This is a genomic window from Aquaspirillum sp. LM1, from assembly GCF_002002905.1.
In the GTDB taxonomy this organism is placed as follows: Bacteria; Pseudomonadota; Gammaproteobacteria; order Burkholderiales; family Aquaspirillaceae; genus Rivihabitans.
Genome location: NZ_CP019509.1, coordinates 2142501 through 2199678 on the forward strand (window position 1 = coordinate 2142501; position 57178 = coordinate 2199678).

Consider the following 57178-nt stretch of genomic DNA (forward strand, 5'->3'; position numbering starts at 1 on the left):
ATCGGCCGCTCTATCAGCGCGAGGCCCTAAGGTCCCCCGCTTTCATCCTCGGATAATATGCGGTATTAGCACATCTTTCGATGTGTTATCCCCCACTGATAGGTACGTTCCGATGCATTACTCACCCGTTCGCCACTCGCCACCAGGTGCAAGCACCCGTGCTGCCGTTCGACTTGCATGTGTAAAGCATGCCGCCAGCGTTCAATCTGAGCCAGGATCAAACTCTTCAGTTCAATCTCTGCAAATATTACTTCGCTTGACGCAAACTCTCAGAGAATCTAACGATTCTTTGATCATTCTTGTGCAAGCTCTTGTTCCTCGGAACAAGCGCCTACACTTATCGGTTGTCATTCTGTTAAAGAGCAGTTGCTTTCCAACCCAGAAACCGGTAACGTCAGCGGTTTGTTTCGCTTCGTTTCGTTTTCTGCGTCAGCAGCAGAGAGGCGAACTATACGCACCACCTGAAAAACCGTCAACACCCCAAAACACACTTTTTTGTGCAAAACCGTGAAAAACACGATAAACCGCTGAAATAACACGGAAAACTTTTTGCAAAAAACCGCAAAAAAGTTTCACACCCTCGCAAAATCGCTGTCACACCCTGCGAACACATGGCAAAAAAGCCGCAAAAAACCACCCGACGCCAGAGCAGAATGGTAAAAATTGCCCGTTCTGACCCCGCCAGCACGCAGTGGCAAGGCAAAAAAGCCGGCAAGCGGGCTGCAATGGGTGCTGAGCAGGGGATTCCTGGCTATTCCTTATATATGTAAAAAATGTTTGACTCAGTTTACCCGGCTTGACCTAGGCATACTCAGACACCAACCCCACCCCAACCCACCTCATCCACTCACTCACCACCCCGCCCCAACACGGATATCCCGCCCATTTGCTGCTTGCCAAGCCGGCAAGGTTACTTTACGCTTACGTAAACGTTAGATAAATACATCACCACCATGCGCCACACCTACACCATTACCGAATTGGCCGCCGAGTTTACGGTCACCTTGCGCACCATCCGCTTTTACGAAGAACAGGGCATGCTGTCGCCGCAACGCCAGGGGCGCAACCGGGTGTATGCGGCGCGCGACCGGGTGCGGCTCAAGCTGATTCTGCGCGGCAAGCGCCTGGGGCTTTCGCTGGCAGAAATCTCTGAAATTATTGATTTATATGAAGTTGCTCGCGATGAATCATCCCAGGCCATCAAGCTACTGGCCCGCCTGACCGACCGCAAGAAACAGCTGATCCAACAGCGTGAAGACATTGAGCAGGTGATGCACGATATCGAACAGCTGGAACAATACTGCCACAGCGTGCTGCAGCCGCCGGGGCTGCGCGCCGATGGTGGATAATTTTTCGCCGTACCGCTTGATTTACGTTTACGTAAGCGTAATACACTAGCGACTGACTTACCCCATACTAAACCGGGTCCGCCACGCACACTTGTCGTCGCCCAGCCCGACCACCGAGGAGACCATCACCATGTCGTATACCAGCCTGCATTTTGCCCTGAGTGAAGAACTGGACATGCTGCGTGACAGCGTGCGCCACTTTGCCGAACAGGAGATTGCCCCCTACGCGGCGGAGATTGACCAAAGTAACCAGTTTCCGCCGGCGCTATGGCGCAAGCTGGGCGAGATGGGCCTGCTGGGCATCACCGTGGAAGAAGAATACGGCGGGGCCAATATGGGTTATCTGGCACACATGATCGCCATGGAAGAAATCAGCCGGGCGTCGGCATCGGTGGCGCTGTCTTATGGCGCGCACTCCAATCTGTGCGTCAACCAGATTCGCCGCAACGGCACAGCGGCGCAAAAGCAGCAATACCTGCCCAAGCTGATTTCCGGCGAGCATGTCGGTGCGCTGGCCATGTCCGAGCCCAACGCTGGCTCAGATGTGGTCAGCATGAAGCTGCGCGCCGAACTGCGCGGCGACCGCTATGTGCTCAATGGCAGCAAGATGTGGATCACCAACGGTGGCGACGCCGATACGCTGGTGGTGTACGCCAAGACTGACCCAGCCGCCGGCGCACGCGGGATGACCGCCTTCATCATTGAAAAGACATTCAAGGGTTTTTCAGCCGGTGCCAAACTGGACAAACTGGGCATGCGCGGCTCCAACACCTACCCGCTGTTTTTTGACGATTGCGAAGTGCCGGCAGAAAACGTGCTCGGCCAGGTGGGGGAAGGAGTAAAGGTGCTGATGAGTGGCCTGGACTATGAACGCGCGGTGCTGGCCGCCGGCCCGCTGGGCATCATGCAGGCGTGCATGGACATCACCGTGCCTTATCTGAAAGAGCGCCAGCAGTTTGGCGAACCGATCGGCAACTTCCAGCTGATGCAGGGCAAGCTGGCTGATATGTACGTCAGCCTATCGGCCAGCCGCGCCTATGTGTACGCGGTAGGTCAGGCACTGGACCGGGGTGAAGGGGGCCGTCAGGTGCGCAAGGACGCCGCCGGGGTGATTCTGTACGCCGCCGAACGCGCCACCCAGATGGCGCTGGATACCATCCAGTGCCTGGGCGGCAATGGCTATATCAACGACTACCCAGCAGGTCGTCTGCTGCGCGACGCCAAGCTGTATGAAATTGGCGCGGGCACCAGCGAAATCCGCCGCTGGCTGATTGGCCGCGAACTGATGGCCGAACAAGGCTGAGTGACATCCTTATCGTCCAACGGAGGCCCAGATGCCGATTATTGATTCCAAGCTCAACCCGCGCGCAGCGGACTTTCAGGCCAATGCCGCGCAGATGCAGCGGCTGGTGGCCGACCTGCGCGACACCGTGGCACGCAATGCGCTGGGCGGCGGCGAAGGCCCGCGCGCCAAACATGTGGCGCGCGGCAAGCTGCTGCCGCGTGAACGCATCGACCTGCTGACTGACCCTGGCTCGCCATTTCTGGAACTGTCCCAGCTGGCGGCGTATGGCATGTACAACAACGATGCCCCCGGTGCCGGCATGATCAGCGGCATTGGCCGGATTGCCGGCACCGAATGCATGATTGTGGCCAATGATGCCACGGTCAAGGGCGGCACCTACTACCCGATGACGGTGAAAAAACACCTGCGCGCGCAGGACATCGCCCGGGAAAACCAGCTGCCCTGTGTCTATCTGGTGGACTCCGGTGGGGCATTTCTGCCGCTGCAGGACGAAGTGTTTCCCGATCGTGACCACTTTGGCCGCATTTTCTATAACCAGGCCACCCTCAGCGCGGTCGGGATTCCCCAAATTGCCGTGGTGATGGGCAGTTGCACCGCCGGCGGCGCTTATGTACCGGCCATGGCCGACGAATCCATCATTGTGCGCAATCAGGGCACCATCTTTCTGGGTGGCCCGCCGCTGGTGCGCGCTGCCACCGGCGAAGTGGTCACCGCCGAAGAACTGGGCGGTGCCGATGTGCATACCCGCATCTCTGGCGTGGCCGACCACTACGCGCTGAACGACGCCCACGCGCTGGGCCTGGCCCGGCAGATTGTCAGCCACCTGAACCGACAAAAGCCACCCGGCCCGCTGCGTCGCGACAGCCTGCCGCCACGCTACGCTGCCGAAGAACTGTACGGGGTGATTCCGGTGGACGCCAAAAAGCCGTTTGACGTGCGCGAGATCATCGCCCGGCTGGTGGACGACTCGGTGCTGGACGAATTCAAGCAGAATTACGGCACCACCCTGGTGTGCGGCTTTGCCCATCTGGATGGCTGGCCGGTGGGCATCATTGCCAACAATGGCATTTTGTTTTCCGAGTCGGCGCTCAAGGGTGCGCATTTTGTCGAGCTGTGCTGCCAGCGCGGCATTCCGCTGGTGTTCCTGCAAAATATCACCGGCTTCATGGTGGGCAAAAAATACGAAAACGGCGGCATTGCCCGTGACGGTGCCAAGCTGGTCACCGCCGTGGCCTGCGCCAGTGTGCCCAAGTTCACCGTGCTGATTGGCGGCAGCTTTGGCGCGGGCAACTACGGCATGTGTGGCCGCGCCTACAGCCCGCGCTTTTTGTGGATGTGGCCCAACAGCCGCATTTCGGTGATGGGCGGCGAACAGGCTGCTGGCGTGCTGGCCCAGGTCAAGCGCGAGCAGCTGGGCGAGGCATTCAGCGCCGAGGACGAAGAAAAGCTCAAGGCCCCGGTGCGCGAACAGTACGAACGTCAGGGCCACCCCTACTATGCCAGCGCCCGTTTATGGGACGATGGCGTCATTGATCCGGCGCAAACCCGCGACGTGCTTGCCCTGGGCCTGTCGGCGGCGATGAATGCGCCGGTGGAGCCCACACGCTTTGGCGTGTTCCGCATGTAGCCACAAGGACGCCACCATGTACTTTGAAACCCTCGAACTGGAACGAAACGGCCCGATTGCCACGGTGTGGATGAACCGCCCCGAGCTGCACAACGCCTTCAACGAAACGCTGATTGCCGAGCTGACCCGTGCCTTTGTCGTGCTCGACAGCGACGATAGCGTGCGCGTGGTCATCCTGGCCGGGCGCGGCCCGAGTTTTTCTGCGGGAGCCGACCTCACCTGGATGCGCCGTGCGGCGGACTACAGCGAAGAAAAAAACCGTGCCGACGCGCTGGCGCTGGCGCGCATGCTGAAAACCCTGTACCGCATGCAAAAGCCCACCATCGCCCGTGTACATGGCCCGGCTTATGGCGGCGGCACCGGGCTGACCGCCGCCTGCGATATGGCGCTGGCTGCCGACAGCGCCATGTTTGCCCTGTCGGAAGTGCGGCTGGGGCTGATTCCGGCCACCATCGGCCCCTATGTGGCCGACGCCATCGGCTGGCGGCAGGCACGCCGGTATTTTCTCTCCGCCGAACGCATCGACGCCGCGCTGGCTCGCCAGCTGGGCCTGGTACACGACATCTGCCCGGCCAGCGAGCTGGACAGCCGTATCAGCAAGCTGGTGCAGGAACTGTGCAAAGGTGCCCCCGCCGCCCAGGCCGAGGCCAAACTGCTGCTGGCCGACCTGCGCGATGGCTCGCCGCTGGACGATGCCCTGCTGGAAAAAACCGCCTGGCAGATTGCCCGCGTGCGCACCCAGCCCGAAGCCCGCGAAGGCCTGAGCGCCTTTATGGACAAGCGCCCGCCCAACTGGCTGCCAGCCAGGCGCGGCACCCCAGGCTGACCCAATCTTGCCGCCAGCCCCGGCGCTGGCGGCCCATTGCGACAAGGACGTTTCATGTTCCGCTCACTCCTGATTGCCAACCGGGGCGAAATCGCCTGCCGGATCATCCGCACCGCCCGCCAACTGGGCATTCGCACCATTGCCGTTTACTCCGATGCCGACGCCAACGCCCGCTTTGTCCGCCTGGCCGACGAAGCCTGGCGACTGGGCCCGGCTCCGGCGCGTGACAGCTATCTGCGCGCCGAGCTGATTCTGGACATTGCCCGCCAGAGTGGCGCAGAAGCCATCCATCCCGGTTATGGTTTTCTGTCGGAAAACGCCGAATTTGCCCAGGCCTGCGCCGACGCCGGCGTGGTGTTTGTCGGCCCGCCGCCCAGCGCCATTGCCGCCATGGGCAGCAAATCCGCTGCCAAACAGCTGATGGAGCGCGCCCAGGTGCCGCTGGTGCCCGGCTACCACGGCGACGAACAGGACGCCGACTTTTTGCACCGGCAAGCCGACCAGATCGACTACCCGGTGCTGATCAAGGCCTCGGCTGGTGGCGGTGGCAAGGGCATGCGCATTGTCGAGCGCAGCGCCGACTTTCCCGACGCGCTGGCCTCGTGCCGGCGCGAAGCCAGCGCCAGCTTTGGCGACGACCGTGTGCTGATTGAACGCTATCTGCAAAAACCCCGGCATATTGAAATTCAGGTATTTGCCGACAGCCAGGGTCATACGGTGTATCTGTTTGAACGCGACTGCTCGGTGCAGCGCCGCCACCAGAAAGTGCTGGAAGAAGCGCCAGCCCCTGGCATGAGCGCCGAGCGCCGCCGCGACATGGGCGAAGCCGCCTGTGCCGCTGCCCGCGCAGTGGGCTATGTGGGTGCCGGCACGGTGGAATTCATCGCCGAGCCAGACGGGCGCTTTTACTTCATGGAAATGAACACCCGCCTGCAGGTGGAACACCCGGTCACCGAAATGATCACCGGCCAGGACCTGGTGGCCTGGCAGCTGCGCGTAGCCGCAGGTGAGCCATTGCCGCTCAGCCAGGAGGCGCTGGGCATTCATGGCCACGCCATCGAAGCGCGGATTTATGCCGAAGATCCCGACCGCGACTTTCTGCCCGCCACCGGCCAGCTGGTGTATTTGCGCCCGCCGGCAGAAAGCGACAGCGTGCGGGTGGACACTGGTGTGCAGCAGGGTGACGCCATCACCCCCTACTACGATCCGATGATCGCCAAGCTGATTGTCTGGGGCCAGGACCGCGCTCAGGCGCTGGCCCGGCTGGATAGCGCGCTGGCCGACTACCGCGTGCTGGGGGTCACCACCAATATTGCCTTCTTGCGCCGACTGGCTGCGCATCCGTCGTTTGCCCAGGCCGATCTGGATACCGGGCTGATTGCCCGCCACCACGCCGAACTGCTGCCACCGGCCAGCGCCCAGCCCGCCCTCCCGGCGCTGCTGGCCGCCGCCTGCTGGCAGCTGACTGGCGAAGCCCGGCATACCGCTCACCCCGGCTGGCGGCTGAACGCCGAATGGCAACGCACCCTGCATCTGGGCTACCACGGCCACCCGCTGGCAGTACGGGTCACCCACCACGCCGATGGCCGCTGGACCCTCACCCTGCCCGACAACAGCCAGCATGTGCTCAGCGCTGAACGCCATGCCAGCCAGCTCACCGTGCATCTGGCTGGCCAGCGTTTGCATGCCGACTGCCTGCAGCACAACGACGCCCTGCATATCTACCTGCCCGAGGGCCTGAGCGTCTTCACCTTGCCCAATCCGTATGCCGCTGAAGCCGATGCCCAGCATGGCGACACCCACCTGAAAGCACCGATGCCCGGTCGGGTGGTGGCCTTGCTTGCCCCGCTGGGTGAGCCAGTGGAAAAAGGCGCACCGCTGATGATTCTGGAAGCCATGAAGATGGAACATACGCTGGTTGCGCCTGGGCCGGGCCATGTGGCGGCATTTTACTTTGCCGTGGGCGAGCAGGTGAGCGAAGGCAGCGACCTGCTGGACTTTGTGCTGCCCTGACCCAACCCAGCCACTCATTGCACAGGATGCCCGCCATGCGCTATCCCTCTCATGTCACCCTGGTGGAAGTTGGCCCACGCGACGGCTTGCAGAACGAAGCCACGCCAGTGCCAACCGACGTCAAGCTGCAACTGATCCGGCACCTGGCCGCCGCCGGCCTCACCCATATCGAAGCCGGCAGTTTTGTCTCGCCCAAGCGCGTGCCACAAATGGCTGACAGCGCCGACATCGTGCGCGCGCTCAACCCAGCCGCCAGCCCGCTACACTACCCGGTGCTCACCCCCAATCTGCAAGGCTTTGACGCCGCGCTGGCCGCCGGCGCGCGTGAAGTGGCGGTATTTGCCGCCGCCAGCGAAAGTTTTTCCCAGCGCAATATCCAGTGCAGCATTGCCGACAGCCTGGCGCGCTTTGCCCCGGTCATGGCCGCCGCCCGCCAGCACGGCGTGACGGTGCGCGGCTATGTGTCGTGCGTGCTGGGCTGCCCCTACGAAGGCGACATCGCCCCGCAGGCAGTGGCCGAGGTCAGCCTGCGTCTGCTGGACATGGGCTGCACGGAAATTTCGCTGGGCGACACCATCGGCGTGGGCACGCCAGCCGGGGTGCGCCGACTGCTGGACGTGCTGTTGCCGCAGATTTCAGTCAGCCAGCTGGCCGGGCATTTTCATGACACCTACGGCATGGCGATTGCCAATATCGTCACCGCCATGGAGTGCGGACTGGCGACGTTTGACAGCTCGGTGGCCGGGCTGGGCGGATGTCCGTATGCACAAGGGGCGTCGGGCAATGTGGCCACCGAGGATGTGGTGTGGCTGCTCAATGGGCTGGGGGTGGAATGCGGGGTGTCGCTGGAGGCTTTGCTGGACGCCAGTGCCTTGATCAGTGGGGTTTTGGGTAAGCCGCCGGCGTCGCGGGTGGCAAGGGCGTTGTTGGCCAAGCGGGGAAGTGAGCGCTGAGCTGCGCTGACGCGGGATGGCTGGGGTTGAATTGAGACGGGGTTGCACCCCGTGCCCGCCCTCCTTTCTTTGCTTCGCCAAAGAAAGGAGGCAAAGAAAGGCGACCCGGGACACCCGCCCTTCGGGTGCCCTGCGCTTCTCGACAGTCAGGGCCGGCCCGGAAACTCGCTGCCGCTCAAACAACCGTGCCGGACAGCCCCCTGACTGTCTGCGATGCTCGGCGGGCTTTACGGGGGTACAGCGGTGAGGCACGACCGGCTGAGTTTTATATCAGCATGGGGAATGCCGGAGAAACCGGAGAAAATCGTCGTCCCTGTGTAAGCGAGGACCCAGGCAAGTTTTCACGGCATGCCGACGGTGAAATTACCCTGGCCACTGCTTGTTGAGGATTCATCCATACCACGCTGTGGCGAGTTTCTGGATTCCCGCCTGCGCGGGAATGACGGGGTGGAATGCGATGGGCGGTGAATTGAATTGCGGGGGAGTGACGTATCTCAGGCAGTGGCATTTCGCTTGGTTACAGTCAGGCAACGGTTGCATGCCTCCGCCAGGTTTTCCACCCCCCGCCGCGTCGTCCCCGTGCAGGCGGGGACCCAGGCAAGTTTCCACGGCGTGCCGATGGTGAAATTATCTTGGCCACTGCTTGTTGAGGATTCATCCATACCACGCTGTGGCGAGTTTCTGGATTCCCGCCTGCGCGGGAATGACGGGGTGGGATGTGATGGGCGGTGGATTGAATTGCGGGGGAGTGATGTATCTCAGGCAGTGGCATTTCGCTTGGTTACAGTCAGGCAACGGTTGCGCACCGCAGCCAGATTTTCCACCCCCCGCCGCGTCGTCCCCGCGCAGGCGGGGACCCAGGCAAATTTCCACGGCGGGCTGACGGTGACATTGCTTTGGCCGCTGTTTGTTGAGGATTCATCCGTACCACGCCGTGGTGAGTTTCTGGATTCCCGCCTGCGCGGGAATGACGGAGTGGGGCGCAATGATGGTGGCGAAGTATCTCAGGCAGTGGCATTTCCCCTGGTGAAAATACAGATCAATTCCATCACAGTCACGCCAATAACCGACTCTGGCACGGTGCTCAATCGTTTTGTACAGTATCTGTTGCATTTGACATCACAACATCATGCCGTCCGGCAAGACCGGGCGGTGATTATGGAGGCTTCACCATGCACACTCCTTTGTGGACCCCCAACCCGCAGCGGGTTGCCGAGTGCGCGATGACGCGGTTTCGGGCGCGGGCGGCGGCACTGGCCGGGCGGGATTTGCCGGATCAGGCCGCATTGCACGCCTGGAGCCTAGCCGAGCCGGCGGCGTTCTGGCGGCTGGTGTGGGACGATAGCCAGGTGATTGGCCAGCCCGGCGATGCCACCTTGTGCCCGGCAGCCGAGATGCGCAACGCCCGCTGGTTTCCCGACGCCCAGCTGAATTTTGCCGAAAACCTGCTGCGGCGCCGCGATGACGGTGAGGCGCTGGTGTTTTGCGGCGAAGGCCAGGTTGAACGGCGGCTGAGCTGGGCCGAGCTGTACCAGCAGGTATCGCGCGCAGCGCAAGCACTGCGCCAGGCCGGGGTGGAGGCCGGCGACCGGGTGGCAGGCATGTTGCCAAACATGCCGGAAGCGGTCATCGCCATGCTGGCCAGCGCCAGCCTGGGGGCGATCTGGTCGTCGTGTTCACCAGATTTTGGCATTGACGGCGCGCTCGACCGCTTTGGCCAGATTGCGCCCAAAGTGTGGCTGGTGCCAGATGGCTATTACTACAACGGTAAAACCGTGGCAATGGCCGACAAAGTGGCGGCCATTGCGGCTGGCCTGCCCGGCACGCTGCAAGTGGTGGTAGTGGCCTACACCGGTCGTGACGACGTGGCCGCGCTGCCGGGCGTGATCCGCTGGGACGACTGGCTGGCTGGCCAGCCTGGCGGCAATATCCACTTTGCCCGCCTGCCGTTCAATCACCCGCTGTACATCCTGTTTTCCAGCGGCACCACCGGCAAACCCAAGTGCATTGTCCACGGTGCCGGTGGCACGCTGTTGCAGCACCTGAAAGAACACCGGCTGCACGCCGATGTGCGTGCGGGCGACCGGTTTTTCTATTTCACCACCTGCGGCTGGATGATGTGGAACTGGCTGGCCAGCGGCCTGGCCAGCGAAGCCACGCTCTTGCTGTTTGACGGCAGCCCGTTTGCCCAGGATGGCCAACTGCTGTGGGACTGGTTCGCCCGCGAGCGCGGCACCCACTTTGGCACCTCGGCCAAATACCTGGACGCCGCCGCCAAACAAGGGCTGGCACCGGCGCGCAGCCATGACCTGAGCGCACTGCGGGCGATTTTCTCCACCGGTTCGCCGCTGGTGGCAGAAGGCTTTGATTACGTCTACCGCGACATCAAGGCCGATGTGCAGCTGTCGTCGATTTCCGGCGGCACTGATATTGTCTCCTGCTTTGCCCTGGGCAGCCCGGTGCTGCCGGTGTATCGCGGCGAGCTGCAATGCCGGGGCCTGGGCATGGCGGTGGACATCTGGAACGAAGCCGGCCAGCCGGTGCGCGAGGAAAAAGGCGAGCTGGTGTGCACCGCGCCCTTCCCGAGCATGCCAATCGGTTTCTGGAACGACCCGGATGGCAGCAAATACCACAACGCCTACTTCAACCGCTTTGCCAATGTCTGGTGCCACGGCGACTTTGCCGAGCTGACTGCGCACGACGGCATGGTGATCTATGGCCGCTCGGACGCGGTGCTCAACCCCGGCGGCGTGCGCATCGGCACGGCGGAAATCTACCGGCAGGTGGAGCGGGTGGAAGAAGTGCTGGAAAGCCTGGCCTGCGGCCAGCGCCATGACGGCGACGAGCGGGTGGTGCTGTTTGTCAAACTGCGCCCCGGCGTCACGCTGGACGACGCACTGCGCGAACGCATTGCCCGCCAGATCCGTCAGGGGGCCAGCCCGCGCCATGTGCCGGCGCGCATTGTACAGGTGGCGGATATCCCGAAAACCCTCAGCGGCAAGATTGTCGAACTGGCGGTGAAGAACGTGATCCACGACGAGCCGGTGAACAACCTGGGCGCGCTGGCCAACCCGGAAGCGCTTGAGCACTTCCGCGATCGGGAAGAACTGCGCAGCTAGGGGGCCGCACACACGCAACAGCCATCTGGGATGCAGCATGCACAGGGAACAGAGGGTCAGCGGCAGTTCTGCCTCGGCCCTCTGACGTGGTGCGCGGCAAGTCCCGCCGTTCAGGGCGGGGAAAGGTAGCGCGGACGGCGTAGCCGTCCTTGCCATCAATGGGTATGGACTGTAAAAATACCCGTATGCAACGCCTTCAAGCCTACAAATATGAACTGATGCCGACCGGCCAACAGCAGCGCGACATGCGCCGCTTCGCTGGCTCGTGCCGCTTCGTGTTCAACAAGGCGCTGGCGTTGCAGAAGGCGCGCTACGAGCGTGCAGAGAAGAAACTGGACTATGCGGGCCTGTGCAAGCTGCTCACCGAGTGGCACCACAGCGCGGAGAATGCCGTGTTTTCTCAGCTGCCTATTCGGCAGTTCACCCAAGAGCTGAGCTTTGCCGCCAAGTTTCTTTTTTCTCAGCTGCCTATTCGGCAGTTCACAGCGCCCAGCAACCGATGACCCACGCTGACCTTTTCTCAGCTGCCTATTCGGCAGTTCACCGGGGCGCGCTGCGCTCGCCCCCAGCCCCTCATTTCTCAGCTGCCTATTCGGCAGTTCACACCATCACGGCCCAGGGCGCTGCTGCGGGGCTTTTCTCAGCTGCCTATTCGGCAGTTCACGTGTCGTCGTCCATTTGAAGTGCGCGTTTTGCTTTCTCAGCTGCCTATTCGGCAGTTCACGGCCCGCGTCGCCGCTGACGAGCGCCGAACCATTTCTCAGCTGCCTATTCGGCAGTTCACGATAACAAAGCCATCGCCGTGCGGCCCGCCTATTTCTCAGCTGCCTATTCGGCAGTTCACTCTAGGCCCATCGTTGGGCAGCTCTCGGGCGTGTTTCTCAGCTGCCTATTCGGCAGTTCACGGTAATGCTACCCCTGGGCGTGGTGGTTGATCTTTCTCAGCTGCCTATTCGGCAGTTCACGACAACGAAAACCGTTTCAGCAGCGACATGATTTTCTCAGCTGCCTATTCGGCAGTTCACCTGCGCCGGGTCCAGCTCGCCCCCAGCCCCTTTTTCTCAGCTGCCTATTCGGCAGTTCACCTCGGTTGCATTGCGTTGCTCCTGCTTGATCTGTTTCTCAGCTGCCTATTCGGCAGTTCACTTAGATGGACATATAGCGTCCAATAAATACGCTTTCTCAGCTGCCTATTCGGCAGTTCACTAGACCACCTCGCTGCCAAGTCCTTGCCACATCGGCGTTTTCCCAGCAATACCTCCAGTTTACCCTCTTTTCTCTGCTTTCCATAAGTCATTGATTTTACAATCCTCTTCCTGTCCCCACAAAAAAAGGGTTCCGCCTTGCCAGGCACTTACCCGTTGCCCATTGTCCATCCCACGCCGGCCAGCCGCGCCAGCACGGCGTCGTCCAGCGCAAAGCCGGCGTTCAGCCGCAGGCAATGGCCAAAGCGGCCGCTGGGGGAAAACAGCGCGCCGGGCACAAAGCTGACGCCGGCGCTCAGGGCGTGTGGGTACAGTGCCAGGGTGTCGTAGTGTTCCGGCAGCGCCACCCACAGAAAAAACCCGCCGGGCGGGGCGGTCAGGCGGGTGCCTTCGGGAAAGTGCTGGCGCACGGTGTCGCTGAGCCGGGCCAGGTTGCTGGCCAGTTTGTCGCGCAGCCGCGCCAGCCGGCGTTCTGGACGGGTGTCGCGCAGGTAGCTGGCCACGGCCATCTGGTTGGGGATGGGCGTACTCAGGGTGTTCATCAGTTTGTGCAGCAGCGCGCGTTCGGTGTAGCGGCCAGCGGCCAGCCAGCCAATGCGCGGGCCGGGGGAGAAGGCTTTGGCAAAGGTGCCGCAGTAGAGCACCCGGCCATCCGGGTCGCTGTGTTTCAGCGGGGGCGGGCTGCCGGGGTGGAGCAGTTCGCGGTAGGCGTCGTCTTCAATCACGGCAAAGTCGTGCTGCACTGCCAGCTGCAGCAGGCGCTGGCGGGCCGGGGCGGGCATGATGCTGCCCAGCGGGTTTTGCAGCGAGGGCATCAGCATGCAGGCAGCAATCGGGTGGCGGCCCAGGGCGGCGGCCAGGTCGTCCAGATCCATACCCGTGTCTGGGTCGGTGCGGATTTCCAGCGCTTGCATGCCGTTGGTTTCGATGGCGTGCAGCAGGCCGTAAAATGCCGGGGATTCCACTGCTACCACCGCACCGGGGCGGGCCACCGCCTTGAGTGCCAGGTTGAGTGCCTCCATCGCACCGCAGGTGATCAGCAGCTCGTCACGCGCCAGCCGGAAGCCATGGTGCAGGCTGCGGCGCACAATCTGCTGGCGCAGGGCGTCGTGGCCGGGCGGCAGGTCGGCCAGGCCGCGCTCGGGTGAAAATCGCCGCGCCGCCCGGCACAGGTGGTCGTTTACCCCGGCAATGTCCAGCCAGGCCGGATCGATAAACGGCGAGCCAAACGGGGCGATCGCCGGGTCGCGCAGACTGGCAAACAGGCGCAGCGCCAGGGTGGCAATGCTGACGGTGGCCGGCTGGTCGGCGGGGGCGGAGCGGGCCGGCAGGCGCGGCTCGGCCACAAACAGGCCTTGCCGGGGTCGGGTGTCGATCCAGCCACCGGCTTGCAGTTCTTCCACCACGCGCCGGGCGGTGGTCAGGCTGACACCGTGCTGGCGGGCCAGCTCGCGCACCGACGGCAGCCGCGCGCCCACCGGCAGCTGGCCGTGGCGAATGGCGTCGCACCAGTGGCTCAGCACCTGCTGATAGCGTAGCAGCGGGCGAGGGGCGGACAGTTCGGCAGTCATGGGGGCATCCAGAAGGGCGAGGCACGCAGCATGCCGGTTTGCTGTGCTCCTGACAATGGCTATTTTCTGTGCCTTGAGGAGCACAGACAGGGCGGCTACGCTGGGCGGCATTGTGTTTGTCCGGAGTCGGTCATGGCTGCATCCCCTTCCCGTCGCCCCGTTGCGGGCGGCCCCTGTGTGCCCAAGCTGGTGAGTGGGCGATTCAATACCGTGCGGGTGGCATTTGTGCTGCTTACCCAGCTGATTTTTCTGGGCACGCCCTGGCTGCGCTGGGATGGTCGCCAGGCGGTGTGGCTGGACCTGGAGGACCAGCGGATTTTTCTGTTTGGCTGGAGCTTCTGGCCGCAGGACCTGGTGTATCTGGCCGGGGTGCTGATTGTCTGCGCGCTGGCGCTGTTCTGGTGGACGGCGCTGGCCGGGCGGCTGTGGTGTGGCAATAGCTGCCCGCAAACGGTGTATACCGAAATCATGCTGTGGATTGAACGGGCGGTTGAAGGCGACCGTCCGGCGCGGCTCAAGCAGGCCGCTGCGCCCTGGCAGCCGGCGCATCTGGCGCGCAAGCTGGCCAGCCATGCACTGATGCTGCTGGTCAGCCTGGTGATTGGTTTTGGCTTTGTGGCGTATTTTGTACCGGCACCCGCGTTGTGGGCCAGCGTGCTGGATGGCAGCCTGGGCGGCTGGACGCTGTTCTGGCTGCTGGCGTATGCCGGGTTTACCTATTTGCTGGCGGGCCGGCTGCGCGAGCAGGTGTGCTTGCATATGTGTCCGTATGCGCGTTTTCAGAGCGCCATGTTTGACGACGACACCCTGCTGGTGGCCTACGATGCCCGGCGCGGTGAACCGCGCGGTGCGCTGCGTCGCCAGGGCCAGGCCAGCGCGCCGCGTGGCGATTGCGTGGATTGCAGCCTGTGCGTGCAGGTGTGCCCCACCGGCATTGATATCCGCGATGGCCTGCAATACGCCTGTATCGGCTGTGGCGCATGCATCGACGCCTGCGACACGGTGATGGACAAGCTGAACGCCCCGCGTGGGCTGATCCGGCTGACCACCCCGCGCAGCGAGGCCGAACAGCGCCCGGCGCGGGTGGGCTGGCTGCGTCCGCGCCCGCTGATTTATCTCGGCCTGATTGTCACCACGCTTGGCCTGATGGCGCTGGGCCTGGCGCAGCGCACGCCGATGCATGTGAATGTGTTGCGCGACCGGGCGTTTCTGGTGCGGGAAACCAATCAGGGCCAGCTGGAAAACGCCTATCAGCTGAAAGTGTTCAACGCCGATGCCCGCCCCCACCGCCTGCAGCTGCAGGTGGCCGGCCTGCCAGGAGCCACGGTGCAAACCGACCCGCCACAGCCGCTGCTGCCGGCGCAGGGCCAGGTGAGCTTTTACGCCAGGGTGCAGATCGACCCGGCACAGGGCCAGCGCCAGGCCCAGCCGATTCGCCTGCAGGTGGTCAGCCTGGATGACCCGGCGATGGTAAAAACCGAAGACAGTGTGTTTATTGGCGAATAAGCCCCAACAGATGGCCGGTGAGGCGGTCTCACACCATGCTCACCGGGTTTGTTGCGCACGCATCCAGCGGCGTGGCGCTGTCTCCAGTGCCCGGATGGCACTCTGCGATGACCCCCAGCTTGACCCCACCCCAAATGGCGCAGGATAATTCCCGGCTTTTTCATGCACTTAGGGTGGCTTGCCGCCTGCCGTGCGCCGGGGGCGGCAAGCGCGCTTCCTTCACAGACACATGGCGTCTGGCGTGGCATGAGCCGCAGCAGACGTCAGGGAACGGGGTTAAATTGGGTGTGACCGTAGAAAACACAGCAAGCCATCAAGTTTCAGACCATGCCTGCGCCAGTGCCGGCCTGCCGCCCCGCCGCCTGGCCGTGGCACCGATGCTGGACTGGACCGACCGCCATTACCGCTACTTTGCCCGCCACATCACCCGCCACACCTGGCTGTACACCGAAATGGTCACCACCGGCGCGCTGATTCATGGCGACATTCCGCGCCACCTGCGCTTTGACCCGATCGAATCGCCCATTGCCTTGCAACTGGGCGGCAGCGAGCCGGCGGACCTGGCGCACTGCGCCAAGCTGGCGGAAAACTGGGGCTATGATGAGGTGAACCTGAACGTTGGCTGCCCATCCGAGCGGGTGCAGCGCGGCGCGTTTGGTGCCTGCCTGATGAACGAAGCGCCACTGGTGGCGGATTGCGTCAAGGCCATGCGCGACGCGGTGAGCATTCCGGTCACCGTCAAGCACCGCATCGGCATCGACCAGGTCGAGGATTACGGCTATCTGGCCGAGTTTGTCGACACCGTGGCCGCCGCTGGCTGTACCACCTTTATCGTCCATGCCCGCAACGCCATCCTGAAGGGCCTGTCGCCCAAGGAAAACCGGGAAATCCCGCCGCTGAAGTACGATTATGTGTACCGGCTGAAACAAGAACGCCCCGAGCTGGAAATCCTGATCAATGGCGGCGTGCGCACGCTGGAAGATATCGACAGCCATTTGCAGCATGTGGATGGCGTGATGATTGGCCGCGAGGCGTATCACAACCCCTATCTGATGGCGGCGTTCGACGCCCGCTATTATGGCGATGATCACCCGGTGCTCAGCCGCGAGGCGGTGATTGAGGCGATATTGCCTTATGTGGCCCGCGAGCTGGCCGAAGGCAACCGGATGAACAACCTTACCCGTCATATTCTGGGCCTGTATCAGGGCCAGCCGGGCGCGCGGCGTTTCCGCCAACTGCTGTCCGACAGCCGCCGGCTGGCGGAAAAACGGGTGGCGCTGTTGCAGGAAGCCTGCCCGTTGGGAACCTCGCTGGGAACAGGAAACCGTACTGACACGCGGGTATTTTGAGCGGGATTTCGGCCTTGGCGGCGGTTTGCTGCGCACCTTAACCTGACGTAGTCAGGCCGTGATTCCCCCGAGGACTGGCCACACGGTGACAGGTCTGAGCGCGTTGTGCTTAGCCGCTTTTCCTCCCGTAAAGCGCGCCGAGCATCGCAGAAAACCGGGGGGATGTCCGCCCCGCATGTTCGAAGCGACGGCGTAGCCGGCGCAAGTTCGGGGCGGCCCCGGTTTTCGAGAAGCACAGGGGAGTCAGCGCCGTAGGCGCTGACCGCGCGCCCGGGTCGCCTTTCTTTGCCTTCTTTCTTTGGCGAAGCAAAGAAAGAAGGTCGGCTGCGGGACGAACTCCCGCGCAAAAATACAACACCGCGCATCAGCGCGGTGCCTCCAAATCAGCATGAATTTAGCATGCCAAAAAATTCCAGGATTCCAAATGTTGACAAAACTGGTGCTGGCCAGCAATAACGCCGGCAAATTACGCGAATTCTCCGCCCTGCTCGCCCCCCTGGGCTGCCAAGTCATCGCCCAGGGCGAACGGAACGTGCCAGAAGCCGAAGAACCCTTCCACACCTTTATCGAAAACGCCCTGGCCAAAGCCCGCCACGCCAGCCGGCTCACCGGCCTGCCGGCGCTGGCCGACGACTCCGGCCTGTGCGTCGATGCCCTGGGCGGCGCGCCTGGCGTGCTGTCCGCACGCTTTGCTGGCGAACCCAAATCCGACGCGCGCAACAACGCCGCCCTGCTGGCCGCGCTGGACGGAAAAACCCCGCGTAGCGGCCATTATTACTGCGTGCTGGTGCTGGTGCGCCACGCCGACGACCCGCAGCCGATCATCGCCGACGGCATCTGGCGCGGCCAGGTGCTCAGCACCGCGCAAGGCGACGGCGGCTTTGGCTACGACCCGCTGTTCCAGGCGCAGGGCGAAAGTGTGTCGGTAGCGCAAATGGACGCCACGGCCAAAAACGCCGTCAGCCATCGTGGCCTGGCCATGCGCGCGCTGGCAGCCAAGCTGGCCGAACTGGGGCCGGCATGATTCCGCTGCAATTTCACCCGCGCGCCGCCGCCTGGCGGCTGGACAGCCTGCCGCCGCTGTCGCTGTACATTCACTTTCCCTGGTGTGTGCGCAAATGCCCGTATTGCGACTTCAACTCGCACGAACCGCGCAGCGCGCTGGATCAAGACGGTTATATCGACGCACTGATTGCCGACCTGGAAAGCGCCCTGCCCTTGATCTGGGGCCGGCGAGTGCAGACGGTATTCATGGGCGGCGGCACGCCCAGCCTGTTCAGCCCGGCGCATATCGACCGCCTGCTGCGCGCGCTGGACGCCCGGCTCAAGCTCAATCCGGATGCGGAAATCACTCTGGAAGCCAACCCCGGCACGCTGGAAATCGCCCAGTTTGCCGGCTATCGCGCTGCCGGGGTAAACCGGCTGTCGATTGGCGTGCAGAGCTTTAACTCTGGCCACCTGAGCGCGCTGGGCCGCATTCATGGCGCCACCGAAGCGCGCCGCGCCGCCGAGCAGGCCAGCCGCCATTTCGACACGTTTAATCTGGATCTGATGTACGCCCTGCCCGGTCAGACGCTGGACCAGGCGCTGGCCGACGTTGAACAAGCACTGGCACTGGGGGCACGTCACCTGTCGGCCTATCACCTGACGCTGGAGCCCAACACCCTGTTTGCCGCCCGCCCGCCGGCCAATCTGCCCGACGACGACCTGGCGGCTGATATGCAGGAGGCCATCGAAGCGCGGCTGGCGGCGGCAGGGTTTGTCCATTACGAAACCTCGGCATTTGCCCTGCCTGGCCACCAGGCGCAGCACAACCTCAACTACTGGACATTTGGCGATTATCTGGGCATTGGTGCCGGCGCGCATGGCAAGCTGTCGTTTCATGACCGCATTCAGCGCGACATGCGCCACAAACAGCCGGCGGCGTATCTGGCCGGCGTGGCGCAGGGCAGCCAGGTGCAGAGCAGCCAGCCGGTGGCGCAGGCTGATCTGGCGTTTGAATTCATGATGAACGCGCTGCGCCTGACCGACGGTTTTGCCCTGAGTCTGTTCAACGAGCGCACTGGCCTGCCGCTCAGTGCCATCCTGCCGGCGCTGGAACAGGCCGAGCAGCGCGGCTGGCTGGCGCGGGAACAGGGCCTGGTGCGGCCCACCCTGCTGGGCCAGCGCTTTTTGAATGATCTGCTTGAGGTGTTCTTGCCGGAAACCACGACATAATCAGCGCCGTCACCAGGCGTCAGCCGTGATTGTCGCCACTCAGGCAGCGCCACGCTGCGCATACGGCTTCGGCTTGCCCGACGTCGGCCCCGCTGACCTGGCTGGCGACAATCAGCCCTTCTCCCAGCACAAACAACTGGGCCGCCAGCACACTGGCGTTGGCCAGACCGGCCTGGCGGCACAACTGCAGCAAATACGCCTGCACCCGCGCCTTGTGCGCTTTGGCCTGGCCATGCGGCCCATCGCTGGCGCGCGCGTATTCTGCTGCGGCATTGATGAACAGGCAGCCATTAAACTGTGAGCGCTGTCCCCAGCGCTGGAGAAATTCCAGATACGCCAGTGGCCGCCGGGCGGGCGATTCGGCTTCCACTGCCGCCTGCATCTCCTGCATGAACTGCTGGTCACGCCACTGCAACACCGCCTCAATCAAGCCTTCCTTGCTTTGAAAATGCCGATACAGCGTGCGTTTGGTCACCCCGGCGGCGGCGCTGAGCTGGTCTACGCCGCTGGCGTGAAACCCATTCTGGTAAAACGCCGTCAGTGCGGCGTCAATAATCTGGTCTGCGGTGGTCATGGCAAGGGTTGGTGAAGTGCGGTGGAAAACCAGCAGTATACCGATCTGTTGACATAATGGTATACCGATCAGTATCCTTGTGGTGTTTTCCATTCCGCAAGGGCTGCATCATGCGCATCAAACTCAAGCTGGCATCCAGTGCGCCACCCGCACCGTCACTACCTTTTACCCTGGTGTCGCTGTGTGGTGCCGGGCTGGCCATTGCCATCACCGCATGGCTGTCGCAGGCTTCCGGGGCTGTCTGGCTGATGGCGCCTTTTGGGGCCAGCTGCGTGCTGGCATTTGGCCTGCCGGATTCGCCACTGGCGCAGCCACGCAGCATCATTGGCGGGCATATGGTCACCACCCTGGTGGGGCTGCTGGTGTGGTACACACTGGGCCATGACTGGTGGGCGCAGGCGCTGGCGGTGGGGTTGGCGCTGATGGCCATGCAGCATACCCGCACGCTGCACGCGCCCGCCGGGGCCAACCCGCTGCTGGTGATGAGCGTACAGCCAAGTCTGGCGTTTTTGCTCACCCCGGTGCTGGCCGGCTCGCTGGTCATTGTGGCGGTGGCCTGGGTCATGAACAATCTGCGCCAGCGCGGCAGCTATCCGCGCTACTGGTGGTGAGGCAACCCCAGCCGTCTGCTCCCCGTCTCTGGCCGGGATATGCTATGTTCAGCGTCCCTCTGCCCTTTTGACCCTGTCCTGCTCCCCATGTCTGCACGCACTTCCCGCCCGGCGGGCACCGCCCTGTGGCTGCAAATTGAAGCCACCCTCAGCCAGGAGATTCTTGGCCACCAGCTGACTGGCCGGCTGCCCAACGAGCAGGCGCTGGCCGAACGGTTTCAGGTGAACCGGCACACTGTGCGCCAGGCGATTCAGAGTCTGCAGCACAAGGGGCTGGTGCGCATTGAGCGCGGGCGGGGTACGTTTGTACAGGAAGACATGATTGCCTACCGGCTGGGCAAAACCAGCCGCTTTTCGCACAGTCTGGCGGGGCAGCATCTGGTCAGCGATGTGGATATCCAGTCCTGCCATTTTGAGCCGGCCAGCGCGCCGGTGGCCACTCTGCTGGCGGTGGCGGCGGCCAGCCCGGTGTTGCGGGTGGAATCGCTTGATCTGGCCGATGGCAAGGTGGTCAGCGTGTGCACCCAGTATTTTCCGCTGCCGCGCTTTGACGGGCTGATTGAGGTGTATCGCACCAGCAAAAGCACCAGCGAAGCTTTCAGCCGACTGGGAATTACCCGCTTCAACCGGGTGCTCAGCCGCATCAGCGCACGGCTGCCGCGCACGGAAGTGGCGCAGGCGCTGCAGCAAGGCAAGCATCAGCCGGTGCTGTATGTGGAAAGTGTCTACGCCGACGTCGATGGTGTGCCGATTGAGTACGGGATTACCCGCTTTGGCGGGGACACCGTGCAGATTGAAGTCACGCCGGAGAATTTATAAGCCGGGTGAGGCGGGCTGGAGGCTGCACCCGTTCAGCCGCTGCCGACCCCCGGTTGATCTCCCCGCGTGTATTTTTTTTGTGCAAAAAGTCATCTAGACGTCTAGATGTAATTAGCGTGTCATCTTGGCCGGGTAGAGTGCGCAGCATCCCAACGCAACGCAAGGCGACTGACATGCAGGCAACTTCCCTTCTCTACGCGGCGGCCCTTTCCCTGGCCAGCGTTTCTGTTCTGGCCGACACCACGCTGACGGTGTACACCGCGCTGGAAGCCGATCAGCTCAAGGCATACCAGCAAAAATTTGAACAGGACACGCCGGGGATCAAGCTGCGCTGGGTGCGCGACTCCACCGGCATCATCACCGCCAAGCTGCTGGCAGAAAAAGCCAACCCGCAGGCCGATGTGGTGATGGGGGTGGCGGCGTCTTCGCTGCTGGTGCTGGAAAAAGAAGGCATGCTGCACGGCTATGCACCCAAAAACCTGGCCAGTCTGTCGCGTCAGTATGTGGACAACGCCACCCCGCCCAGCTGGGTGGGGATGAATGTCTGGGGGTCGGCCATCTGTTTCAACACGGTTGAAGCCGCCAAGCTGGGCCTGAAAAAGCCGGAAAGCTGGAAAGACCTGCTCAAGCCGGAATACAAGGGCCGGATTGTCATGCCCAACCCGGCGTCTTCTGGCACCGGCTATTTTGACGTGACCGCCTGGCTGCTGCTGTTTGGCGAAAAAGACGGCTGGTCGTATATGGACAAGCTGCACCAGAACATTGCCCAGTACACCCATTCTGGCTCCAAGCCGTGCAAGCAGGCGGCAGCGGGCGAGTTTCCGGTGGGCATTTCGTTTGAGTATCGCGCCGCCAAGCTGAAAGACAGTGGCGCGCCCATCGAGGTGATTTTTCCCAAAGAAGGCCTGGGCTGGGATGTGGAGGCCACCGCCATCATGAAGGGCAGCAAGAACCTCGACGCTGCCAAGAAGCTGGCCGACTGGTCGGCATCGCAGTCGGCCAATGAGCAGTACGAAAAGAACTTTGCCATTGTCGCCATGCCGGGCGTGGCCAAGCCCAACCCGCATATTCCGGCAGATTACGAAAAGCGTCTGGTCAAGCAGGATTTGCGCTGGTCGGCTGCGCAGCGCGAGCGGATTCTGGCCGAATGGAGCAAGCGCTACGACGGCAAGTCCGAGCCAAAGTAAGCCCCGCCCGATCAATCGCATCATCCGGCGGGCATGCCCCGCCGCTGGAGTTTTCTGGTGAATTATCCGCATCTTTCCCATCTGGACCAGCTGGCCAGCCTGCTGGCCGGCATGGGCGAACAGTTGTACGGCGGCGAGGCCATCAGCCAGCTGGCGCATGCCCTGCAGTCCGGCCTGGCCGCCGAACAGGACCACGCCAGCCCGGCGCTGATTACCGCTGCGTTCTTGCATGACATTGGCCATGTGCTGGCTGAACAGGGCCATGACGACCTGGCCAATGGCGTCAACGACCACCACGAAGCCATCGCCGTGCAGGCCTTGTCGGCGCTGTTTGACGACGACGTGCTGCAGCCGATTGCCCTGCATGTGGCGGCCAAGCGCTATCTGTGTGCCGTTCAGCCCGGTTACGCTGACAGTTTGTCCACCGCATCGCAGCTGTCGCTGGCGCTGCAGGGCGGGCCGATGGGTGACAGCGAAGCCCGCCGCTTTGCCCAGCGTCCCTATGCCGACGAGGCGCTGGCCTTGCGCCGCTACGATGACCTGGCCAAGGTGGTGAACCTGCCTACCCCACCGCTGGCGCACTACCTGGCGATTGCCGCCCAGGTGCAGAAAGCCCGGCCATGAAGCACGATCCAGCGCGTGGTCTGGATCCGGCTGCCTCTGCGGCTGTTGCCGCCGAGCCGTATTTGCAGCTGGCTGGCATTGCCAAGCGGTTTGGCGCGCACACCGTGCTCGACCAGCTGGACCTGAGCGTGGGCAAGGGTGAGTTTGTCTGCCTGCTGGGCCCGTCCGGTTGCGGCAAAACCACCCTGCTGCGCCAGATTGCCGGGCTGGACATCCCCGATCGCGGCCAGATTTGCCTGGCGGGCCGCGACATCACCCGGCTGCCGCCCGCCCAGCGCGATTACGGCATTGTGTTCCAGTCGTATGCGCTGTTTCCCAATCTGAGCGTGGCCGACAATATTGCCTACGGCCTGAGCGGACGGCGCGATTTCAAGCGCCAGCGGGTGCAGGCGCTGCTGGCGCTGATCGGGCTGGATGGCATTGAACACAGTTATCCGGCGCAATTGTCTGGCGGCCAGCAGCAGCGGGTGGCACTGGCGCGGGCGCTGGCCACCTCGCCCGGCCTGCTGCTGCTGGACGAACCACTGTCGGCGCTGGACGCGCGGGTGCGCGAACACCTGCGCCGGGAAATCCGCGCGCTGCAGCAAAAGCTGGGAATCACCACCATCATGGTGACCCACGACCAGGAAGAAGCGCTGACCATGGCCGACCGCGTGGTGGTGATGAATGCGGGCCGTATCGAGCAAAGCGGCAGCCCGTTCGAGGTGTACCACCAGCCGGCCAGCCGTTTTGTGGCCAGCTTTGTCGGTCAGGGCAATTTCATTCCGGTGCAACTGCCCGACACACACAGCGTGCTGCTGGGCCAGCAACGGCTGGCGTTGACGCATGCGCTGGCGGCGGGGCAGGCCGCCAGCCTGTTTGTGCGTCCGGAAGACGTGATTCTGCATGCACATTGGCCGGCCAGCGCCGACGCCGCACTGGCCGATATCACCAAGCTGGAGCTGCTCGGGCCGATTTACCGGGTGTCGTTGACGGTGGCGGCCTGGGGCCAGGCCCGCGTGCAGGCCGATGTCACCCACCACCAGCTGGCCGCGCTGGGCCTTGCGCCTGAGCAGCGGGTGCCGGTATCGCTCGACCCAAACCGGCTGCGGCTATTTGCTGCCAGGGAGGCCTGCGCATGATGCCCCCATGGAAGACGCGCACCCTGATGGTGCCGCTGGATGAACAATTGGCCCGCCTGCTGGCCTGGGCCGGGCTGGCGTTATTGCTGTTCTGGCTGGGGCTGCCGCTGGCCGCCATGCTGGGCAAGGCGTTTTCGGGCGACCATGGCGAATTTGTCGGGCTGGCGCGAATTGCCGACACCCTGGCCCAGCCGGGCCTGGCGACGACCGTGGGCAATAGCCTGAGCGTGGCGCTGGCCACGGTGCTGCTGGTGCTGCCGCTGGCGTATGCCTACGCCGCCGCGCTGACCCGGGTGGCCTTGCCAGGCAGGGGGCTATTTCGCCTGCTGGCCTTGTTGCCGCTGCTGGCACCGTCGCTGCTGCCGGGCATTTCGCTGGTGTATCTGTTTGGCCATCAGGGCCTGCTCAAGAGCTGGCTGGCCGACGGCAGCATTTATGGATTGATCGGCATTGTGCTGGGCGAGGCGTTTTATACCTTTCCGCATGCGCTGATGATTTTGCTCACCGCCCTGGCAGTGGGCGATGCCCGGCTGTACGAAGCCGCCCGCTCGCTGGGCGCGGGCCGGCTGCGCCAGTTTGTCACCATTACCCTGCCGGCGTCGCGCTACGGGCTGATCTCGGCAGCGCTGGTGGTGTTTACCCTGACCATCACCGACTTTGGCGTGGCCAAGGTGATTGGCGGCCAGTATCCGGTGCTGGCGGTGGAAGCCTACAAGCAGGTGATTGGCCAGCAGAACTTTCCACGCGGAGCGGTGATTGGCCTGCTGCTGCTGCTGCCAGCGCTGCTGTCGTTTGCGCTGGATCGCCTGTTGCAGCGTTCCCAGCGCAGCGCGCTCAGCGCCAGGGCGCAGCCGCTACAGCCCACCCGCAGCCCGCTGGTGCGCGCACTGGCCCTGGGCTATTGCAGCCTAGTGGGCGGCGCGCTGCTGTTGATGCTGGGCACGGCCATGCTGGCGGCGCTGATTCAGCTGTGGCCGTATCAGTTGCAACTGACCCTGGCGCATTTCAACTTTGACCAAGTAGACGGCGGCGGCTGGCTGGCGTTTGCCAACAGCCTGAAACTGGCGCTGGGCACTGCGGCATTGGGCACGGTGGTGGTGTTTCTGGGTGCCTGGTGCAGCACCCGGCTGCGGGTGGCGCGCCGCGTGGCCCCCATGCTGCACGCCATGGCCATGCTGCCGATGGCCGTACCCGGCCTGGTGCTGGGCCTGGGCTACATTCTGTTTTACAACGCGCCGGCCAATCCGCTGCACAGCCTGTACGGCAGCCTGACCTTGCTGGTGTTCTGCTCGGTGGCGCATTTCTACACCACCGCCCACCTGACCGCCGTCACCGCGCTGCGCCAGCTGGATGCCGATTTTGAAGCGGTGGCGGCTTCGCTCAAGGTGTCGGTGTGGCGCACCTTGTGGCGGGTGATTTTGCCGGCGTGCCTGCCGGCGGTGCTGGAAATTGCCCGCTACTTTTTTGTGTCGGCGATGACCACGGTGTCGGCGGTGATTTTTTTGTACACCCCAGACACGGTGCTGGCTTCCGTGGCAGTGCTGAATATGGACGACGCCGGCGACACCGCTGCCGCAGCGGCCATGGCCACGCTGATTGTGCTCAGTTCGGCGCTGGTGTGTGGCGTGTTTGCCCTGGTGTCGCAGGTGCTGCATCGCCATGCCGCACAACGCGGGCGACGCTGAGCGGGGTTGGCCCGCACGCCGGGTATCCTGAATTTTTTTGCCGGGCTCAGGCCCGGTTTATTTGGCTTGTTTTAGACATCTAGATGAGATGATTGGACTGTCCACATGAGAGAACCCATCCTGCTTACCCCCGGCCCGCTGACTACCACGCTGGCCACCAAAACCGCCATGCTGACCGACTGGGGATCGTGGGACAGCAGTTTCAACGCCCTGACCGCCAGCGTCTGCCGCGACCTGCTGGCAATTGCCGGCGGCCAGGCCAGCCATGTCTGTGTGCCGCTGCAAGGCTCGGGCACCTTTGCCGTGGAAGCAGCCATTGCCAACCTGGTACCCAAAACCGGCAAGCTGCTGGTGCTGGTCAATGGCGCATACGGCAAGCGCATGGCGCAGATTGCCCAGTATCTGGGCCGTGCGTGCTGCGTGTACGACACCGCCGACGACACGCCGCCGTCGCCCGACACCCTGGCCCGGTTGCTGGAGGAAGACCCGGCCATCAGCCATGTCGGGCTGATTCACTGCGAAACCAGCACCGGCATTCTCAACCCGCTGGCCGAGCTGGCCGCCGTGGTGCACGCTGCTGGCCGCCGGCTGGTGGTGGACGCGATGTCCAGCTTTGCCGCGCTGCCGATCGATGTGGTGGCGCTGCATATCGACGCGCTGATCGCCAGCAGCAATAAATGCCTGGAAGGTGTGCCGGGCATGGGCTTTGTCATCGTCAACCGCGACAGCCTGCTGGCCAGCCGTGGCAACAGCCATTCGCTGGCGCTGGACCTGCTGGCGCAATACGACTACCTGCAGGCCACCGGCCAGTGGCGGTTTACCCCACCCACCCATGTGCTGGCCGCCTTGCGGTCGGCGCTGGACCAGTATCTGGCCGAAGGCGGTCAGCCGGCCCGGCTGGCGCGCTACCAGGCCAATGCCGATCTGTTGGTGCGCAGCATGCGGGCAGCAGGGTTTGAACCCTTCCTGCCGGACACCCTGCAGGCACCGATTATCGTCACCTTCCACGCCCCCCGCCACCCGGCTTACCAGTTTGCCGAATTCTACGCAGCGGTGCGCGCGCAAGGGTTTGTGCTTTACCCCGGCAAGCTGACCGAGCAGGACACCTTCCGGGTGGGCTGCATTGGCGCAATTGACGCGGCGGAAATCCAGCAAGCCTGCGCAGCCATTGGCCGGGCGGTCAGTCAGCTGGGCTGGACGATTTAATCAAGGAGATTGTCATGCAACGCTATACCACACTCGAAGCGGTAATTTTTGACTGGGCCGGCACCGTGGTGGATTTCGGCTCGTTTGCCCCCACCCAGGTGCTGATCGAAGTGTTCACCCAGGTTGGCGTGCCGGTCAGCCTGGCCGAAGCCCGCGTGCCCATGGGGCTGGCCAAGTGGGACCATATCCAGGCGCTGGGCCGGCTGCCTGCCGTGGCCGAACGCTGGCAAGCCCGCTTTGGCCGGGCGATGACCGACGCCGACGTCGATGCCCTGTATCAGCAGTTCATGCCGCTGCAGGTGGCCAAAGTGGCCGCATATTCCGCGCCGATTCCCGGCGCGGTGGACACGGTGAATCTGCTGCGCGCCCGGGGGCTGAAAATCGGCAGCTGTTCAGGCTACCCCAGGGTAGTGATGGACCAGCTGCTGCCGCTGGCGGCGGCGGCGGGTTACGCGCCGGACCACTGCGTGGCCACGGACGATCTGGCCGCTGGCGGCCGCCCCGGCCCGTGGATGGCGCTGGACAATGTGCTGGCGCTGCGGGTGGGCGATGTGCGCCACTGCGTCAAGGTGGACGACACCACGCCAGGCATTGCCGAAGGCTTGCGCGCCGGCATGTGGACGGTTGGCCTGTCGGCCAGCGGCAATGCGGTGGGGCTGACGGCAGCAGAATGGGCGGCGCTTGACCCGGCGGAGCAGGCCAAACGTCGTGCTCCGGCGGTGGCGCAACTGCGCCAGGCTGGCGCGCATTATGTGCTGGACACCCTGGTTGAGCTGCCCGCCGTGCTCGACGAGATCGAGCGGCGCGTGCAGGCCGGGGAGCGCCCCTGAGATGCCGGCGGCCAGTGTCCCCTTCTGGTTTGCCCAGGCGCTGACCGCCGACAACACCCCGCCGCTGCCGCCCCTGCAGGGGGAGGTCAGCGCCGATGTGTGCATTGTCGGCGGCGGCTTTACCGGCTTGTGGACAGCCATTCTGTGTCAGCAGGCCCGGCCCGACTGGCGGGTGATCGTGCTGGAAAAATCCCGCTGTGGGGCCGGTGCGTCCGGGCGCAATGGCGGCTGCATGCTGACGTGGTCCACCAAATACCTGTCGCTGCGCCAGTGGTTTGGCGACAGCGAGGCGCGCCGGCTGGTGGCGGCTTCGGAGCAGGCGGTGCAGGACATTGCCCAGTTTTGCCATACCCACCAGATTGACGCCGAGCTGCGGCTGGGCGGGGCGGTGTACGCCGCCAGCCAGCCCGCGCAGATTGGGCGGCTGGATGGGGTGCTGGCCGCACTCGACCAGATGGGGGCCAACCGCTGGCAGCGCTTGTCCAACGCCGACACCCAGGCACTGACCGGCAGCGCCCAGATGCAGCACGGCGCATGGACCGACGCCGCCGGCAGCCTGCAACCGGGCAAGCTGGTACGCGGCCTGCTGCGGGTGGCCCGCCAGCTTGGCGTGCAGGTGTACGAACACAGCGCCATGCACCGGCTGCAGGAGGGTGACGAGGTGATGGTGTGTACGGCTACGGGCCGGGTTCGCGCCCGGCAGGCGGTGCTGGCGCTGAATGCCGACATGGCCCGGCAGTTTCCGGCGCTGGCCAACAGCGTGCTGCTGGTGTCGTCTGATATGGTGGTGACTGCGCCGCGCCCCGAGCTGATGGCCCAGCTGGGGCTGGATCGCGGCCAGGCGGTGTGTGATCTGCGCACCTTTGTGCATTACTGGCGCAGCACGCCGGATGGCCGGCTGATGCTGGGCAAGGGCGGCAACCGGATTGCCTTTGCCAACCGGATGCACGGTTATTTTGACCAGCCCAGCGCCTACCAGGATGCGCTGGGTGCCACGCTGGCGCAGCTGTTTCCGGCGCTGGCCGATACCCCGCTGGACAGCAGCTGGACTGGCGCGTCCGACCGCTCGGCCACCGGCCTGCCGTTTTTTGGCCGTCTGCCGGGTTATCGTCGGGTGCTGTACGGCATGGGTTACTCCGGCAATGGCGTGGTGCAGTGCCGGCTGGGCGGGGAGCTGTTGTGTGCGCTGCTGTTGGGTGAGGACAACGCCTGGACGCGCAGCGGCCTGGCGCAGGGGCCGCTGGCGCAGTTTCCGCCCGAGCCATGGCGCTGGCCGGGGGCGATGCTGGTGCGCCAGGCCATCCGCCGGGTGGAAGCCGCCGAAGACCAGCAACGCCGCCCCGGTTGGCTGGCCAGCCGGCTGGCATCGCTGGCCAGCATGGCGGGCAAGGCCGATTGAGCTTGGGTGGCTGGGTGGCTGGCGTGTCATCCCGGCGGGGCAATGCACCCGCGTCCAGCCCACGCTTCCCAGCGCACGGCTAAAAGGTAAACTGCGCCAATTGCCCACGCATGCCCTGCACCGAATGGTGCAGGCTCATTGCCGCCGAGGCGGACTGGCTGGCGGCAGCGCTGTTTTCTTCGCTGATTACCGTCAGGTTTTCAATATCCTTGCCAATAATCTCGCTGGCCTGGCGCTGCTGGGCCAGGGTGTCCATCAGGTGGCTGAGCTTGTCGTGGGCAGCGCAGGCACCACTGCGCATTTCTTCCAGCGGCGTGCTCAGGCCTTGCATCAGCGACACGCCAAAGCTGACCAGTTTTTCTCCCTGCAGCAAATTGTCCGCCGCGTGGCGGGTTTGCTCCTGCACCCACTGGATGGTGCTGCCGATATCGCGGGTGGCCAGCCGGGTGGTTTCCGCCAGCTTGCGCACTTCGTCAGCCACCACGGCAAAGCCGCGTCCCTGCTCGCCGGCGCGGGCGGCCTCAATCGCCGCGTTCAGCGCCAGCAGATTGGTCTGCTCGGCCACATCGGCAATCAGCAGCACCACCCGGCTGATTTCATCGGTGCGCTCGGCCAGCATCGACACATCGCGGGCCGAACCCTGAATGGCATTGACCATGCCCTGGATATCCCGCGCCGCCTTGACAATCACCCCATCGCTTTGCACCGCCAGCCGTTCGGCCAGTTGCGCTGCATCCAGGGCAAAGCGGGCTTCCTCGCTGCTTTGCTGCACGCCCATTTGCAGGCGTTCGATGGCAAACGCCATACTCAGGGTGGATTCGCTTTGCGCTTCGGCGGCAGCGGCAATCTGCTGCGCAGCGCCGGCCACTTCTTCGGCGGTATTGTCCACCTGGCTGCCTTCGGCGTTGACCCGGTGAAAACTCTGGCAAATGGCGTCCAGCAGCGCATTGAATGCCTCAATGCTGCGGGTGACTTCGTCGTTGCCCTGCCACTGGCAGCGCCGGGTCAGGTCCAGATCGTGGCGGGTGTCGCTGGCGGTGGCGCACAGCATGCGCAGCGGGCGGACAATCGAGCCGATGATATAGCGCGCCAGCAGCAGCATGCCCACGCTCAGCGCTGCACCACCCCATAAAATCAGCTGAAACAACTGCTGGCGACGCTGGTCCTGGCTGTGCTGTTCGCGCTGGATTGCCTCACGGCTGTGTTGTGCCAGCAGCTCCAGCGCCGCGACCACGCGCTGATGCGCGCCAGTCTGGCCGGCCAGGTCATCCGCCGGGGTGTTGCGCCAGCTTTGCCAGTGCTGATCCAGCGTGCGCCAGTCATCGGCCAGTGCAGGCAACGCGGCCTGGCTGCCGGCGTGCAGCCGCTGTTCCAGCGCGGCCCACTGGCCTGCCGCTGGGGTGTGGCCGGGATGGGGCTCCAGCGTACCCAGGCCGGTGGCCAGTTCGGCCAGCCGTTGCAGGGCCGGTCCATGTGTCTGCTGCTGGGCGGCAATCTGCTGGTCGGCCAGGTAACCGGCCAGCAGACCCAGTGCGCCCAGGCAAGCCAGCGACAGCATGGCCACGCTACTGAACAGGTACAGTTTCAGCCGGATTGTCATGGGTATTCACTTTCCTCGTGGTCAGCGGCGTTTTCACTGTCCTGGTCCTGGCAGCCCATGGCTTGCAGCAGATCGTCCAGACGTTGTTGGTGCTCGTTCAGCCGGGCACACGCGTCCATCAGGTCGCGGCGAATCGAGTCGGCATGAGAGCGGGACTGCAGGTGTTTGCTCATGGTGGCACCTTGTTTGAAGTGAGCCAAAGCCAAGTATGCTGATGTTGTGTTAATTTTTTATAGATGTTGACCAAAAATGCCGGCATGAGCAGTAAAAACCGTGCCCAATGTCAATATTCTGTTCATTGGCATTTATTTTAAGATATCGATAGATTTCGATGGGTAGAACACTGAAATGCCACGACGTGGCAAGAAGGGGAGAGATTCAATTCAGCTTAATCAGCAAACATGACAAAAAACTGATGATGAATAGGTCGGTCACGCAAAAAACGCAGGTACCGGAATGCCGGCCCTGCGGGTAAAAAATCGCCAAGTTACTGTAGTTGAAAGGATTATTTTTCCGGTGGAGCAGTGCCCAGCCCGGACAAAAAGGCAATGGCCGTCTGCAGTGCAGCCGGATTGGCGGTATAGATGACAAACTTGCCGTGCTGGCGGGATTGCAGCAGGCCGCTATGCACCAGCTCTTTCAGGTGAAATGACAAGGTTGTTTGGGCGATGGTCAGATGTTCGCCAATTTTGCCGGCGCTCAGGCCGGCGGCTCCAGCTTCCACCACCAGCTGGTATATGCTCAGGCGTGAATCCTGGCCTAATGCAGCAAACATCTTCATGACAATATTATGATTCATTGGTGAATTTTAACAGATTTTTCAGCGCTGGCAAGTTACGCTCAGGGGTTATTTTCATGACCGAATAACTATTGAGATATTGAATTCATCACCACGCCAATCGGCCAGCCGGCGAGGAGCTGAAACATTCTCCCACTACGGTGTGACACACGCAGTGCTCAGAAGCTGGCACCCAACGACAAATGCCACTGCCATTGGCCGGTGCTTTGCCCTCTGGCGATATCCATCCCCACCGGACCAATCGGGCTATCCCAGCGAATGCCCGTGCCCAGGCCCAGCCGGGGCCGCCAGTCCTGCCAGCGGTCGGCGGCGTTGCCGGCGTCGGCAAACAGCGCCAGCCGCCAGCCCGGCCAGACCGGGTGCTGGTATTCACCGCTGAACAGCGCCTGCACCCGCCCCCCTACCACCGAGCTGCCTTCACGCGGGCCCAGGCTCTGGTAGGCGTAGCCACGCACGCTGCCCCCGCCACCGGTACGAAAACGCCAGTCGGTGGGCACGTCGTCCCCGCGCGCCGCCCACACCTGGCCCAGTTCACCGCGCACAATCACCCGTGCGCTGCGCCCTACCGGATAAAAGCCAATCGCTCTGGCGTAGCCGCGCAGAAAATCAGTGTCCGAGCCCAGCTGACGGCTGGCTGCCACCACCTGGCCGGCCAGCATATGGCCGCGCTGCGGGTTCAGTGGGTTGTCCACGGCCCGCCGGGTCCAGTCGTAGCGGGCCACCAGCGCCTGGGTGCGGCTGGTGCTGCCGCCGTCCGGGGTGCTGCGTTCACGGGTAAACGTGATGCCGTAGCCGTATTCGTCGTCGCCGCGTGCGCGCAGGCGGCTGGCGTAAACGGTTTCCTGGTGCAGCTTGAGCTGTTGCACCGTGCTGCGCGCCAGCTTCACCCCGGCGGTGTCGCGGTAGCCGTCGCCGTCACGCGGCAGGGTCAGGCTGCTGTCCAGGGTTTGCTGTTCGCGTTCCAGTTGCAGGGTATTGGCCAGTAGCAGGCCCAGCCCGGCAATATTGTGATGCTGATAATTGAGCGAGCCACGCGGGCCGCTGTCGCTGCCATAACCGGCACCGACGCTGATTTTTTGTGCCTGGGCTTCCTGCACAAACACCTGCACCGGGCTGAGTAGCGGCTGGGTCGGGTCCAGTCCGGCCTCCACCCGCACGCTGGTGAAGTAGGGCGTGGCCTGCAGGGCGGCCTGGTAGTCGAGCAGTTTGCGCTGATGATACGGCGAGCCAGGGCTGAAGGTGGCCAGCCGGGTAACGGCCTGCAGCGGATAGCGGCGCAGGCCGTGCACCTGAATCTCGCCCAGGGTGAACGCCGGGCCGGTGTCCAGCGTGGCGCTGAGCACCGCGCGCTGGCTGGCCGGATCAATGCGGGCTTCGGCGTGCGCCCAGCGCGCGCTGGGGTAGCGGTCGATCTGCACACTGCGCAGTGCCTGGTTCTTGGCGTTGTCCCAGTCGTCCTGGCGGAAAGGCTGGCCCACAGGCAGGCTCCAGCGTTCGCGCAGCATGGCCAGCCGCTGTGCGCCGTCAGTGCCCGTGGCACCGGGGCCGGCCAGCGCCAGCGTGACCGCGCTGATGTCGGTGCGTGGGCCGGGGTCGACGCGCAGGGTCAGGGTGTGGTTTTGGTGATGCCGGTGCAACTGCGGGGAGAAGTAGCCTTCGGTGGCCAGCAGGCTGCGGGCGTCTTCGTCCAGCGCCAGTTGCAGGGCTTCCAGCTGGCCAGGGTCGGGGGGAACGCTGTCACGCAGCGCCCTGGCCAGCGCCAGGTGCTGGCTGAGCAGGGTGCTCACCGCGCCAGGCGCGTCCACCACCAGCTCGGGCAGCGGCGCGGCCAGCCCCGCCGGGCTGAGCAGCCAGACCAGCAGCGCGCCGCTGACACGGTGCCGCCAGCAAAAAAAGTCAGAAGAAAGATTCACCCCGCAACCTTACCCGCTTGTTCCGGGAGGGTCAAAGGGCGGAACAGTGTGCGCCTCTGGCCTGGAGCGCGTCGCTGCCGCCAGACCGGGGGCGATGATTTCTGCATCCGGCGTGTTGCCGGTCCGCCTTGACAGCGGATCAGCTATAATCCCGGCTTTATCTGTTTATTAGCGTCGGCGCACATGAGCATCAAATCGGATACATGGATTCGCCGCATGGCGGCAGCACACGGCATGATCGAGCCGTTTGAACCAGGACAGGTGCGGGAAGTGGACGGACGCAAGATCGTCTCTTACGGCACGTCCAGCTACGGCTACGATATCCGTTGCGCCAACGAATTCAAGATTTTCACCAATATCAACAGCACCATCGTTGATCCGAAAGACTTTGACCACAACAACTTTGTCGATTTCAACGGCGACGTGTGCATCATTCCGCCCAATTCGTTTGCCCTGGCGCGCACGGTGGAATACTTCCGCATTCCGCGCAATGTGCTGACCATCTGCCTGGGCAAGAGCACTTACGCCCGCTGCGGCATCATCGTCAACGTCACGCCGTTTGAGCCGGAATGGGAAGGCTACGTCACGCTGGAGTTTTCCAACACCACGCCGCTGCCGGCCAAAATCTACGCGGGCGAAGGCTGCGCGCAGGTGCTGTTCTTTGAAAGCGATGAAGTGTGCGAAACCAGCTACAAGGATCGCGGCGGCAAGTATCAGGGCCAGGTGGGCGTGACCCTGCCCAAAACCTGAGCGGGGTCGATCGGTACCGCGCAGGTGTTGTCATGGCCCGGATGGGCCATGTTTCATTTTAGCGACACCCTGGCCGTCACCGCCAAGTGAACACCGGGCGTCAGCGCCTGGTTCAGGGGGCGGCTTGCGCCAAGGGATTTTCCGGCAATTTCCCGGTAATGGACTATTCTGCAAACAGGATCTCCTGAGTGAAGAAGCGATGAACTGGATGGTGCAACCGCCCCCCTTGCGGTTGCACCATTTTTTTATCAGAAATTCACCGATTTTTGATTGACGCGTTCTGTCTGGGTTTTATAATTCGCCCCCATTGCCGTTTTCCGTTTTGCAGTGCAACGCAGTGTGCCGCCGTTGCCCTGCCAGACCGATTCCGCCGGCCTGTGGCCAAGATTCTGCCCGCTGGCGCTACTGTGTCATTAATGGAGGTCATCATGACAAGCCGTGTACTTACTGCCTCTTTGGCATTGCACCAACCTTCTTTCTTGCAACATATCCCTGTGACCTAGGTTTCTGGAGACCCCGATCAATGGACCGAATCGCTGCCGACGCGCTCGCCGCGGCACTGCCTGACCTTTCCCTCGACTTTGCCCACGTCAAGGCCCAACTGGCCAAGGGCTACGACAAGCCCTTCCTGGTGCTGGATACCCAGATTGTCCGTGAAAAATGCCGCCGCTTCTTTGCCGCCATGCCGCGCGTGCGCCCGCACTTTGCCGTCAAGTCCAACCCGGACAACCGCGTGCTGCAGGTGCTGAAAGAAGAAGGCGTCGGTTTTGAAATCGCCTCGATCGCCGAGCTGGATCAGCTGCTGGCGCTCGGCGTGGCCCCTGCCGAAATTTTCTACAGCAACCCGATGAAGTCGCGCGCTTACGTGGAGTACGCCGTGGCCAAAGGGGTCGAGTGGTTTGTGATTGACTCGGTCGAAGAACTGCAAAAAATCCACAGCGTCTCGCCCACCGCCAAGACCTATCTGCGCATCTTCACCACCAATGTGGGCAGCGACTGGCCGCTGTCGGGCAAGTTTGGCGCTTATGAAGCCGAAATCCGCGACATCATTGCCGAAGCCGCCCGCCTGGGGGCCGATCTGGCCGGGGTGACCTTCCACGTGGGTTCGCAGTGCCTGAACCCGGAAAACTGGAAAGTGGGCCTGGAAGCCACCCGCCAGGTGTTCGACCAGATGCAGGCCGCCGGCCTGAAACCGCGCCTGGTGAATATCGGCGGCGGTTACCCGGTAACCCACACCAAGGCCATTCCGTCGATTGGCGAAATCGGTGCCGTGGTTAACGCCGGCCTGGCCGCGTTTGGCGACGAGGTGCAGGTGATTGCCGAACCGGGCCGTTATCTGGTGTCCGACGCTGGTTATTTTGTCTGCCGCGTGGTGGGCACCGCCACCCGCCAGGGCAAGCGCTGGGTGTACTTCGACGCTGGCATGTTTGGCGGCATCATCGAAACCACCGAAGGCCTGAAGTACACGATCGAAACCGACCGCACCGGTGCGGAAATCATCTGGACCGTGGCCGGCCCAACCTGCGATTCGCTGGACATCTGCACCCGCGACCAGGCGCTGCCGGAAGATCTGGTGGAAGGTGACTTCATCTACATCAAGAACGCCGGAGCCTACACCACGGCTTACGCCAGTACCTTCAATGGCTTCCCGCTGCCGGATGTGATCATCCTGTAATTGCAGTTGGCGATAGGCCATGCACGACACCACGCCCCCGTCTGGCTTGCGCCAGCGGGGGCGTGGTGATTGGGGGGAGGGGTTAAGCTGCCTCCAGCCGGTACCAGACATGCCGGCACAAGCGGCTGCTATGTGCCAGCGCCGGGTGGTCAAATTCGCCCTGATACACCATGCCCAGCCGCTGCATCAGCGCCTGCGAGCGCAGATTGCTGCACGCGGTAAACGCCACCAGCTGCGGCAATTCCAGCTGGGTAAATCCCACGCCGATGGCCAGTTGCGCGGCCTCCCGCGCCAGCCCATGGCCCCAGGCCGGGCGCACCAGCCGCCACACCAGTTCCACTGCCGGGGCAAACGGCAAGTTCTCCGGTGCCGGGTTCAGCCCGACACAGCCAATCAGCTGGCCGCTGGCGGCCAGTTCCACTGCCCATACTCCCCAGCCACGCTGGTTCAGGCCGGTGTCCAAGCGTTCAAGCAGGGCGTCGCTGCCGGCACGGTCAAGCGCGGCGGGAAACTCGGCCATCACTTCGGGGTCGGCGTTCAATGCAGCAAAGGCTGGCCGGTCGCTTTCCTGCCAGCCGCGCAAGCGTACCCGTTGGCCGCGCAGGGCATGTGCTGGCATGTTCATCCGGCGTGCGTTCATGCCTCAGCTCCACTGCCTCCCATCGGCGAGCACAGCTCAATCAGCGTGCCTTCTGCCGCCCGCACATACGCCACCACCTGCCCCCAGGGCTTGAGCGCCGGTTCGGCCAGCGCGCTGGCGCCGGCGGCCACCGCCTGAGTATAGGCGGCGGTGACATCGTCGCAGACAAACGCCAGCTCAATGGCTGGTGGCGGGCTGGCCGGGTCGAGCTTCTGGTAGCCCGCTGCGCCAAAATGGCTGTCGCCCAGCGCGTGGCTGGCAAACGCCAGCGTGGTGGCACCGGTGTCCAGTTCGCCGTACTGGCCGGAGTCATGCAAGAAACGCAGCGCAAAACCAAAGGCGCGCTGGTAAAACGCCAGCGTATCGCTGACATCGGCCACATAAACAATGGCATAGGCAAATTTCATTAAGGTTCTCCTGGGGAATGCCTGTTCAGCTTGGCGGATGCTGAATCAATTGTCCACGCTGCTGCCGCAGCCATTTGGCAAGGTTAGCCGATGCCACCTGGGAACTTTATGCCAGAATCGCCCCCCTCACCGGACATGGCGGCGCAGAAGGGCCGCGTTCAGGAGCAAGCATGTTCAAAAAACTATTGGCGTCGATCGGCGTGGGCAGCGCCAGTGTGGATACCCAGATTCATCAGCCGGAGCTCAGTCCTGGCCAGTTGATGCAGGGTCAGGTGGTGGTGCAGGGTGGGCAGAGCGAACAGGCGATTGAAAAAATCGAACTGGTGCTGATGACCCAGGCCGAGCAGGAACGCGGCGACAGCGAGCGGCAAGTGGCCTGGCCGCTGTGCCGGCTGCCGGTCAGCGGCGGTTTTGTGATTGGCGCGGGAGAAACCCGGGTTTTTCCGTTTCAGATGACCTTGCCGCTGGAAACCCCAGTCAATGCGCTGCGCACCCACAGTGGCCGCACGCCGCTGGTGTGGGTACATACCGACCTGGCGATTGCTGCCGGGGTGGACAGCGATGATCGCGACAGTCTGCTGGTGTTGCCGCCGGCACCGCTGCAAACCCTGCTGGACGCTTTTGCCCGGTTGGACTGGTATGTATACGGCTCGGATGTGGAAGTGGGCACCGCCCATGTGGGAAGCACGATCAGCACGCTGGGGTGTTATCAGGAAATCGAACTGCGCCCGCACGGAGGAAGCTGGCGGGTGCAGGAAATTGAACTGACCTGCCTTAGCGATGGGCGGACCACGCATGTGCTGGTGGAAGTGGACATCCGCTTTGGCCGCGACAGCTATTACATCCTGCAGATGGGGCCAGACTTTGCCCGCCAGGATTGGGTGGCCATTTTGCGCAATACCTTGCCTCTGTAGTTGGCGGCGCGATTCTCCGTTTGAGCTGCAAGCAGAAAAAAGCCGCGCGATTGCGCGGCTTTTTTCTGCTTGCAGCCAAGTGATGCCGCAGGCGCAACACAGCGTGCCACGCCAGGCGTCAGCTTAAGGCTTACTCGCCATATACCGGGAAACGGGCGCACAGGGCTTTCACCTGTTCTGCCACATTGGCCAGATTGGCGTCGTCTGCCGGCTGGTCCAGCACGTCGGCAATCAGGTTGGCCAGCTGACGGGCTTCGGTTTCGCCAAAGCCACGGGTGGTCATCGCCGGGGCACCGATGCGGATGCCGGAGGTAACAAACGGTTTTTCCGGGTCGTTCGGAATGGCGTTCTTGTTCACGGTGATGTGGGCGCGGCCCAGGGCGGCTTCGGCGTCCTTGCCGGTGATCTGCTTGGCGCGCAGGTCGAGCAGGAACACATGGCTTTCGGTGCGGCCAGACACAATGCGCAGGCCACGCTTGGTCAGCTCTTCGGCCATGGCGCTGGCGTTCACCTTCACTTGCTTGGCGTAGGTCTTGAACTCGTCCGACGCGGCTTCCTTGAAGGCCACGGCCTTGGCGGCAATCACATGCATCAGCGGGCCGCCCTGCAGGCAGGGGAAGATGGCCGAGTTCAGGATTTTTTCGTGTTCGGCGCGGGCCAGAATCACGCCGCCGCGCGGGCCGCGCAGGGTCTTGTGGGTGGTGGTGGTCACGAAGTCGGCAAACGGCACCGGGTTCGGGTATTCACCACCGGCCACCAGGCCAGCGTAGTGGGCCATGTCGACAAACAGATAGGCACCCACTTCGTCGGCGATGGCGCGGAAGCGCGCCCAGTCGATTTCCAGCGCATAGGCAGACGCGCCGGCGACAATCATCTTCGGCTTGTGTTCGCGGGCCAGACGGGCCACTTCGTCGTAATCGATGGCTTCGGCTTCGTTCAGGCCGTAGGCCACCACGTTGTACAACTTGCCGGAGATATTGACCGACGCGCCGTGGGTCAGGTGGCCGCCATGCGCCAGGCTCATGCCCAGGATGGTATCGCCCGGCTTGAGCACCGACACGTACACGGCCTGGTTGGCCTGCGAGCCGGAATGCGGCTGCACATTGGCGTATTCGGCACCAAACAGGGCTTTCAGGCGGTCGATGGCCAGTTGCTCCACCTGGTCAACGTATTCGCAACCCCCGTAGTAACGCTTGCCGGGGTAACCTTCGGCATACTTGTTGGTCAGCACCGAGCCCTGGGCTTCCATGACGGCGTAGCTGACGTAGTTTTCCGAAGCGATCAGTTCGACATGGTCTTCCTGGCGACGGAACTCGTCGTCCATCATCGCGGCGAGTTCGGGGTCGTAGGCATGAATGGTCTGGTCGGCAGCAAACATGGGGTGGATTCCAATCGGTGGGGAAGTAAAGATTGCTGGAATTTTACACGATTCCGGGCAGTTTTCGCCATGAAATGGCGGCGCGCCGGCTATGAAGCGCTTTCATCACCGCCCGGCTGGCGCTGGCGCAAGAGCCGGGGTGCCGGCCTGGCCGGTGCCCCGTCGGTGGGCTGGATTCAATGCAGGCCAGGCGAGCTGGCCGCCGGGTCGTTGACGGTCACAAAAAACGGAATGCCGTGTTCGCGGTCAGCTTGTACCTGTTTGATCAGGCGGATGTCTTCCACCTGGCATTCCTTGAGCAGGCCGATGAATTCTTCGGCCACCCGCTCGACCGAATCCAGCGGGGCCAGCGTCCAGGCGTGCGCGGCCCAGTTTTTGTCGTCGCCGGGGGTGCTGATGGTAAAGCGCAGTTCGCCGTTGTCGTGGGCGGCGGCAATGGCGGTCATCGGCATTGAGTGTTCGCGCAGCTTGCGGATGATATTGCTGGCAAACACCTGCAGATTGACTTCCTGGCGGGCGGCCTGGCCCTGGCGGTGCGCTTCGTGCAGCCAGTTGGGCACGCGCGGAATCGGAAACAGCGTGACCCCAGGGGTGTTGAGCTGCTCGGTCAGCAGCTTCATCAGCGGCATGCCCCACGCGCCCACGCTGCCGCCCAGTTTGACGGGCAATTCACCATTGGCCTCGCGCATGGCCACGCCCACCAGATAGCGGACAAACACGCCGTCGTCCTTGACTGGCACCGGGTCGCCGGGCAGTTCCACCGGCAGGCCACGGGCGGCGTCGGCCAGGTTGCGGGTGTAGCGGTACAACTGGCTGAATGACAGGTTGGCCAGGGTGTCCGGGTGAACCAGCTTGCCGGACACCACGCATTCGGCGTCGGGTGCAATCACGCCGTGCTCACGCAGCAGGGTATTGAGCGCATCCACATTGTTCAGCCGGTCGGGCAGGCGCGCCTGGCCCTTGCAGCCGGCCACCAGCACCACCGGCAGGGCAAAGATCACGGCGTGGCGGTCGTTGCCGGCCTGGGTGATCACGTCCTGCGCGGCGTACCACAGGGCTTTATACACCTCCTGCGACGGGGCGTTGTGCAGGGCCAGCTTGAGCGTGTCGTCCTCGCCTTCGGCCAGTTGGGCGGCCATGGCGTCTTTCAGCGCTTCGGCGCGGGTCAGCGCCCGGCCAGCTTCGCGCTCGGTGAGCAGCGCCATGGCCAGACGAATCAGCAGGTTATCCGGGTCTACGCGGGGGTACAGGCGGGGGTCAGGCAGCAGCATCGACATGGTGAATTCCGCAGTGGGCAACAAAATCGGCGTCATTGTCGCACAGAAGCCGCTCGCGTGCGTTCGCTCGCGCCGTTTACTGCCGGCAGGGTGCTGGCGTGATCCGGCTGGCGGCGGAATGTTCGCTACCGAACATGCAAACTTGTTCCACAGCGACAATTTTTTACATAAATGATGCCTAGCAACATACCCGGCGTTGACAGCCGGCAGGGGGAACCGGATAATCCGGTCTTGTTGAGATGCAGCAATTGCTTCTTGATAGTTTCTCCTCTATTTCTCCTTTGTAGATTGAAGCGCGGGTCGCAAGCCCCGCGCTTTTTTTTGTCTTTTTTTTACCTATCCTTGTTTTTATTCGGTTTTTTCATTCCATTTGCCTGTGGCTGGGCTCTGGCGGATAGCGCCATGCACCCGCATGGGCAGGCATTGGCCTGGGTGGCTGACGCGTGGAATGGGCCATGGGGTAAACCACGCTGATTTTGCTGCATTGCAACATAATACATGTTCATCTACGCTGATTTTGGTTTGTTTTTGTACATTTTTCCAACAAAAACGAAGCATGGCCCGCGTTTGACCTAGCGCAAACATTGTGCATTTTATGCCCTGACAGGGCAGAAACAGCCAACTCCCCCCCTTTTTTTTGCCGCAGATCGCCGTAGAATGCTCCACGCGTCAATACACCGGTTGCGCCTTCTGGCCGCCGTGTCAGGGCGGCGGGCTTTTGCCAGTACCGGCAAAACCTGCCTGCCGCCTGTCGCTGCAGTGCAGCGATGCAGTGGCCCATCCTTGCCGGATGGGCCACGTATATTGCGCGCCCCGCCCGTGTCTGTTGGGTGGGGAGGGGCAGGAATCAGGCAGATGACGGAAGGGGTGTGGGGGCATCCCTTCCGTCATGATTCCCCGGTTGGCTGCCCGCATGATCCAGACGTAAGGCTCACACACACCCACCTGGCCGGCCCGGCGCAGCAAAAACGCACCAAACGGTGCACTGTGCGGCGCGTCATTGGCCCAGAACGGCGGTTTTCTGTTGTGAGCGCGGTAAAAACCGCCTAGCCCGATACCCACACCCCACCCTGTTTGCCTGTGCTGCCGCCCGCCATCCGTCTGATGTCGCGCCACGGCCTGCGCGGGGGTGTCCTCCCGTGGCACCGGCATGGTTTGCCCCCTCTCCCGACCCCGGCATTCCTGCCCTGGCCCCGATGTTGCATGTCTGTTGCCAGCATCTGTTGCCTGGCCGTCTGCGCCGCCGCAATAGACGTGCGCCACACCGGATGGGAGACGGTCATGAGCATTGTAGTCAACCGGCCTCCACATGGGCCGGAAACATGTGTTGTCTTGCCCGCACGGGCTGGCGCGGCGGGCCTGTCTGCAGGCCAGCCACTCGGGGTGTATTTGCGTAGCCACTGCGCCAAGACAGCCGGCACGCAGCATTTTTCAAGAGGTAGTCAGGGGATGAAACTCAACCAGCCGGTAAGTGGACGGGAACGTCCATTTACCCAGGGCACGATTGTGACCAAAACCGATCTGAAAGGCATCATCACCTACGCCAACGATGCCTTTGTCGAGATTTCCGGTTTTGACCGCAATGAACTGATCGGCACCAATCACAATATTGTTCGTCATCCGGACATGCCGCCCACCCTGTTTGACGACATGTGGAAAACCCTCAAGCGCGACAAGCCGTGGCAGGGCCTGGTCAAGAACCGCTGCAAAAACGGCGACCACTACTGGGTGTCGGCATTTGTGGTGCCCATTCGCCAGCGTGGGCAAACCGTGGGCTATATGTCGGTTCGCGCCCCCGCCGAGCGTAGCGCCATCGCCCAGGCCGAAGCGCTGCACCGCCAGCTGGGCCGGGATGGCCGGCTGAAAAAACCGCGTCGCGCCCGGCTGACCTCTTCAGTCAAGATCATTGCCGCCCTGCTGCTGGTCAACAGCATGGTGCTGACCATGGCGCTGGTGGACAGCCCGTGGGCCAGATGGGGCGGGGTGGGGCTGATGCTGCTGGCCTCGTTGCAGGCCTGGCTGGCCTATGGCCGCGCCCGCCGCCGCTATGCGCTAATCAACCACACCTTTGCCCGCATTGCCGAAGGCGTGCTGACCAACCCGCTCTCGACCGAACGCGAAGACGAAATCGGCCAGATTGAATCCGGCCTGGCCGCCATGCAGGTGCATATCAAGGTGATTATCGACGACCTGCTGCACAGCGCCAGGCTGGTGGAAAGCCGGGGCGAGCAGCTTAACCGCAGCATGCAGGAAATGATGCAGCGCTTTGACAACCAGGCCGACAGCGCCTGCGCCATCTCGGCGGCCATCGAGCAAATGAGCGCGTCGATCACCCAGGTGGCCGACAATGCCCAGGTGGCCGCCGACCACACCGACAGCGCCAGAGGGCTGGCGCAAACCGGTGAAGCGCGCATGGGGGCCACCCGCGAAGACACCCGGCAAGCCGCCAGCATGATGCGCAGCGCCCAGGGCACCATCACCAGCCTGCACCAGGCGGTGGGCAATATTGCCAGCGTGACCGAAACCATTCGCGGCATTGCCGACCAGACCAACCTGCTGGCACTGAACGCGGCCATTGAAGCTGCCCGCGCTGGCGAGGCCGGACGCGGCTTTGCCGTGGTGGCCGACGAAGTGCGCAAACTGGCCGAGCGCACCAGCCTGAGCACCGGCGAAATCCACAGCCTGGTCAGCGAAATCACCGGCGTCACCGAGTCAGTGGTGGCCGCCATGGAACAGGTGGGTGCCCATACCGCCGCTGGCGAACAGCAACTGGCCAGCACCATGGATACCCTGCAGCACATTGTCGAGGCCAGCGAACAGGTGAACGACATGGTGCGCGGCATTGCCGAAACCAACCACCAGCAGTCAATCACCTCGCACGATCTGGTCAACCGCACGGTCAACGTCAGCGAACAGCTGGAAGCCTCGGCCCACGCCGTGCAGCTGGCCCGTGGCATGATCGACGACCTGCTCAAGCAGGCCGAACAAATGACCCGGCTGGCCCGCCATTTTGAGGCGGGTGGGTAAGCCGGGCACTGGCGCGCGCCATCCCGCTGGCCGGCGCAATGCCGCTGAAGCCCCCGCATCAGCAAAAGCGAGCCTCCCGAAGCTTACCGTGCCGGTGCAGCGGCCCAGGCATCGCAGCACTGGAGCAAGGCTTGTTCGCCCTGGTGCAATAGCGGGTCCGCATGGGCAGGCGCTCCCAGCGGCAACAAGGTGGCCCAATTGGTGCTGGCCAATAGCCTGGCAACTTTGTCTGGCATGTGCAACGCCGCCAGACGCTTTGCCAGCTGACCATCTGCCAGCAAGCGCACCACTTGGCATGCCGCCTGCGCCAGCAGAACTTGCGCCTCGACCGTCACCCCACGCAAACGCCAGACATTGGCCAGGCACAGCAGACCGCGCTGCAAACTGATGTGACTGGCTGCCATTTTGGGCAACTGCGCCACCAACACCGTAGCCACATCTGCCAGCAAGGCGGTGCGGTCACTGGCCACAGCTAAAGCGCCGACGGGCAAGCCAGCCAAGCGAAACACCGCATCCGGATCGTTGGCATGGCGCACGCACCATGCCACACCAGCCTCCACCGTGCTGGCAGGCAGCGGGCGAATTTTGACAATATATTTCAGTGCATATACTGCATCCGGCTGTTGCCAATGACATTCCAACCAGGTGCAAGCATAAGGGTGAAGCCATGGTGGCAAGTGCCTGCTATGGTCGCCATAGGCACGTAGCAGAAAACCCGCACCATCACTCAGCGCATTGCCAGGACGAGCAAACCAATGCTGGGCAACAGCCTCCACGGGCTCCCGCTCGCCGCTGGCGTCCAGCCAGGCTTTCAGCACAAACCGCGCTTCTGCCGCGTCAGGGTGCTGGGCCAGCCAGGCCAGCACGGCGGCGCGCACGGGCTCCCGCTCGCCGCCGGCGTCCAGCCAGGCTGTCAGCACAAACTGCGCTTCTGCCGCGTCAGGGTGCTGGGCCAGCCAGGCCAGCACGGCGGCGCGCACGGGCTCCCGCTCGCCGCCGGCGTCCAGCCAGGCTGTCAGCACAAAGCAGGCTTCTGCCGCGTCAGAGTGCTGGGCCAGCCAGGCCAGCACGGCGGCGCGCACGGGCTCCCGCTCGCCGCCGGCGTCCAGCCAGGCTTTCAGCACAAAGCAGGCTTCTGCCGCGTCAGAGTGCTGGGCTAGCCAGGCCAGCACGGCGGCGCGCACGGGCTCCCGCTCGCCGCCGGCGTCCAGCCAGGCTGTCAGCACAAAGCAGGCTTCTGCCGCGTCAGGGTGCTGGGCCAGCCAGGCCAGCACGGCGGCGCGCACGGGCTCCCGCTCGCCGCTGGCGTCCAGCCAGGCTGTCAGCACAAACCGCGCTTCTGCCGCGTCAGGGTGCTGGGCCAGCCAGGCCAGCACGGCGGCGCGCACGGGCTCCCGCTCGCCGCCGGCGTCCAGCCAGGCTTTCAGCACAAAACTGGCCACCGGTTTGTGGCCGTGGCGGCGCAGCCAGTGCAGGCAGAGGGGAGCAATGGTGGGGTGGGGTTGGTGTTTTAGCCAGACGTTGAGCAGGAATTGTGCTTGTTCTTGTTCGTGGTGTTGCGCCAGCCAGCTTTCGGCGGCGCTGGCGTAGCGTGCGGGGTCGCAGCGTAGCGCCTGTACCAGGGCGTGGTTGCCCAGCAGGGCTGGCGCAGGCGCGCCGTGGCCGGTGAGCGTGGCGCTAAGCGCATCCAGCCAGCCGATCAACATGGCATGGTCGGCTGGCGTTTGGGCGGGGTGGGTTTGCCAGGCTTTGGCGGCATTGGCCACGGCCAGGTGCACGGCGGGGGTGCTGGCGGCGTGGTGAGGGTTGGCGTGGCGGGCGGCCAGCCAGCGTAGCGCGGCCAGGGGAGAGAGCAGACCAGCGTTCAGGATGGCGTCGTGAGCGGCGCACCATATATCGGCATGCTGGGCAGGCGGCGTCAGCAGGGTGGGCCAGTCCAGGGCTTGCACGCTGGCTTCGGTGGCCACCCGCTGCCAGCTGCGCAGCTGGGTGCGCAATTGCCCGCGTGCGGCGGCGGCGTGCAGCCAGCGCTGCACCTGGCCATTGGCGATGCGCGGTGTTGTGGTGTGCAGCCAGTTCAGCAGCGCACCATCGGCCAGCACATCGTGCAGCGTGCTCCAGCGCTCATCGGGCGGTGCGTGTGGGGTTTCCAGCAACCAGCCATCGTGGAGCAATTGGTGGCGGTAGCGGCTGGCCGACGGCGTGGCGGCCTCCAGTGCCTGCCGCGCGGCGTCGCTGCCGGGCAGGCTGATCAGCAGCTCCACCAGCCCGGCCATGTCTTCGGGCTGGCCGTCAGGCAGGCGGGCCAGATGTACGCTCAGCCAGCGGCGAAAATCCGGCGCGCCTCGCAGGGCACTGAGCTCGGCATGGCGTTGCTGGTCGGCCAGCAGGCACAAAAACACCGCAAACACCGGCACGCCGCCGCACACATCGGCGAAATCCAGCAAACCATCGCGCTGGCGCAAAATACCCTGCACGGTGTCGGGCTGCACGTCCGGCAGCGCCAGCTGGGCGGTTTGCCAGGGGTCCAGCCGTTCCAGCCAGCTATTGCGGCAGGCACCCAGCAGGTGAACGCGGGCGCCGTGGTCGGCGGCGGCTTGCAGCGCGTATAGCCAGTTGTCCCAGCTGTCGCAGCGCTCGATATAGTCCATCAGCAGCAGGGTGGGTTGCGCGCAGGGCTCGCGCAGCGCCTCGGCCAGTTGATCGGGCTGGGCCAAGTGGGCGTCCAGCAGCCACACCCGCCAGCCAGCCTGCTGGGCGGCCAGGCCGATTTCCCATTGCAGCCGCGATTTGCCGGCACCACCGCGCCCATGCAGCACGCTGCTGAACTGGCTATTGTCTGCGATGCGCTGCTCTAGTGCTTCCAGCTGCGCCGCCGGGCTGAGCGCGCTGGACACCGGCACATAGCGCAATGTGCTGCTGTGGTACAGATACTGATGCAACTTGGGGCGAGTGCGCGCCAGCTCGCGGCTCAGGCTGCGATAGCCGGTGGGCAAGTCGGGTGGAAACCAGCGCGTGCGCAAGGCGTGGCGCGGGGCAAGTTGGCTGGCAAAATCATCCCAGGTGAAAATCTCGACTGCGATGTTGTCCAGGTGCGCCAGCCCGGCGCGCTGGGCGAGCTCCTGAAACTGCTGGCGTATTTGTCCGGCCAGGGCGTCGCATTGGCCTTGATTGCTCAAGCGGGCGCTGGTGCAAAACCGATAGCGCCGGATTGGCGTCTGGCTGTTGTACCAGGGTTGGTATTGCTTTTGTTTGGGCGCGTGGTCAAGCAGATTGTCGCGCAAGTGTTTGGCCACCTCGGCCCAGCGCGGCTGCACGGCGTCCCAGCCGTCTTGGGCCACATATTTGCATTCCCACACACAGCCCTGGCTGGGGGAATACAGATCAATGGCACCATCCTTGCCGGGCGCCTGAAAGCTGCGCAAATCAGGTGTGGCGTCGGCAAAAAACTCGCTGACAAACTGGTGAAACACATCGCCAGGGGGCTGGTTGGGGAACAGGTCGGTCTGGTCAAAGCGCAACATGGCAGCGGGCAATCCGGGTGGCAATGTTGGCATTCTAGCGCGTTGGTCTGGCGGCTTGTTCTTGTTCTGGCCATTTAACCTGGCAGCGTGGGTGCATTTTGGGGATGGGCTGACCCGTACCCCGCTCTGGCCAATTTTTTCCCCTCCGCCTGTGGCGATGCAGCATCCGCCCGGTTTCTAGCGCAAGCGTGGGCAAAACCGGATAAAACCGGCTTTCATGCGTATTTTCTTTGCACTTTATCCCGATGGCGAGTGACTCATGCGCCGGGAAGCCCCGTGGGCACAGGGTTTGCCTGGGCCATAATGCTGCATTGCACGACAAGTCGTCACACCAAAGCAAAAATTTAATGCTATAACCATAGGGCTGGCACAGCGTTCGGCTGCAAAAAGGGGCACAGAACCCGCACCGACACATCGCGCGTCCGGCAGGCCATGCGTGGTGCCCATTAGGGCCGCACAGTGGCCCAGACAAGGCACGGGCACAGACCCCGGCCTGACAGAACATCACCGATCACAGACGGAGAGAGAACCCATGACGAAAAAAATTGCACTGGTTACCGGCGGGATGGGTGGCATTGGCACGGCCATCTGCAAGGCGCTGGCGAATGCAGGCTGCACCGTGGTGACCACCTACAGCAAGGCTGGCAAGGAAGTGGAATGGCTGGCCAATATGAAAGAACAGGGCTACACCGCCCACGCTTATCTGTGCGATGTGACCGACACCGACGCCTGCGCGGCGATGGTGGCGCAGCTGGCTGCTGAAGTAGGCCCGGTGGACATTCTGGTCAACAACGCCGGGATTACCCGCGATGGCACTTTCAAGAAGATGAACAAGGTAGACTGGGATCTGGTGATGCGCACCAACCTGGATTCGCTGTTCAATCTGTGCAAGCCGATTGTGGATGGCATGGTCGAACGCGGTTGGGGACGGGTGATCAATATCTCGTCGATCAACGGCCAGAAGGGCCAGTTCGGCCAAACCAACTATTCTGCCGCCAAGGCCGGCATGCACGGCTTTACCATGGCGCTGGCGCAGGAAGTGGCCAAGAAGGGCGTGACCGTCAACACCGTGTCGCCGGGTTATATCGGCACTGATATGGTGATGGCGGTGCCGGAAGAAGTGCGCAACAAGATCATCGCCGGCATTCCAGTGGGGCGTTTGGGCCAGCCAGAAGAAATTGCCGGCCTGATTACCTATCTGTCGTCTGATCTGGCAGGCTTTATCACCGGAGCCAATCTGGCCATCAACGGTGGTCAGCACATGATGTAAACCCGCACTGACTGGTGTGGGTTGCCGTATTGCTCACACTCCCATGCAACACGCCCGGTTTCCGCATTGCGGAACCGGGCGTGTTGCATGGGGGCCACTCACACGGCGGGCCGGCGTCAAGCCGGCGGTGCGGCTGCCACGTGGGGTGCCGCTGAATCACACCGCCGGTTTGGGCACAAAATTCTTGGTGTGATCTTCAAAGCTCTTCACTTGCTTGTCGGCTTCTTCCGGGCTCATGTCGTACAGCTTTTGCAGCGTGGTCAGCAAGGCTTCGCGCTTGCCGGCCACCAGGGCCAGGTTTTGGTCGGAGAGCTTGCCCCAGCGCGATTTCAGCTTGGTGGAGAAATGTTTCCAGTTTTCTTCAGCGTTGGTCCAGTCCATATCACACTCCTTGTGCTCGGTGTCCCCGCAGCGGTATTGCCAGTCGGACACCGGGATGGGGAGATCATGCGGTGGCCTTTGCACAGCGTCTGTGCGCCAGCGCACAGACGCGGGCAGGCCAATCCGGGTGGCGGGCGCAGGGGACGAAAGCGGCCTTGCCGGCGGATTTTCTGCCCTGGCCGCTGCCTGCTGCGTCTTCACCGAAACGCTGAGTAGCGCTTAACCGCGCGTGCTCAGTTCGCTGGTGAGTTTCTGGAAAAACGCCAGCCGCTCTGGCCGCACTGCGCCGGTTTGCCCGGCCTGAATCAGCGCACAGCCCGGCTCTACCCGGTGGCTGCAGTTGTGAAAGCGGCATTGGCCGATATACGGGCGCAGATCGGGAAAATGGTAAATCAGCTCGTCTGCCGGCAGGTGGCGCAGGCCGAATTCCTGCAGGCCGGGGGAGTCAATCAGGTGGCTGTCGGCGTCCAGATGGTAGAGCTGGGCGTGGGTGGTGGTGTGGCGGCCAGAATCCAGCGCGGTGGAAATTTCTCCCACCCGCGCCCGCGCTGCCGGCAGCAGCGCATTGGTGATGGTGGACTTGCCCATGCCGGACTGCCCCACCAGCACGCTGGTGTGCCCCTGCAAATGGGCGCGCAGGGCGCTGACATCTTCTTGCGCCGACAGGGTGAGCAGCGGATAGCCCAGCCCCAGCCAGCCCGCCAGCCGCTCGCGGGCGGCGTCTGCCTGCGGCAGGTCGCACTTGTTCAGCACAATCAGCGGGGCAATGGCGGCGGATTCTGCCGCCACCAGGCAGCGGTTGAGCAGTTCGTCGTTGAAGGTGGGCACCGGGGCCAGCACAATGGCCAGCTGGGTGACATTGGCGGCAATCAGCTTGCTGCGAAAACTGTCCGAACGGTACAGCAGGCTGCGCCGGGGCTGGGCGCGTTCAATCACCGCCTGTTCGGCGTTTTGCACCAGGATGTCCACGCCATCGCCGCAGGCGTAGTCGGTTTTTTTGCCACGGGTGGTGCAGTCGTACAAGGTGCCGTCGGGGGTTTCTACAATATAACGACGGCCATAGCTGGTGATAATCTGTCCGGAGCAAGTCAACGTCATGCAGGCAGGTCTTTCAGGTGGGCAATGCGCAAGCTTGCCGGCGGGTGGGAATCATAAAACTGCGAATGCAGCGGGTCGGGAGTCAGGGTAGCGGCGTTGTCGCGGTACAGCTTGACCAGCGCGTGGGTCAGGTCGTTGGCCGAGGCGTGACGGGCGGCAAAGGCGTCGGCCTGGTATTCATGCCGGCGCGACAGCAGGCTGGTCAGCGGCGTCAGCGGAAAACTGAACACCGGCAGCGCCAGCATGAATAACAGCAGGCCACTGGCCAGCGAGGCGGTGTTCACCCCCAGCGCCGGCTGAAACCAGCTGGTGCCCAGCAGCCATTGCAGCCCGGCCAGCACCGCCAGCGATAAGGCAAAGCTGGTCAGCATGCGCTGGACAATATGCCGGTGATGAAAATGCCCCAGCTCGTGCGCCAGCACCGCCTCGATTTCACTCGGGCTCAATTGCTGCATCAGTGTGTCAAAAAACACAATGCGCTTGGCCCGGCCAAAGCCGGTGAAATAGGCATTGCCATGGCTGGAGCGGCGCGAGCCGTCCATGACAAACACCCCGCTGGCGCGAAAGCCGCAGCGCAGCAGCAAGGCTTCGATCCGGCTTTTCAGTGCCGGGTTGTCCAGCGGCACAAAACGGTTGAACAGGGGGGCAATCAGGGTGGGAAACACCACCATCAGCACCAGGCTGAACCCCACCCACACCGCCCATACCGCCAGCCAGGCCTGACTGCCCAGCGCGGTCAGCAGCCACAGCACCAGCGCCAGCAGCGGCAGGCCCAGCAGCGCGCCCAGCAGCACCGACTTGGCCAGGTCGGCCAGATACAGCGCCGGCGTGGTGCGGTTAAAGCCAAACCGTGCTTCCACCCCAAAGGTGGCCAGCAGGCTTAGCGGCAGGCCCAGCAGCCCGCTGATCAGCAGGGCCGAGGCAATCACCGCCACCCCCTGCCACAGCGGCGCGCCCAGCCAGCCCGCCCACAGCCGCGCCAGCCAGTCGATGCCGCCGCCCAGCGTCAGCCCCAGCAGCACGGCGGCGTCCAGCAGGGTGTCCAGCTGCCCCAGCCGCACCTTGGCGCAGGTGTAATCTGCCGCCTTTTGATGCGCCTCCAGCGGCACCTGGCCGACAAAATCCGTCGGCACCGCCTGACGGTGGGCGGCCACATGACGAAACTGGCGCTGCGCCAGCCACAGGCGCAAGCCGGTTGAACTGGCCAGCGCCAGCAAAAACAACACGGTAAACGGGGAGTTCATTCAGGAGGGCCACAACAGATCGAGAAGGACATGGGACTGCCGCAGAACGGCCAGGTTCATGCGACAATAGCCGTATTTTGGACAGAAGACGATAGGCATTATGGCACAGGATCAGAACAACCTCATCTGGCTGGATATGGAAATGACCGGCCTGGAGCCGGATCGTGACCACATCATCGAGATGGCGGTGGTGATTACCGATAGCCAGCTCAATACCGTGGCCGAATCGCCGGTGCTGGTGATCCACCAGACCGACGCCGTGCTCGACGGCATGGACGACTGGAACAAATCCACCCATGGCCGCTCCGGCCTGATTGACAAGGTCAAGGCTTCCACCCTGGACGAACTGGCCGCCCAGGAGCAGATGCTGGCGTTCTTGCGCGAATATGTGCCGGGCCGCGCCTCGCCGATGTGCGGCAATTCCATCTGCCAGGACCGCCGCTTCATGGCGCGCTGGATGCCGGCGCTGGAAGCGCATTTTCATTACCGCAATCTGGACGTGTCCACGCTGAAGGAGCTGGTCAAGCGCTGGAAGCCGGAGCTGGCCAAAGGCCTGCGCAAGCATGGCAAGCATGAGGCGCTGGCGGATATTTATGAGTCGATTGAAGAAATGAAGTATTACCGCGAGCATTTCATCCGCCTGTGATGACGCACGCCCCGTGTTGTGGGGGTTGGGTGTGTTGCGCCCCATTGGGGGTAACACACCCAACGCGCATGTCTGCGCAGGACGCCTTCTGCTAAAAAAATTCAAGCGCAAGATCCAGAGTGCGCCCCCCGCCCATCCTGCTTACACTCCCTGTCATCTTCCTCACGCCGTCATCCCATCGCCATGCCCGAAGACACCGAACGCCTGGCCGAGGCCACCCGGCAAGACCCGCGCTGGGCGCAACTGCTGGGGCGCGAGGCGCAATAGAAAGAGGCACCGGATGACTAAACACCGCGAGCCCCCTCCTGGCGTTGTTGCACCGCCTTGCCACACCGTCTGCGCCAGCGTGGTTTTATCCGCAGCACACAAGCAGCGCCCGCACTGGCGCGCACCAGTGTGGGCCGGATTGAATCATGCCGCCAGCGCCGCCTGCCCCAGATAAAACTGCTGCACATCGCTGCGCGCGCGCAGGGCGTCAGCCGGGCCAGACAGGGCAACCCGGCCATTTTCGATGATGTAGGCGTAATTGGCGTAATGCAGCGCCAGGTTGGCATTCTGCTCGGCCAGCAAGAAGCTGACGTTTTCCTGCTGGTTCAGCTGCTGCACAATGGTGAAAATCTCGTCAACAATCAGCGGAGCCAGGCCCATCGACGGTTCATCCAGCAGCACCAGACGCGGTTTGGCCATCAGCGCGCGGCCAATTGCCACCATCTGCTGTTCGCCGCCGGAGGTATAGCCGGCCTGGGCGCGCCGGCGGGCGTACAGGCGCGGAAAGTAATGGTAAATCCGTTCCAGATCCTGCTTGAGCGTGGCCCGTGACACCCGGCGGCTGAGTGCGCCAGTCAGCAGGTTTTCTTCCACGGTGAGGTGGGCAAAGCAGTGGCGGCCTTCCAGCACCTGCACCAGGCCGGCCTCTACCAGGCTGGATGCCTGGGCGGTGGTGATGGGCTGGCCCTGGTAGTGAATGCTGCCGTGGGCCAGTTCGCCGCGTTCGGCGCTGATCAGCCCGGAAATGGTTTTCAGCGTGGTGCTTTTGCCGGCACCGTTGGCACCCAGCAGGGCGACAATCTGGCCGTCGGGTACGGTCAGGGAAATGTCGCTGACGGCCAGAATCACCTGCTGGTAGACCACCTTGATCTGGTCCAGTTGGAGTAATGGGGGTTGGCTCATGGCGGCTCCGGGGCAAGAGCTGGCGGGGCAAATGCCCCGCCGCAAGTCAGGTGGAAGACTCAGGAATGCGCTGATTGATTCAGGAAAATCGTGTTTGCCAAAAGCAAAATCCAGCAAAATCAACACCCTGGATCCCCGCCTTCGCGGGGATGACAATTGTTTCAGCGTTTCCTCAGGATTCCTTGCTGCAATCACGCGGGGTGATGCCCTTTTCCTTGGCGTAGGCCTTGGACGAGGTTTCGATGATCGGGCGCAGCAGCGCGCGGTCGGCTTGCACCCAGTCGGAAATCACCTTCCACTGCTTGCCATCCCACTGCTGGAAGCGCACCGCGCCGCCGCCTTCGTGGTCCGCGCACGACAGCTTCAGCGGTTGCAGCAGGCCGTAGGCACCCACTTCCTTCAGGCGTTTTTCATCAAACTTCAGATGCTCGAAGCCCCAGCGCACCTACTCGCCGCTTAGCGGCTTGTTGCCAAACTTGGCTTGCGCCACGCGCACGGCTTCCACGTTGAGAATGCCATTCACCACGCCCAGGTTGTAATACACATTGCCAAAGCGTTTCGGGTCGGCCAGATTGCCCTTGCCGGCATCAACCACGGTGGTCTTGATGCCCTGCAGCACCGGGAACTGAGTACCAGACGGGTGGGTGGTGATCGACACATAGCCCTTGGCGGCGGCACCAGCCGGGGCGGCGTCGTCTTCCGAGTTGGACCAGATATTGCCGATGATGTGGTCAACCGGGAAGCCGGTTTTCTGTGCGGTTTTCAGCGCCACCGGGTTCATCACCCCCCAGCCGCGCAAAATCACCCAGTCGGGTTTTTCCTTGCGGATGGTCAGCCACTGCGATTGCTGTTCGTTGCCGGGATGCGGCACTTCCAGCAGGGTCAGCTGAAAGCCGTATTTCTTGGCCAGCAATTCCAGAATCGGGTTGGTTTCCTTGCCGTAGGGCGAGCCGTGGAACAGGGTGACGATTTTCTTGCCCTTGAGCTTGTCCAGCCCGCCGCTCTTTTGCCCGATGTAGTTGATGATGGCTGAGACTTCCGAGTACGGGTTCAGCTGCAGCGGGAACACATACGGAAACACGCTGCCGTCGGTGGAGTCGGTACGGCCATGGTTGATGGTGATCAGCGGCAGCTTGTCGGCGGTGGAGCGGTCCAGCGTGGCGTAGGCAATGCCCACCGACAGCGGATTGGTGGCTGCCGCCGGCGCGCCGTTCAGGCCTTTTTTCAGGCGCTCGTAGCACTCCACGCCTTTTTCCACCACGTATTCGGTTTCGCATTCGCTCCAGGTCAGCTTGACGCCATTGACGCCGCCTTCCTTGGCGTTGATGTATTGCAGGTAATCAATAAACCCGCCAAAAAAGCCAGTGCCGCCCGCGGCGTAGGGGCCGACGCGGTAGCTTTGCAACGGAAAATACTGCTCACCCGCCGCCTGGCTGCTGCTGCTGAAGGCGGCCAGGCCGATGGCCAGCGCCAGCGGGAGTGCGCGAAGGGAGGATCGTGCCATGGATAACAAACTCCTGTAGAGAAGGGTAGAAATGCCCGATGGGTGTGACGGTGTGAATACGGTGCAATCGGTTTGGGCGGCGCGTGGCTCAGTAACGTAGCGGCCACACCCGCAGCCGGGCGCGTGCCTGTTGCCACAGCCGGGCCAGGCCATCGGGCTCCTTGATCAGGAACACGATGATCAGTGCGCCAAAAATGATTTTTTGCAGGTTTTCCAGCTGACCAGAGGGCAACCAGTCGGCAAAATACACGCCGGACAACACCGACAGCGCCACCGGCAGCAGCACGATGAACGCGGCCCCCAGGAAGTTGCCAAGGATGCTGCCCATGCCGCCAATGATGATGATGAACAGCACCTGGAATGACCGGTTCAGGTCAAAGCCATGTGGTTCAACCGTGCCCAGATAGGTGAACGCCCACAGCGCCCCGGCCACGCCAAGGATGAAGCTGCTGATGGCAAAGGCCAGCAGCTTGGCCTTGAACACCGGGATGCCGATCACGGCAGCTGCCGTGTCCATATCGCGCACCGCCATCCAGTAGCGGCCCAGCTCGCTGTGCAACAGGTTGCGCGCCAGCAGCACCAGCGGCAGTACCACGCTCAGCGTGAGCAGATAGCGGCCCAGCGGCGAACTGAAATCCTGGCCGGCCAGCAGCAGCGGCGGTGCAGTAATCACCCCGGAGGCGCTGTCATTGGAAAACCAGCTGAATTTGGTCAGCACCCACTGCACAAAAAACTGCGCCGCCAGGGTGGACACCAGCAGGTAAAACCCCTTGATCCGCCCGCTGGGCAAGCCCACCAGCACGCCCACTGCCGCCGCCACCAGACCGCCCAGGCCAATGCCGGCCAGCAGCGGCAAGCCCGGCAGGCGCAACAGCAGGTTGTAGGTGGCAAAGGCACCCACCGCCATGAAGGCTGCCGAGCCCAGCGACAGCTGGCCGGCGTAGCCGGTGAGCAGGTTCAGCCCCAGCCCGGCCAGCGACAGCACCAGAAACGGAATCAGAATGGCGCTGAACCAGTAATCATTGCCCAGCCACGGAATCACCGTATAGGCGGCCAGCACGGTCAGCCACAGGGCCAGCCGCTCCTGGCGCAGACGAAACAGCCGACGGTCCTGGCGGTAGGCGGTGGAAAACTGGCCGGATTCCAGATAAAACATCTTGATGCTCCTGATAGTGCGGGTTACACCCGCTCGATGGCGCGCTCGCCAAACAACCCTGCCGGACGCACCAGCAAGAAGCCCAGCGCCAGCACATAGGGGAACCAGTTTTCAATGCCGCCGCCCACCAGCGGGCCGATATACACCTCGGCCAGTTTTTCGCTGGCACCAATCAGCAGGCCGCCGACAATGGCACCGCCGATTGAGGTAAACCCACCGATGATCAGCACTGGCAGCGCCTTGAGCACAATCAGCGACAGGGAAAACTGCACCCCCAGCCGCGCCCCCCACAACAACCCGGCCACCAGCCCGACAAAGCCGGCCACCGCCCAGACAATTGCCCACATCCGCCGCAGGCGCACGCCCACCGCCAGCGCCGCCAGTGGATCGTCGGCCACGGCGCGTAGCGACAGGCCAATGCGGGTGCGGCTGAACAACAGCGACAGCAGCGCCACCAGCACGCCGGCAGTGGCAGCGGCAAACAAATCAAACTGCGACAGCAACAAGGGTCCAACTTCCAGCGGCACATCGTCAATGCCCAGTTCCAGGCCATGCACCTGCGAGCCCCACAGCACCTGGGCACCGCCCTCGATGATGTAGCTCAGCCCCAGCGTGGCCATGAACAGGGTGATCGGTGGCCGGTTAACCAGGTGCTGCAGCACCAGCCGTTCGATCAGCAAGGCCAGCACCAGCATGGCCAGCAGGGTGATGGCCAGCGCCAGCGCAAACGGGACGCCCCGCTCCAGCAGGCTGACAAAAGTCAGCGCGGCAAACAGCACCATCGAGCCCTGGGCAAAGTTGAATACCCCGGATGCCTTGTAGATCAGCACAAAGCCGATGGCGACCAGCGAATACATCACCCCGGCCAGCAGCCCGCCGAGCAACACTTCAATCAAAAAAGACATACGCTTTCCTCGCGCCGGCCTGCGCCGTTCAGTGGTTACCCAGGTAGGCAGCAATCACATCCGGATTGCTGCGCACCTGCTCCGGACTGCCGTCGCCCACTTTCTTGCCGTAGTCCAGCACCACAATGTGGTCGGACAGGCTCATCACCACGCCGATGTCGTGCTCGATCAGCACCACCGTGGCACCAAATTCGCGGTTGGCGTCGATGATGAACTGGCTCATGGCCTGCTTTTCTTCCTGATTCATCCCGGCCATCGGCTCGTCCAGCAACAGCAAGCGCGGTTCTGCTGCCAGCGCGCGCGCCAGCTCAACCCGCTTTTGCAGGCCGTACGGCAGCTGGCCGACAATGGCGTGTCGCCATGGCTGGATATGCAAAAAGGCAATGATTTCTTCCGCCCGCTGGCGCTGGCGGGCTTCCTCGCCATGCACCCGGCCCAGGCGGAAGGTTTGCTCCAGCCAGCTGCTGCGGGTTTTCAGGTTGCGTCCGCTCAACACGTTGTCCAGCACCGACATGCCCTTGAACAAGGCAATGTTCTGGAAGGTTCGGGCAATGCCCAGTTCGGCGGCATGGTGTGGCGACATCTGCCGGCGTGTTTCGCCGGCAAAGTGGATTTCACCTTGCTGCGGCTGGTACACCCCGTTGATGACGTTCAATAGCGAGCTTTTGCCCGCGCCATTCGGGCCGATCAGCGCGCAGATTTCGCCGGTGGCCACGGCAAAACCGATATCGGTAATGGCGTTGACCCCTTTGAACGACAGGGAAATATGCTCAAGGCGCAACAGGGAAGAAGCAGACATCAGC

General features: G+C 63.3%; 47 protein-coding genes, 1 rRNA gene, 1 pseudogene and 1 CRISPR repeat array (2 of these 50 only partly in view). Of the genes and pseudogenes, 27 read left to right on the plus strand and 22 right to left on the minus strand.

Annotated elements, in window-relative coordinates; genetic code table 11:
• Positions 1-233: ribosomal RNA gene (locus BXU06_RS09215) — 16S ribosomal RNA — on the minus strand (it extends 1305 nt beyond the left edge of the window).
• 720 nt (positions 234-953) lie between these two features.
• Here BXU06_RS09215 and BXU06_RS09220 point away from each other — a divergent pair.
• The 8 genes and pseudogenes from BXU06_RS09220 to BXU06_RS18630 form a co-directional block, all read left to right on the plus strand.
• Positions 954-1349, plus strand: coding sequence for a MerR family DNA-binding transcriptional regulator (locus tag BXU06_RS09220; protein WP_077298872.1), 396 nt, complete (start codon positions 954-956; stop codon positions 1347-1349).
• 130 nt (positions 1350-1479) lie between these two features.
• Entirely contained in the window at positions 1480-2652 is a 1173-nt protein-coding gene (locus BXU06_RS09225) for an isovaleryl-CoA dehydrogenase (RefSeq protein ID WP_077298874.1), read from the plus strand.
• A gap of 31 nt (positions 2653-2683) precedes the next feature.
• Positions 2684-4282 (plus strand): carboxyl transferase domain-containing protein, encoded by a 1599-nt coding sequence (locus tag BXU06_RS09230; RefSeq protein ID WP_077298876.1) that lies wholly within the window; start codon positions 2684-2686, stop codon positions 4280-4282.
• Between the two features lie 16 nt (positions 4283-4298).
• Entirely contained in the window at positions 4299-5108 is an 810-nt protein-coding gene (locus BXU06_RS09235) for an enoyl-CoA hydratase/isomerase family protein (RefSeq protein ID WP_077298878.1), read from the plus strand.
• A 54-nt stretch (positions 5109-5162) separates the two neighbouring features.
• Positions 5163-7121 (plus strand): acetyl/propionyl/methylcrotonyl-CoA carboxylase subunit alpha, encoded by a 1959-nt coding sequence (locus tag BXU06_RS09240; protein WP_077298880.1) that lies wholly within the window; start codon positions 5163-5165, stop codon positions 7119-7121.
• A 35-nt stretch (positions 7122-7156) separates the two neighbouring features.
• Complete coding sequence (locus tag BXU06_RS09245) at positions 7157-8074, plus strand: hydroxymethylglutaryl-CoA lyase (RefSeq protein ID WP_171982175.1); 918 nt, start codon at positions 7157-7159, stop codon at positions 8072-8074.
• Between the two features lie 1172 nt (positions 8075-9246).
• On the plus strand, positions 9247-11193 hold the full coding sequence (locus BXU06_RS09255; protein ID WP_077298886.1) for an acetoacetate--CoA ligase: 1947 nt from the start codon (positions 9247-9249) through the stop codon (positions 11191-11193).
• Positions 11194-11378: 185 nt separating this feature from the next.
• A pseudogene (locus BXU06_RS18630) lies at positions 11379-11510 on the plus strand (helix-turn-helix domain-containing protein); the annotation flags it as partial.
• A 79-nt stretch (positions 11511-11589) separates the two neighbouring features.
• Positions 11590-12399: a CRISPR direct-repeat array (repeat unit 28 nt; unit sequence TTTCTCAGCTGCCTATTCGGCAGTTCAC).
• Positions 12400-12547: 148 nt separating this feature from the next.
• On the opposite strand, the gene BXU06_RS09265 reads toward BXU06_RS18630, so the two are convergent.
• The gene (locus BXU06_RS09265; protein WP_171982176.1) at positions 12548-13969 is read right to left on the minus strand and encodes a PLP-dependent aminotransferase family protein; all 1422 of its coding nucleotides are present in this window, start codon (positions 13967-13969) and stop codon (positions 12548-12550) included.
• A 132-nt stretch (positions 13970-14101) separates the two neighbouring features.
• Here BXU06_RS09265 and ccoG point away from each other — a divergent pair, with 132 nt between their 5' ends.
• The 4 genes from ccoG to hemW all read left to right on the plus strand — a co-directional run bounded on the left by ccoG (position 14102) and on the right by hemW (position 19041).
• Positions 14102-15475, plus strand: coding sequence for a cytochrome c oxidase accessory protein CcoG (ccoG, locus tag BXU06_RS09270; RefSeq protein ID WP_077298890.1), 1374 nt, complete (start codon positions 14102-14104; stop codon positions 15473-15475).
• A gap of 287 nt (positions 15476-15762) precedes the next feature.
• Positions 15763-16824, plus strand: a complete 1062-nt coding sequence (gene dusA, locus BXU06_RS09275) for a tRNA dihydrouridine(20/20a) synthase DusA (protein WP_256364046.1) — start codon at positions 15763-15765, stop codon at positions 16822-16824.
• Between the two features lie 424 nt (positions 16825-17248).
• The gene (rdgB, locus tag BXU06_RS09280) at positions 17249-17848 is read left to right on the plus strand and encodes an RdgB/HAM1 family non-canonical purine NTP pyrophosphatase (protein WP_077298892.1); all 600 of its coding nucleotides are present in this window, start codon (positions 17249-17251) and stop codon (positions 17846-17848) included.
• Positions 17845-19041 (plus strand): radical SAM family heme chaperone HemW, encoded by a 1197-nt coding sequence (gene hemW, locus BXU06_RS09285; RefSeq protein ID WP_077298894.1) that lies wholly within the window; start codon positions 17845-17847, stop codon positions 19039-19041. The genes rdgB and hemW overlap by 4 nt, the downstream gene beginning before the upstream one ends.
• Positions 19042-19060: 19 nt before the next feature.
• Here the strand turns inward: hemW and BXU06_RS09290 are convergent, their stop codons facing one another.
• Positions 19061-19615 carry a TetR/AcrR family transcriptional regulator gene (locus BXU06_RS09290; RefSeq protein WP_077298896.1) on the minus strand — a complete coding sequence of 185 codons (555 nt, stop codon included), beginning with the start codon at positions 19613-19615 and terminating at the stop codon, positions 19061-19063.
• A 110-nt stretch (positions 19616-19725) separates the two neighbouring features.
• Here BXU06_RS09290 and BXU06_RS09295 point away from each other — a divergent pair, with 110 nt between their 5' ends.
• The 9 genes from BXU06_RS09295 (at position 19726) to BXU06_RS09335 (ending at position 29097) form a co-directional block, all read left to right on the plus strand.
• The gene (locus BXU06_RS09295) at positions 19726-20226 is read left to right on the plus strand and encodes an HPP family protein (protein ID WP_077298898.1); all 501 of its coding nucleotides are present in this window, start codon (positions 19726-19728) and stop codon (positions 20224-20226) included.
• Between the two features lie 87 nt (positions 20227-20313).
• Entirely contained in the window at positions 20314-21045 is a 732-nt protein-coding gene (gene phnF, locus BXU06_RS09300; RefSeq protein WP_171982177.1) for a phosphonate metabolism transcriptional regulator PhnF, read from the plus strand.
• A gap of 173 nt (positions 21046-21218) precedes the next feature.
• Entirely contained in the window at positions 21219-22232 is a 1014-nt protein-coding gene (locus BXU06_RS09305; protein WP_077298902.1) for a putative 2-aminoethylphosphonate ABC transporter substrate-binding protein, read from the plus strand.
• A gap of 33 nt (positions 22233-22265) precedes the next feature.
• Positions 22266-22856 (plus strand): phosphonate degradation HD-domain oxygenase, encoded by a 591-nt coding sequence (locus BXU06_RS09310; protein ID WP_150125167.1) that lies wholly within the window; start codon positions 22266-22268, stop codon positions 22854-22856.
• Complete coding sequence (locus BXU06_RS09315; protein WP_077298904.1) at positions 22853-23977, plus strand: putative 2-aminoethylphosphonate ABC transporter ATP-binding protein; 1125 nt, start codon at positions 22853-22855, stop codon at positions 23975-23977. Before BXU06_RS09310 ends, BXU06_RS09315 begins: the two co-directional genes overlap by 4 nt.
• Positions 23974-25662, plus strand: a complete 1689-nt coding sequence (locus BXU06_RS09320) for a putative 2-aminoethylphosphonate ABC transporter permease subunit (protein ID WP_077298906.1) — start codon at positions 23974-23976, stop codon at positions 25660-25662. Before BXU06_RS09315 ends, BXU06_RS09320 begins: the two co-directional genes overlap by 4 nt.
• A 105-nt stretch (positions 25663-25767) precedes the next feature.
• Positions 25768-26868 carry a 2-aminoethylphosphonate--pyruvate transaminase gene (locus BXU06_RS09325; RefSeq protein ID WP_077298908.1) on the plus strand — a complete coding sequence of 367 codons (1101 nt, stop codon included), beginning with the start codon at positions 25768-25770 and terminating at the stop codon, positions 26866-26868.
• A gap of 14 nt (positions 26869-26882) precedes the next feature.
• A complete protein-coding gene (gene phnX / locus BXU06_RS09330) occupies positions 26883-27698 on the plus strand; it encodes a phosphonoacetaldehyde hydrolase (RefSeq protein WP_077298910.1) in 816 nt (271 codons plus the stop codon).
• Position 27699: 1 nt separating this feature from the next.
• Positions 27700-29097: an FAD-dependent oxidoreductase gene (locus BXU06_RS09335; RefSeq protein ID WP_077298912.1), complete on the plus strand. Its 1398-nt coding sequence runs from the start codon at positions 27700-27702 to the stop codon at positions 29095-29097.
• A gap of 79 nt (positions 29098-29176) precedes the next feature.
• Here the strand turns inward: BXU06_RS09335 and BXU06_RS09340 are convergent, their stop codons facing one another.
• From BXU06_RS09340 to BXU06_RS09350, 4 genes are all read right to left on the minus strand, one after another.
• On the minus strand, positions 29177-30697 hold the full coding sequence (locus BXU06_RS09340) for a methyl-accepting chemotaxis protein (protein ID WP_077298914.1): 1521 nt from the start codon (positions 30695-30697) through the stop codon (positions 29177-29179).
• Positions 30694-30870 (minus strand): hypothetical protein, encoded by a 177-nt coding sequence (locus BXU06_RS17705; protein ID WP_171982178.1) that lies wholly within the window; start codon positions 30868-30870, stop codon positions 30694-30696. Before BXU06_RS17705 ends, BXU06_RS09340 begins: the two co-directional genes overlap by 4 nt.
• A 332-nt stretch (positions 30871-31202) precedes the next feature.
• Positions 31203-31478, minus strand: a complete 276-nt coding sequence (locus tag BXU06_RS09345) for a helix-turn-helix transcriptional regulator (protein WP_216352454.1) — start codon at positions 31476-31478, stop codon at positions 31203-31205.
• Between the two features lie 176 nt (positions 31479-31654).
• Positions 31655-33409 (minus strand): autotransporter assembly complex family protein, encoded by a 1755-nt coding sequence (locus BXU06_RS09350; RefSeq protein ID WP_077298918.1) that lies wholly within the window; start codon positions 33407-33409, stop codon positions 31655-31657.
• A 183-nt stretch (positions 33410-33592) separates the two neighbouring features.
• Here BXU06_RS09350 and dcd point away from each other — a divergent pair, with 183 nt between their 5' ends.
• Positions 33593-34159, plus strand: coding sequence for a dCTP deaminase (dcd, locus tag BXU06_RS09355; RefSeq protein WP_077298920.1), 567 nt, complete (start codon positions 33593-33595; stop codon positions 34157-34159).
• A 523-nt stretch (positions 34160-34682) separates the two neighbouring features.
• A complete protein-coding gene (locus BXU06_RS09360; protein WP_077298922.1) occupies positions 34683-35834 on the plus strand; it encodes a type III PLP-dependent enzyme in 1152 nt (383 codons plus the stop codon).
• Between the two features lie 82 nt (positions 35835-35916).
• Here the strand turns inward: BXU06_RS09360 and BXU06_RS09365 are convergent, their stop codons facing one another.
• Positions 35917-36474, minus strand: coding sequence for a GNAT family N-acetyltransferase (locus BXU06_RS09365; protein ID WP_253189434.1), 558 nt, complete (start codon positions 36472-36474; stop codon positions 35917-35919).
• Entirely contained in the window at positions 36471-36881 is a 411-nt protein-coding gene (locus BXU06_RS09370) for a VOC family protein (protein WP_077298924.1), read from the minus strand. Before BXU06_RS09370 ends, BXU06_RS09365 begins: the two co-directional genes overlap by 4 nt.
• A gap of 170 nt (positions 36882-37051) precedes the next feature.
• On the opposite strand from BXU06_RS09370, the gene BXU06_RS09375 reads away from it, so the two are divergent.
• Positions 37052-37795 (plus strand): sporulation protein, encoded by a 744-nt coding sequence (locus tag BXU06_RS09375; RefSeq protein ID WP_077298926.1) that lies wholly within the window; start codon positions 37052-37054, stop codon positions 37793-37795.
• Between the two features lie 130 nt (positions 37796-37925).
• Here the strand turns inward: BXU06_RS09375 and glyA are convergent, their stop codons facing one another.
• Both glyA and BXU06_RS09385 read right to left on the minus strand, forming a co-directional pair.
• Positions 37926-39173, minus strand: coding sequence for a serine hydroxymethyltransferase (glyA, locus tag BXU06_RS09380; RefSeq protein WP_077298928.1), 1248 nt, complete (start codon positions 39171-39173; stop codon positions 37926-37928).
• Positions 39174-39349: 176 nt separating this feature from the next.
• On the minus strand, positions 39350-40450 hold the full coding sequence (locus BXU06_RS09385; RefSeq protein ID WP_077298930.1) for a hypothetical protein: 1101 nt from the start codon (positions 40448-40450) through the stop codon (positions 39350-39352).
• A gap of 1449 nt (positions 40451-41899) precedes the next feature.
• Between BXU06_RS09385 and BXU06_RS09395 the strand changes: the two genes are divergently transcribed.
• Positions 41900-43477 (plus strand): PAS domain-containing methyl-accepting chemotaxis protein, encoded by a 1578-nt coding sequence (locus BXU06_RS09395; RefSeq protein ID WP_171982179.1) that lies wholly within the window; start codon positions 41900-41902, stop codon positions 43475-43477.
• An 83-nt stretch (positions 43478-43560) separates the two neighbouring features.
• Here BXU06_RS09395 and BXU06_RS09400 read toward each other — a convergent pair whose 3' ends face one another.
• Positions 43561-47001 carry a hypothetical protein gene (locus BXU06_RS09400; RefSeq protein ID WP_077298936.1) on the minus strand — a complete coding sequence of 1147 codons (3441 nt, stop codon included), beginning with the start codon at positions 46999-47001 and terminating at the stop codon, positions 43561-43563.
• Between the two features lie 532 nt (positions 47002-47533).
• Here BXU06_RS09400 and phbB point away from each other — a divergent pair.
• Entirely contained in the window at positions 47534-48271 is a 738-nt protein-coding gene (phbB, locus tag BXU06_RS09405) for an acetoacetyl-CoA reductase (RefSeq protein WP_077298938.1), read from the plus strand.
• A 156-nt stretch (positions 48272-48427) separates the two neighbouring features.
• On the opposite strand, the gene BXU06_RS09410 is transcribed toward phbB, so the two are convergent.
• The 3 genes from BXU06_RS09410 to BXU06_RS09420 all read right to left on the minus strand — a co-directional run bounded on the left by BXU06_RS09410 (position 48428) and on the right by BXU06_RS09420 (position 50994).
• Positions 48428-48652, minus strand: coding sequence for a hypothetical protein (locus tag BXU06_RS09410; protein WP_077298940.1), 225 nt, complete (start codon positions 48650-48652; stop codon positions 48428-48430).
• 219 nt (positions 48653-48871) lie between these two features.
• On the minus strand, positions 48872-49750 hold the full coding sequence (rsgA, locus tag BXU06_RS09415; RefSeq protein ID WP_077298942.1) for a ribosome small subunit-dependent GTPase A: 879 nt from the start codon (positions 49748-49750) through the stop codon (positions 48872-48874).
• Complete coding sequence (locus tag BXU06_RS09420) at positions 49747-50994, minus strand: M48 family metallopeptidase (RefSeq protein ID WP_077298944.1); 1248 nt, start codon at positions 50992-50994, stop codon at positions 49747-49749. Before BXU06_RS09420 ends, rsgA begins: the two co-directional genes overlap by 4 nt.
• Positions 50995-51094: 100 nt before the next feature.
• Here BXU06_RS09420 and orn point away from each other — a divergent pair, with 100 nt between their 5' ends.
• Positions 51095-51640, plus strand: a complete 546-nt coding sequence (orn, locus tag BXU06_RS09425) for an oligoribonuclease (protein WP_077298946.1) — start codon at positions 51095-51097, stop codon at positions 51638-51640.
• A gap of 411 nt (positions 51641-52051) precedes the next feature.
• Here the strand turns inward: orn and BXU06_RS09430 are convergent, their stop codons facing one another.
• The 7 genes from BXU06_RS09430 to BXU06_RS09455 form a co-directional block, all read right to left on the minus strand.
• Positions 52052-52810 carry an ABC transporter ATP-binding protein gene (locus BXU06_RS09430; protein ID WP_077298948.1) on the minus strand — a complete coding sequence of 253 codons (759 nt, stop codon included), beginning with the start codon at positions 52808-52810 and terminating at the stop codon, positions 52052-52054.
• Between the two features lie 172 nt (positions 52811-52982).
• Entirely contained in the window at positions 52983-53255 is a 273-nt protein-coding gene (locus tag BXU06_RS18150) for a hypothetical protein (protein WP_253189435.1), read from the minus strand.
• On the minus strand, positions 53256-54314 hold the full coding sequence (locus BXU06_RS09435; RefSeq protein ID WP_253189436.1) for an ABC transporter substrate-binding protein: 1059 nt from the start codon (positions 54312-54314) through the stop codon (positions 53256-53258). It abuts the gene before it with no gap.
• 88 nt (positions 54315-54402) lie between these two features.
• The gene (locus BXU06_RS09440; protein ID WP_077298950.1) at positions 54403-55470 is read right to left on the minus strand and encodes a branched-chain amino acid ABC transporter permease; all 1068 of its coding nucleotides are present in this window, start codon (positions 55468-55470) and stop codon (positions 54403-54405) included.
• Positions 55471-55493: 23 nt separating this feature from the next.
• Entirely contained in the window at positions 55494-56375 is an 882-nt protein-coding gene (locus tag BXU06_RS09445; RefSeq protein WP_077298952.1) for a branched-chain amino acid ABC transporter permease, read from the minus strand.
• A 28-nt stretch (positions 56376-56403) separates the two neighbouring features.
• A complete protein-coding gene (locus tag BXU06_RS09450; protein ID WP_077298954.1) occupies positions 56404-57174 on the minus strand; it encodes an ABC transporter ATP-binding protein in 771 nt (256 codons plus the stop codon).
• A protein-coding gene (locus BXU06_RS09455; protein ID WP_077298956.1) for an AMP-binding protein crosses the window boundary here: on the minus strand, positions 57174-57178 show its final stretch. Its footprint extends 1162 nt past the window's final position; 5 of the gene's 1167 nt are visible here — the last part of the coding sequence; its start codon lies off the right edge, out of view; it ends in the stop codon at positions 57174-57176. The genes BXU06_RS09450 and BXU06_RS09455 overlap by 1 nt, the downstream gene beginning before the upstream one ends.

What these genes read in the sequence shown, in the direction of transcription:
- BXU06_RS09220 (WP_077298872.1), top strand. Translation starts at nt 954, where the DNA reads ATGCGCCACACCTACACCATTACCGAATTGGCCGCCGAGTTTACGGTC.
- BXU06_RS09225 (WP_077298874.1), top strand. Translation starts at nt 1,480, where the DNA reads ATGTCGTATACCAGCCTGCATTTTGCCCTGAGTGAAGAACTGGACATG.
- BXU06_RS09230 (WP_077298876.1), top strand. Translation starts at nt 2,684, where the DNA reads ATGCCGATTATTGATTCCAAGCTCAACCCGCGCGCAGCGGACTTTCAG.
- BXU06_RS09235 (WP_077298878.1), top strand. Translation starts at nt 4,299, where the DNA reads ATGTACTTTGAAACCCTCGAACTGGAACGAAACGGCCCGATTGCCACG.
- BXU06_RS09240 (WP_077298880.1), top strand. Translation starts at nt 5,163, where the DNA reads ATGTTCCGCTCACTCCTGATTGCCAACCGGGGCGAAATCGCCTGCCGG.
- BXU06_RS09245 (WP_171982175.1), top strand. Translation starts at nt 7,157, where the DNA reads ATGCGCTATCCCTCTCATGTCACCCTGGTGGAAGTTGGCCCACGCGAC.
- BXU06_RS09255 (WP_077298886.1), top strand. Translation starts at nt 9,247, where the DNA reads ATGCACACTCCTTTGTGGACCCCCAACCCGCAGCGGGTTGCCGAGTGC.
- BXU06_RS09265 (WP_171982176.1), bottom strand. Translation starts at nt 13,969, where the DNA reads ATGACTGCCGAACTGTCCGCCCCTCGCCCGCTGCTACGCTATCAGCAG.
- ccoG (WP_077298890.1), top strand. Translation starts at nt 14,102, where the DNA reads ATGGCTGCATCCCCTTCCCGTCGCCCCGTTGCGGGCGGCCCCTGTGTG.
- rdgB (WP_077298892.1), top strand. Translation starts at nt 17,249, where the DNA reads ATGTTGACAAAACTGGTGCTGGCCAGCAATAACGCCGGCAAATTACGC.
- hemW (WP_077298894.1), top strand. Translation starts at nt 17,845, where the DNA reads ATGATTCCGCTGCAATTTCACCCGCGCGCCGCCGCCTGGCGGCTGGAC.
- BXU06_RS09290 (WP_077298896.1), bottom strand. Translation starts at nt 19,615, where the DNA reads ATGACCACCGCAGACCAGATTATTGACGCCGCACTGACGGCGTTTTAC.
- BXU06_RS09295 (WP_077298898.1), top strand. Translation starts at nt 19,726, where the DNA reads ATGCGCATCAAACTCAAGCTGGCATCCAGTGCGCCACCCGCACCGTCA.
- phnF (WP_171982177.1), top strand. Translation starts at nt 20,314, where the DNA reads ATGTCTGCACGCACTTCCCGCCCGGCGGGCACCGCCCTGTGGCTGCAA.
- BXU06_RS09305 (WP_077298902.1), top strand. Translation starts at nt 21,219, where the DNA reads ATGCAGGCAACTTCCCTTCTCTACGCGGCGGCCCTTTCCCTGGCCAGC.
- BXU06_RS09310 (WP_150125167.1), top strand. Translation starts at nt 22,266, where the DNA reads ATGCCCCGCCGCTGGAGTTTTCTGGTGAATTATCCGCATCTTTCCCAT.
- BXU06_RS09315 (WP_077298904.1), top strand. Translation starts at nt 22,853, where the DNA reads ATGAAGCACGATCCAGCGCGTGGTCTGGATCCGGCTGCCTCTGCGGCT.
- BXU06_RS09320 (WP_077298906.1), top strand. Translation starts at nt 23,974, where the DNA reads ATGATGCCCCCATGGAAGACGCGCACCCTGATGGTGCCGCTGGATGAA.
- BXU06_RS09325 (WP_077298908.1), top strand. Translation starts at nt 25,768, where the DNA reads ATGAGAGAACCCATCCTGCTTACCCCCGGCCCGCTGACTACCACGCTG.
- phnX (WP_077298910.1), top strand. Translation starts at nt 26,883, where the DNA reads ATGCAACGCTATACCACACTCGAAGCGGTAATTTTTGACTGGGCCGGC.
- BXU06_RS09335 (WP_077298912.1), top strand. Translation starts at nt 27,700, where the DNA reads ATGCCGGCGGCCAGTGTCCCCTTCTGGTTTGCCCAGGCGCTGACCGCC.
- BXU06_RS09340 (WP_077298914.1), bottom strand. Translation starts at nt 30,697, where the DNA reads ATGACAATCCGGCTGAAACTGTACCTGTTCAGTAGCGTGGCCATGCTG.
- BXU06_RS17705 (WP_171982178.1), bottom strand. Translation starts at nt 30,870, where the DNA reads ATGAGCAAACACCTGCAGTCCCGCTCTCATGCCGACTCGATTCGCCGC.
- BXU06_RS09345 (WP_216352454.1), bottom strand. Translation starts at nt 31,478, where the DNA reads ATGAAGATGTTTGCTGCATTAGGCCAGGATTCACGCCTGAGCATATAC.
- dcd (WP_077298920.1), top strand. Translation starts at nt 33,593, where the DNA reads ATGAGCATCAAATCGGATACATGGATTCGCCGCATGGCGGCAGCACAC.
- BXU06_RS09360 (WP_077298922.1), top strand. Translation starts at nt 34,683, where the DNA reads ATGGACCGAATCGCTGCCGACGCGCTCGCCGCGGCACTGCCTGACCTT.
- BXU06_RS09365 (WP_253189434.1), bottom strand. Translation starts at nt 36,474, where the DNA reads ATGAACGCACGCCGGATGAACATGCCAGCACATGCCCTGCGCGGCCAA.
- BXU06_RS09370 (WP_077298924.1), bottom strand. Translation starts at nt 36,881, where the DNA reads ATGAAATTTGCCTATGCCATTGTTTATGTGGCCGATGTCAGCGATACG.
- BXU06_RS09375 (WP_077298926.1), top strand. Translation starts at nt 37,052, where the DNA reads ATGTTCAAAAAACTATTGGCGTCGATCGGCGTGGGCAGCGCCAGTGTG.
- glyA (WP_077298928.1), bottom strand. Translation starts at nt 39,173, where the DNA reads ATGTTTGCTGCCGACCAGACCATTCATGCCTACGACCCCGAACTCGCC.
- BXU06_RS09385 (WP_077298930.1), bottom strand. Translation starts at nt 40,450, where the DNA reads ATGTCGATGCTGCTGCCTGACCCCCGCCTGTACCCCCGCGTAGACCCG.
- BXU06_RS09395 (WP_171982179.1), top strand. Translation starts at nt 41,900, where the DNA reads ATGAAACTCAACCAGCCGGTAAGTGGACGGGAACGTCCATTTACCCAG.
- BXU06_RS09400 (WP_077298936.1), bottom strand. Translation starts at nt 47,001, where the DNA reads ATGTTGCGCTTTGACCAGACCGACCTGTTCCCCAACCAGCCCCCTGGC.
- phbB (WP_077298938.1), top strand. Translation starts at nt 47,534, where the DNA reads ATGACGAAAAAAATTGCACTGGTTACCGGCGGGATGGGTGGCATTGGC.
- BXU06_RS09410 (WP_077298940.1), bottom strand. Translation starts at nt 48,652, where the DNA reads ATGGACTGGACCAACGCTGAAGAAAACTGGAAACATTTCTCCACCAAG.
- rsgA (WP_077298942.1), bottom strand. Translation starts at nt 49,750, where the DNA reads ATGACGTTGACTTGCTCCGGACAGATTATCACCAGCTATGGCCGTCGT.
- BXU06_RS09420 (WP_077298944.1), bottom strand. Translation starts at nt 50,994, where the DNA reads ATGAACTCCCCGTTTACCGTGTTGTTTTTGCTGGCGCTGGCCAGTTCA.
- orn (WP_077298946.1), top strand. Translation starts at nt 51,095, where the DNA reads ATGGCACAGGATCAGAACAACCTCATCTGGCTGGATATGGAAATGACC.
- BXU06_RS09430 (WP_077298948.1), bottom strand. Translation starts at nt 52,810, where the DNA reads ATGAGCCAACCCCCATTACTCCAACTGGACCAGATCAAGGTGGTCTAC.
- BXU06_RS09435 (WP_253189436.1), bottom strand. Translation starts at nt 54,314, where the DNA reads ATGGCACGATCCTCCCTTCGCGCACTCCCGCTGGCGCTGGCCATCGGC.
- BXU06_RS09440 (WP_077298950.1), bottom strand. Translation starts at nt 55,470, where the DNA reads ATGTTTTATCTGGAATCCGGCCAGTTTTCCACCGCCTACCGCCAGGAC.
- BXU06_RS09445 (WP_077298952.1), bottom strand. Translation starts at nt 56,375, where the DNA reads ATGTCTTTTTTGATTGAAGTGTTGCTCGGCGGGCTGCTGGCCGGGGTG.
- BXU06_RS09450 (WP_077298954.1), bottom strand. Translation starts at nt 57,174, where the DNA reads ATGTCTGCTTCTTCCCTGTTGCGCCTTGAGCATATTTCCCTGTCGTTC.